The sequence below is a fragment of the bacterium genome (assembly GCA_016124905.1).
In the GTDB taxonomy this organism is placed as follows: Bacteria; Pseudomonadota; Alphaproteobacteria; order Rickettsiales; family RI-342; genus RI-342.
In genome coordinates this window covers 1-57,671 of sequence record WGMV01000003.1, presented here as the reverse complement: position 1 = coordinate 57,671, position 57,671 = coordinate 1, and the positions used below count along the sequence as shown (strand labels likewise).

Here is a 57,671-nt window from a genome sequence, read left to right as displayed (position 1 = left end):
AAAAATAGTGGCCACCTATATTCTGGCGCCCCATCACAGTATTTTCTTTATCGCGCCGGTGGAAAGCGGCAGTTTGCAGCTGCTGGTCGGCGCCGAACATGTGCAGGAAACCCCGACGAGCCATGATATTGCCGATGCCATCAGCCTGCTGAAGGAAGGGTTTACCGATAAAACCTGCCTGCATTACCACAATGATAACCTGGTGGGTGTGCGTTACGACGGGAAGCAGTTTACGTACCATTATCATCATGAAACGGCGCTGGAGAATCATGCCGCCGCAGATAAGGCCTATGCGCCTGTTCTTCCCCATGGCGTTGACGGTATCACCGCCGCTGCCTGACTTGCCACACAGGCCGGGCTTCGTTAGGTTGCCCTTGTAATTGCAGGGGGGACGTTCGTGGAACATTTGCTGGTGCTGGATATTGAAACCATACCGGATGCCGAGGCGGCAAAAGGTTTGATAGGGCTGGAGTCAGCCGATCTTTCCGAACAGCGCAGGGCGCTGGAGGATTATCACCTGAAAGCGACGGACGGAAAGAATGCTTTTTTGCGCCAGCCTTTTCACAAGGTGGTGGCCATCGGCATGGTGAAGGCGCATATCGATTACGGCAGCGATGGGGAATGCTACACGCTGGAAGAGGTGCGCTGTGGCGGGGAGGCGGATTCCAGCGAGGAGCAGCTGATCAAGGGGTTTTTCGCCTATGCCGGAAGAATGCGTCCGCGCCTGGTAACCTTTAATGGCCGCACCTTTGACATACCCGTGCTGAAATACCGCGCCATGAAATATGGCGTGCAGGCCTCGTGGCTGTATCAAAGTGGCGATAAGTGGAACAATTACCAAAGCCGCTACAGCGCCGACTGGCATTGCGACCTGCTGGAGGTGCTTTCGGATTACGGCGCTTCGGCCCGTATCCGGTTGAATGAGGTGTGTTCCATTCTGGGCCTGCCGGGAAAATTCGGTCCCGACGGCAGCGATGTGATGCCCATGTATGACCGGGGGGAGATGGAAGCCATCCGCGATTATTGCGAAACAGATGTGCTGAATACCTACCTGGTGTATTTGCGCCATGCACTGCATACGGGCCGCACCAGCGCTAAGCTGCATGATCAGGCGGTGGACCAGGTGCGGGAGTGGCTGACCAGCCAGGGCGAAACAAAAAAGGTGTACAGGGATTTTCTAACCGCTTGGCAAGAGGCGGAAGTTTGCTAATCTGGCGTTATTGTTCTGGGGGGAATAGATGGGTATTGCACGCAAGGGTTCTGTGGCGGCTGTGATGGCCGCGATTGTTATGGCACATGCCGCATGGGCGGCGGATGACGCCAAAAAGGGTTACAAGCCATTGCCGCAAACCGTCAAGGTGAATGAAGCCAAGGCCGCACTTGGCGACAAGCTGTACCATGACAAGCTGTTTTCCGTGGATAACAGTATCTCCTGCGCATCCTGTCACGCATTGGAAAAGGGCGGCGTGGACCGGTTACCGGTTTCCCCCGGGGTGAAAGGGCAGAAGGGCGGGGTGAATTCCCCCACCGTTTACAACTCCGCGCATAATTTTGTGCAGTTCTGGGATGGGCGTGCGAAAGACCTGAAGGCACAAGCCCTGGGGCCGGTTGAAAACCCCGTTGAGATGGGTGAGAAATGGCCCAATGTGGTGGAGAAGGTTAAGGCGAACAAGGATTATACGGAGCCGTTCAAGAAAATTTACGGCGGCAAGGTGACGAAGGAAAACATTGCCGATGCAATTGCGGAATTTGAAAAGACGCTGATCACGCCGGATTCCCGCTTTGACGATTATCTGCGCGGCGATGACAAGGCGCTAACGGAGCAGGAAAAGAAAGGGTTCGAGCTCTTCACTTCCGTGGGATGCACTACCTGCCATAGCGGCAATTACTTCGGGGGTGAATCCTACCAGCAGCTTAACCCGGATTATTTCAAAGCCCGCGGCGGCAGGCTGACCGATGGCGATATGGGACGCTTCAATGTGACCAAGAAGGAAGAGGACCGGCATTTCTTCAAGGTGCCGATGCTGCGCAACGTGGCCGTGACGCCGCCTTATTTTCATGACGGCAAGGCGGTGACGCTGGACGATGCCGTGCGCAAAATGGGCAAATATCAGCTGGGGATGGATTTGAAGCCGGATGAGGTGCAGGCCATCACGGCATTTTTGAAAACCCTCACGGGGAAATACAAAGCTGTGCCGCTGGACAAGATGAAATAGGCCAGAGGAGGCCGCGCCATGAGGAAGGTTTTTTGCAAGGCTGCGGTGAGTGTTCTGTTCTTCTCCTGTGTAACGGGTTCGGGAGCATGGGCTGCGGATAAGGTCTATACCTACACGCCGTTGCCGCCCCAGGTGAGGGTTAATGAGCCCAAGGCCGAGCTTGGCGGCAAGCTATACCACGACCGGGCGCTTTCCACCGATGGGAAGATATCCTGTGCATCCTGCCATGATCTGAAAAAGGGCGGCAGCGATCAGTTGCCCCTTTCGCCGGGTGTAATGGGGCAGATGAGCAAGGTGAATTCGCCCACCGTTTATAATTCCGACCGTAATTTTGTGCAGTTCTGGAACGGGCGTGCGGCGAATCTGAATGCGCAGGCGCTTTATGCACTGGTGCAGGAAATGGAGAATGACGACGTCAAGAAGCGTGGTGAGGAACCCTCAATCCATGGCGATGGCAAGATGGTTGCCAAATGGCATAATCTGGTGGAGCGGGTGAAGGCAAACAAGGATTATGTGACGGCTTTTGGGAAGCTCTATCAAGGAAAAATCAGCGAGGAGACCATTGCCGATGCGATTGCAGAATTTGAAAAGACGCTGATTACGCCGGACTCGCGTTTTGATGATTTTCTGCGGGGCGATGAACAGGCGTTAAATGAACAGGAGAAAAGAGGATTCGCGCTGTTTAAGACCAAGGGCTGCGCTAATTGCCACAGCGGCAATTACTTCGGTGGTGAGAGCTATCAAGCGTTGAATCAGGATTATTTCAAAGACAGGGGCGGGAAAGTTTCTGAGAGCGATATGGGGCGCTACAGCGCAACCAGGCTTGAGGAAGATAAATACAGGTTCAAGGTGCCGATGCTGCGCAATGTGGGGGTGACCGCACCTTATTTCCATGATGGCAAGGTGCCCACTCTGGAAGAGGCTGTGCGCAAAATGGGCAAATATCAGCTGGGCACCAATTTGAAGCCTGAAGAGGTGCAGGCTATCTCCGCCTTCCTGAAAACACTGACGGGCAAATATAAGGGCGTGCCGCTGGATAAGATGAAATGAGCTAAAGGGTGGCGATCAGCGCTTCCAGCTCGGTTTCCGCCTGTTCCAGTTCCTGCAGCAGTTGTTTGTAGCTGGCATCGAGTTTGGTGATGCCTTTGGCGTCGCTGCTGCTGGCCAGGGCGGCCATTTCATTTTCCAATTCGTATTTGCGGGTGGTAAGGTCGGCGATTTTGCTTTCCAGTTTGGCGGATTGCTGTTCGGGCGTCTCGGCGGATTCGCGGCGTGACTTCTTGCCCGCCTTGGCATCCTGGCGGGCGTCGTCGCGTTCCTTGCGGCGCTGGCGCATGACCAGGTTGCGATACGCATCCAGGTCGTCATTGTAGGATTGGCAGGTACCATCGGCCACCAGCCAGAGGCGGTCGGCCACACATTCCACCAGGTGCGGATCGTGGCTGACGAGGATGACGGCGCCTTCGTAATTGTTGAGCGCCTGCATCAAAGCTTCGCGCGCGTCGATATCGAGGTGGTTGGTCGGTTCGTCAAGCAGCATGATGTGCGGGGCGTCGTGGCTCATGAGGCAGAAAAGCAGGCGCGCCTTCTCGCCACCGGAAAGTTCGCCCACCTTGGTATCGGCCTTGTGTTTGTCGAAACCGAAATGGCCGAGCATGGCGCGGATTTTGGGTTCGGCGGTGCCTTTCAGTGCTTCGCGCATGACTTCGAACGGGGTGAGGGTGACGTCCAGTTCTTCTGTCTGGTGCTGGGCGAAATAACCCACTTTCATCTTGCCGGATTTGTGGATGTGGCCTTTTTGCTCCGCGAGCTTGCCGGAAAGGAGTTTCACCAGCGTGGATTTACCGTTGCCGTTGGCGCCGAGCAGGGCGATGCGATCGTCCATGTCGATGCGGAGGTTCAGATTTTTCAGGATGGGCTTGCCGGGTTCGTAGCCTACATCCACGCCGTCCAGCGTGATGAGGGGAGAGGCGAGTTCCTGCGGCTGCGGGAAGGCGAAAGCGGTGACGCGGTCGGCGATGACGGCATCGACGATGTCCATTTTCTCAATGGCCTTCAGGCGGCTTTGCGCCTGGCGGGCCTTGCTGGCCTTGGCGCGGAAGCGGTCGACGAATTCCATCATTTTGGCCTTCTGCGCCATCTGGCGTTCGTGCATGGCCTGCTGGTTCATCATCTTCTCGGCGCGGCGGCGTTCGAACCAGTCGTAATTGCCGGTGTAGCCGACGAGCTTTTGGCGGTCGAGATGGAGAATGATGTCGACGGTCTTGTTCAGGATCTCGCGGTCGTGGCTGATGATGAGCAGGGTTTCGCGGAATTTGCTGAGATATTGCTCCAGCCAGACGAGGGCTTCGAAATCGAGGTGGTTGGTCGGCTCATCGAGCATCAGCAGGTTGGGCTCGCAGAACAGTGCAGCGGCGAGCGCCACGCGCATGCGCCAGCCGCCGGAGAAATTCTGGATGCCGGTGTTCTGTGCCGTATCGTTGAAACCAAGGCCAGCGAGGATGGTGGCGGCACGAGAGGGGGCGTCGTAGGCGCCGATTTCTTCCAGGCGGGTGTAGATGTCGCTGATGCGCTGCATGTCCTCGCAGGTTTCCACTTCCTTCAGCAGGGCGGAGCGTTCCTTGTCGAAGGCCAGCACCACATCGATGAGTGTTGTGTCGTCTTCCGGTAGGTCCTGCCTGACCATGCCGAGGCTCGCGCCTTTAGCGAGGGAGATTTCACCGCCATCGGGCGTGAGTTCGCCGGAAATCAACTTAAAGAGGGTGGATTTGCCCGTGCCGTTAGGGCCGACCAGCCCCACCCTGTGCCCTGCGGAAAGGTTGAAGGAGGTGTTGTCGAACAAGGTGCGCCCGGCAATGCGGTAAGTGAGGTCCTGAATCGTAAGCATGCGGTGCCTATAGCCTAATGCGGGGGCATGTAAAAACAAAAAACCCCGGACATGCCGGGGTTTTGTTGGTTGCGGGGGCCGGATTTGAACCGACGACCTTCAGGTTATGAGCCTGACGAGCTACCGGGCTGCTCCACCCCGCGTCACCATTACTTACCGGGCAAAGCCCGGCAGCAGCTTTTGTTTATACCGTTTCGCTTTCGCTCCACTACGGCGGGCTGCTCCACCCCGCGTCATTGTTTTCCGGGTAAACCCGGTAGCACCATTAAACCCCGGAGGGGCTGCGTTGCGCTGGTCTGATGAATCGGGCCAGTGGGTACAGGCAAAACCGCAGAAAATCTTATTCTAGTGGGGTTTTGTGTAACCAGTTTGCAATGCTTTGGTGCAAAGTATTGGGGTGATAGAAGAAATGGCTTGCGGTTGCAAGCTAATTCTCTAACTCTTTGCGCAAAGCACAAAAGCTGGGGTTTATGACCACACGGGCAGAAGCATTCAAAGCGGCACCACACCAACGGCATATGCTGGCCGTGCTGGTGGATAACGAGTTCGGCGTGTTGGCGCGCGTGGTGGGGCTGTTCTCGGGCCGTGGCTATAACATTGAGAGCTTGACGGTGGCCGAGGTGGACCAGGAGCGCAAATTGTCGCGCATCACGATTGTGACGTCGGGGCCAGAGACGGTGATCAGCCAGATTGTGTCATTGCTGGAGCGCTTGGTGCCGGTGCACCGGGTGGAGGATTTGACGCTGGCGGGCGCGCATGTAGAGCGAGAGCTGGCGCTGATCAAGGTGGTGGCGTCCGGCCAGGCACGGGTGGAGGCGTTGCGCATCGTGGATGCGTTCAATGCGCGCGTGGTGGATGCGACGGTGGAGAGCTTCGTGTTTGAAATCACCGCGAGCGCGCCGAAGGTGAACAGTTTTGTGGACCTGATGCGGCCGCTTGGCATGGTGGAAGTGGCGCGTACGGGTGTGGTGGGCATGCAGCGCGGCGCCACCAGCCTGAAGATCGAGGATGAGGCCGCGTTGGCCGATGAGCGGAAAAAGCTTGCATCGGTAGTGGTTAATTCGTAAAACCGCGGGCACTGTTTTCATCGGGGTGTGGCGCAGTCTGGTAGCGCGCTACGTTCGGGACGTAGAGGCCGGAGGTTCGAATCCTCTCACCCCGACCATGTAAAAAGGCCGCCCAGCGCGGCCTTTTTGCTTTTGGGGGTATTTTGGTCAAGCTTCTACCCACACCTGCGGCGGTTGAATGGAAAGACGGAGCGTTGCCTTGCTCCGCCCAATATGGCGATGTGTATTATTCGGCTGAAAATGGGCTGGAAGAGGCGCGGTACGTGTTTCTGGCTCAGAATGGATTGCCTGGCCGTCTGGCCGACTGTGACAGGTTTACCCTAGCGGAAACGGGTTTTGGCACGGGGCTGAATTTTCTAGCTCTGTGGCAGATGTGGAAGGCGCTGCCGGAGCCCAGGCCCGATCTTTGCTACATCACCACCGAACTGCACCCCATGAGGCCGGAGGACATGGCCAGGGCGCATGCCGTGTGGCCTGAACTGGCCGAATTAAGCGCGGCATTGCTGAGAGCTTATCCGCATCCCTTTCCGGGTGAGCATGTGCGTTATCTCGAAGGTGGGCGGATTGAGCTTCGCCTTTTGCTGGGGGATGCGGTGGAATGCCTGGCGGCGTTTGGTGAGGCACATTGCGTGGATGCATGGTTTCTGGATGGGTTTGCACCAGCTGGAAATGAAGGCATGTGGACGCAGGCCCTGTTTGCAGAAATGGCGCGGATGAGCAAGGCCGGGGCCACGCTTGCGAGCTTTACAGCCGCGGGGCACGTGCGGCGAGGGCTGGCGGCGGCCGGGTTCTTAATGGAAAAGGCCAGAGGCTTTGGCCGCAAGCGGGACATGCTGAAAGGCGTTTATCGTATTGAAGCGGCTGCGCCCGCCATGGTGAAGGGATCCCAGCCTGCAGTGGTGATCGGCGGCGGTGTGGCAGGTGTGGGTGCGGCATGGCACCTGGCGCGGCAGGGACGTGAGGTGGTGATGCTTGAGGCGGGGGATGATCTGGCCGCCGGTGCGAGCGGCAACCCCGCAGCGGCATTCGCGCCTTATTTCACGGCGGATTGGAGTGAGCGCGGGCAGCTTTATGCGCGGGGGTTCGGCCATGCGCGGCACATCTGGCAAGGGTTGAAGGCGGAAGGTTTTCAGCTTGAGGGAGAGCTTTGCGGCGTGCTTGCGCTTGAGGTGGATAAGCCGGGTAAAGACCGCCATGCACGGTTACTGGCAAAATTATCGCTTCCGGACTCGGTTATGCGTAAGGTCAGCCGTGAGGAGGCGAGGTATCTGGCGGGGGTGGATGTGCCTGCCGGGGGCGTTTTTTATGGCGAAGGCGGCTGGATGTGCATGAAAAGCCTTTGCCGGGCGCTGCTGACGCATGCAGGAGAATCTATAGAGTTCATGCCTAACAGCCGTGTAACGCAGTTGGAGCATGACGGCATTGGCTGGCGTGTTTCCATACAAGGGCAGTGCCACGCGATGTTGACTGACCATGTGGTGCTGGCCACCGGTTTTGGCGCCAAGGCGCTTTTGCCGGATTTGCCGCTGGAAGCGGTACGAGGGCAGCTGATTTCCTTCAGGCCGGATGATCGGCTGGCCAGGTTAAAAACAGTGATCAATTGGGGTGAGTACCTTACTCCCTTACATGATGGACGGATGGTGCTGGGGTCGAGTTTTGTGAGACATGATGCTTTGTCTGATATCCGGAATGATGAAGTGGATGTGTTGCTTGGCAAATTGAAGCAAATATTTCCGGGGGTGGATGCAAAGGATGTGAAGCCTTGGGCGGCAATTCGTTGCGCCACGCCTCAGCGGATGCCGTTGATGGGGGATGTTCGCGCATTTCTGCCGCAGATGCCAGCGGGGCTTTATTTGCACCTGGCGCATGGATCGCGCGGGACATTGACAGGGTTGCTGGATGGTGGACATAAATGCAGCCACTTCGAACCGATTATTCACTGTTTTGGGTGAATGGGAAGAAGTTTTGAAGACAGTGCCGAAGCATATTTTCTTCGGGCCTTCCTGATAGGTCGTTCCTGACAGTCGAATCCTCAAGCCGGGCATAAAAATGCCCGGCTTTTGCTTTTTGGCACCTTACCCCATGCCCCCGCCCACTTTGGCGGTGCGGCTGCTTTATTTTCTTTCCATATATCAGGACACACCCATGACCGAATCCCACGATAAAAAGCGGGCGGCTCCCGCGCCGTTCTGCTTGCGCCTGTCTTTTGAGGAACGGGCGAAACTGGAACAGGAGGCTGGAAATATGTCGCTGGGAGCTTATATCCGCTCCCGGCTGTTCGACAGGCCCACGCCACGCAAACGCCGCCTGCACCGCCCAGTGGCGGATCAGACGCTATTGGCGCAACTTCTTACTGCGCTTGGCGCATCCCGCCTTGCCGCTAATCTCAACCAACTGGCAAAGGCTGCAAACAGCGGCTCCCTGCCGGTCACGCCAGATACGGAACAGCACCTGCATGACGCCTGCCGTGAGGTGCGCTCCATCCGCTCCCTGCTGATGAAGGCACTCAGTCAAGGAGGCCGCGATGATTCTTGAAGGAAACCAGCGCGGCGGCGCAAGGCAAATGGCGGCGCATCTTCTGAACGTACACGATAACGAGCATGTAGAAGTGCATGAAGTATCGGGCTTTCTCTCCGATACGGTGCGCGGGGCATTGGATGAGATTTATGCCGCCAGCCGGGGAACACGCTGCAAACAATACCTGTTCTCGGTGTCGCTCAACCCGCCCGCCCATGAATCCGCCCCGGTCGAGTATTTTGAAACAACGCTGGCAAAGATTGAGAAAACGATGGGGCTGAAAGGCCAGCCGCGGGTGGTGGTATTCCATGAGAAAGATGGCCGCCGCCATGCCCATTGCATCTGGTCGCGCATCAATGCCCGCACTATGAAGGCAGTAAACCTGCCCCACTACAAGCGCAAGCTGAACGATCTCTCGAAGCGGCTTTACCTGCAATACGGCTGGGAACTGCCGCAGGGCTTCATCGACCACAGCTTACGCGACCCGAACAATTTCACCCATGAAGAATGGCAACAATCCAAACGTACGGAGGTACATCCCGCTATGACAAAAATGACATTGAAAACCGCTTGGGAACAGGCAGACAACCGCTCGTCCTTTGAAAATGCGCTGCATGAGAGAGGCTTTCGCTTGGCGCAAGGCGACAAGCGCGGCTTCGTGGTCATGGACACTCAGGGAGAAATCTATTCCCTGAGTCGCATGCTCAAGCTGAAGACGAAAGACCTGACGCAAAAGCTGGGCGATGCGGACAACCTGCCGTCCGTCGCCGAAACCCTTATCGCGTTCAATAAGCAAACGGCGGATGCATTCCGAAACGATATTGTAGAGTTAAAGACCACGGTGAAGGAGAAATACAAAGACTATCTCCATGAAATATCCGTTATGAAATGGATGCATACGAACCAGCGCCGCGATCTGGAAGCGCAACAGAAAGAACGTAAACAGCAGGAGGATCGTAATCGGTCGGCGCGTATGCCGAGAGGCTTGAGAGGCATCTGGCTCCGTATCACCGGGAAATATGGCGAGATTCGCACAAGAAATGAACAGGAACTGCAACAGTGCCACCTCCGTGACCGTGAAGAACGGCAACGGCTCATCGAACAGCAGTTACGCATGCGCCGGGAATTGCAGGAACGGGTGATCGAATATCGCCGGGGCTATCAGGAACTGCTTCTGGATTTCCGCAAGGAAATCGGGCGCTATGAAGGCATAACCAAGGAAATCCATTCGGAGATAGAAAAACCGCAGAGAACCGGTCCGAATCCTCCGAAACGCAAGCGCTCCGGCCCCAGCTTTGAACCGGGGATGTAAGCGGTGTGCCTGTTCCCCCGATTGGGGGGAACAGGCGACTTTTTACCCGCAGCGGTAAATGAGGTTTTGGCCGCCGATGCTGGTTTCGCTGTAATCCATACTTAAATCGCGGGCGATAGCGTCATAATCCAGATAGCAGTGGATACGCTCCGGGATGTCACCAAACAGCCCTTCCTCTACGAAGTGATAGGCAAGCTCTCTAAGGCTATCCATCTCGTACAGGTCAATATCGAAGTCTTCCGGGTCTCCCGTCCGGGGATCGAAGCGGTAGCCGCATTCCCCCACGGCGATAATGACGCGGATTTTCTGGTCATCGCTCCAGTCCTCACAAACTTGCAAAAACGCATCGAAATCTCCCTGATGTACTCTCAGCGATTTGAACAGGTCGGCGTCCATATCCTCGCCGTCGATGAACTGAATCTCGAATTCCTCCACCGGTGCGCCGTAATCATTGCGGCATTGCTGGCGCTTACTCTGGTACTCTTCCACGCTCTCGAAAAAGAAACCGCTCGCCGAAATATCGTAAGGCTGGGCATATAACCGTGTCATCACTACCTCCTGAATTAAGAATGGGTTGCATGCATGCAACCCTGCCTCGTGGCGAACAGGGGGTGTGCAAACGGAAGGAAAAATCGACAAGGTTGGTGCGGGCCGGAGGGCAACGCCCGACTACACGGCCTTGTCTATTTTTCTTGAAGTGCGCCGAGGGCCCAGCCCTAAGCTTTATTTATTATTTCATTTCAATCGTTTAAAATTTTTCTATTTTATAGCATTATTCTAATAAAGAGATCAATCTGTGCGATAGGTCGCTAAAAGAGTAATATTCCTCAAGCGCAAGCTATTCACGATCACGGACACCGAACTAAGCGCCATTGCAGCACTGGCAAAAATCGGACTTAGGAGAATCCCGAAGAAGGGATACAGCACACCGGCTGCTACCGGCACACCGAGCGCATTATAGACGAAGGCAAAGAACAGGTTCTGCCGTATGTTCCGCATGGTGGCTCGGCTCAAATGCCTTGCCCGTACAATCCCCATCAAATCCCCTTGAATGAGCGTGATACCCGCGCTCTCCATTGCCACGTCTGCGCCGGTTCCCATTGCAATGCCAACATCGGCTTGTGCTAAAGCAGGAGCATCATTAATCCCATCACCGGCCATAGCCACTTTGCGGCCTTGTTCCTGCAATTTTCTTACTGCCGCATTTTTTTGATCGGGCAGCACGTCCGCTTCCACTTCCTCAATGCCTACCTTTTTGGCAACTGCCATTGCGGTTGTTTTATTATCCCCGGTCAACATCACCACGCGTAAGCCATCGGCTTTTAGCTGCTTGATGGCATCCACGGTGGTTGTTTTGATTGGGTCGGCCACAGTGATAATTCCTGCGGCCTTGCCATCGATGGCGACAAACATGGCGGTTTGCCCTTGCGCCCGGTATGCATCGGCCTGGCCTTTCACGCCCGCCGCGTCAATCCCCAGAGTTTCTAGTAAAGCGATATTCCCCAGCGCTACTTTTTTGCCGTTGATAATGCCAGTCACGCCTTTGCCAGTGATTGATTTGAATTCGCTGGCATTGGTTAGGTTTGCGCCTTTTTCAGTTGCGCCAGATACAATCGCTTCTGCTAAAGGGTGTTCGCTGCCGCGTTCGAGACTAGCAGCAAGTTCCAGCACTTCGGTTTGTTCAAAGCCCGCCGCCGCCACTACCGACATGAGTTTAGGTTTTCCCTCAGTGAGGGTGCCGGTTTTATCGACAATCAGCGTATCTATTTTCTCAAAGCCTTCCAAGCTTTCAGCATTTTTAATCAGCACACCGGCTTTTGCGCCTCTGCCGGTTCCGGCCATAATCGACATAGGCGTGGCAAGGCCCAAGGCGCATGGGCAAGCAATAATTAATACCGCAACGGCGTTAAGAATGGCATAGCCAATTCGCGGTTCCGGCCCGAATACTCCCCACACAATAGCAGCGATGATGGCCACTAAAATTACCGCTGGCACAAAATAACCTGAAACCTTATCGGCCAGCCGTTGAATCGGTGCGCGGGTACGCTGGGCTTTGCTCACCATATCGACAATTTGCGCTAGCATGGTTTCATTGCCGACGTGCTCTGCCCGCATGGTAAAGCTACCCGTGCCGTTGATGGTTGCGCCCGTCACCTTATCGCCGGGGAATTTTTCCACCGGCACAGGCTCGCCGGTAATCATGGATTGGTCAATGGCGCTTGAGCCTTCCAGCACCGCGCCATCCACCGGCACTTTTTCGCCGGGACGCACACGCAACACGTCGCCTTGCTGTATTTCCGCCAGCGAGATATCTTCTTCCCTTCCATCACGAATCACCCTCGCGGTGGCGGGCGCTAAATCAAGCAGCGCACGCATAGCACTGGATGTTTGAGCGCGGGCTTTGAGTTCTAGCACTTGTCCCAGCAGCACCAGCGCCGTAATCACTGCGGCGGGTTCAAAATAAACAGCGGGCGCTACACCTTCACTCAATAATCCTGCAAGCAGCTGTGGAGTAAGCGTGACAATAACGCTATAAATATAGGCCACGCCCACACCTAGGCCGATCAGCGTAAACATGTTAGGGCTTTTATGCTTCAGCGATTGCCAAAAGCGCTCATAGAACGGCCAACCGCACCACAGCACTACTGGTGTGGATAACGCCAGCTGGAGCCATATCGCTGTTCGGCTCATAAGGAATTCATGCAAGCTGCCACTGACGATGTGCGCTCCCATGCCTAAGAACAGTAAGGGGATGGATAACACCGCCGCAATCCAGAAGCGACGTGTCATATCTTTTAATTCCGGGTCATCGCCTTCGCTTTCAGCGATGTTTTCAGGTTCAAGCGCCATGCCGCATTTCGGGCATGTGCCGGAGCCGATTTGCCGTACTTCCGGGTGCATCGGGCAAGTGTAAATAACATCCTTGCCGATGGCGGGCTGTACTGTAGGCGCTGGCTTGTGATGACCGTGGCAGCAACTTCCATGCGCTTTAACAGGCTGGGTATATTGGTTAGGATTGGCCGTGAATTTTTCCAAGCAACCCTTGCCACAAAAGTAATAATCGTTATCGCCTAAGCGGGTATGATGATGCGCTTTTTCCGGGTCAACATTCATACCGCATACCAAGTCTTTCACGGTATAGGTAGCTGAGGCTTGGTGGTGATCGTGTTTCATGGCTTTACATTAGTTTAGCTGCGATAAAGGCGAAATAGAAGCCTACGGAGTACATGGCGAGTGAAAACAGGAAGATACCGAGGCTAAAGCGGCGCATCCGCATACAGGCTTTGGCTTTTGCTGGGTCGGCGGGGCATGGCGCATTGCGCGTGAGGTAGCGCATCGTCCCGGAAAGGGTGAGCATGATACCCGCGAAGATGAACAACCCCACCTTATGTTCCGATAGCCAGATCAGTTGCGGGAACGTGCTTACCAGTCCGATTACTGCCGCGCCCGCTCCGATAGAAACCAGCAATGCCGGTAATGCGCAGCAAAACAGCGTGCTGAATGAGCCAAAAAGAGCAATCGTTGAAACTATGCCGTGGCTTGCGCGTTTTTCAGGATGCATTATTTTTCTCGCGTAATTCCGGTGACTGTGTAACCGGCATCCGTAATCAACTTGGTTACAGTGGCGTCATCCATCGTTTGGCCTTCCTTCGTTCCGATTGTCACCAGTTTGGTTTCCAAATCCACATGCACCGATTCAACAGCGGATTCAGCCTTGAAGGTCTTTTCTATGCCGGTGGCGCAGAAAGAACATACCAAGCCGGTGACGGAAGCCTTGATGGTTTCCGCATTGGCGGCACCGGCCATGAGTGAAAAAATAACGGTGGTGAGTAAAAATTTTCGCATAATTCCTCCTTAAAATTGTAATACCCAGTTAAACATGACGTGATCGTTGCTGCTGTAACCAGCTTCCACCAGCGTTGTTTTGTAGAAGAAGCGCACCAGTGGCGTAACCACCACATTATCTTCCTTGGCCGGGTGATAATCGACCTGCACCATGAACCAAGTATTTAAGTCATCGTAGTTCGCAAGATATGGCGCAAATCCAACACGCGCCCGCTGCCATATCGATTTCTCAAAATCGCCCGCGAACATGCCGCGAATTTCGTAGGAAGTAAAAATACGGCGAGTCTCGTAATCAGCCAGAATACCCGTCCATGCGGAAAATTCATCGTCACCCTTCCAATGCGATACGCCAGCGCCGGTCATGCTGAAAATATTGGCCTGACCGTCCGGCATATTCCAACGCTTGACCAGATAATTCACCTGCGGGCCGATAGTCGTAAAATCTTTATCTCCGCTTTCTTTCTTTGCATATAGCCCCAGCGCGAGCTTGGGATCGATGGTGTAATCCATTGAAAGGGTATGGCCGGTTTCGTCATTTTCCTGCATCACCATGAAGCCATCAACATAGGAAATAGGCTTGGATTCTGCTTCCCCAGGCAGACTGAAGGATGCTATTGCCACTGCCAGAATTACCAGTGATTTTGCTTTTTTCTGGATGTGGTCAAGTATCGGACAGGCTTTCGCGCTCGTGCTGTCACCGGGGCAAGCCTTCACCAGTTGAGAAAGAACCTTTTTGATTGCCTTGAGTTCAAGGATTTTAGCTTCGGCTTCGATGATTTTGCCCTCTGTATGTTTCAATACTTCCGCGCAACTGGCCTGATCGGAGGTGCTTAAAGTGAGTAGTTGGCGAATCTCAACCAGCGTAAATCCCAACGCTTTTGCTCCGCGAATAAAACGAACAACGCTCACTGCATTTTCCTCGTATAGCCTATATCCGGCGCGTGAGCGTGAAGATGCTTTAAGCAGCTTCATCTTCTCGTAATAGCGCAGCGTATCCGCCGTAGTGCCGGTTATTTCCGCTAATTTTCCTATGGTCAATTCTTTCATAAGCAACTCACTTTTTTACATCTTACACCTTGGAGCACACTCTAAGGTCAATATCAAAAAAAGCCCCTCATATTTTGAGGGGCTAATTTCCTTAATATCCCAATAAGAATCACAACTTTTCTTCAAATTCCGGCACTGGCCTTTCCTGCGCTTTATCTTGGGTGGAGGCGAGGCCGTTGGCTTCAATATCGTTTATTAGCCATTTCATTTCATCGATTTCCTTGCGCTGGGCTTTGATAATTCCATCCGCCAGTTCACGCACCCGTAAGTCTTTGATTCCGGCTCGTTCGCTGGTCAAAATGGCAATAGAGTGATGGGGTATCATCGCCCGCATGTAGGATGTATCGTCCACGGTGGTTTGGCTCCGCACCAGAAACAATGCCGCAACGAAAATAACGGCGCTACCCGCGTAAATAGTCAGATTGCGCTTTTTATCCTTGTACATGCCCAGCATGAAACTCAGCATGACCACCGCCATCGCCGCTCCCATTAAAAACGCCATGTAAAGCCGTGTTTCACTAAAAAACACATGATCGGCCTGATAGCTATTGAGGTAGGTAAGCCCGAACATGACAAGCGTGGATGTTAAAATCATTAATAGAAAACGGATATAGGGTGACATGCTTACCTCCTTGTAAATTTATCACAGCTTATTTTGGCGAACGTCCCATAAATATAAAATACTGTTTTAAGACAACAATCACCCTCCGCCTTGCCATCGCCGGAGGGTGATTTCGCCTTAGTTCTTCTTGATCGAGTTTATAGTGTAATCATCTTTGCCTTGCGGTTTGAGAGTGAATGACACGGCATCGCCTTCCTTCACACCGGACAGATCAACATCGCTATCGGCAGTGAAGTTCATGGTCATTGTCGGCCAGCCGAGAGCCTTGATCGGGTCATGTTTCAGCTTGATGGTATGCTTGCCAGCATCCACACTCACCACTTTACCCGTTGCCGCCACATCGCCACCCGCAAATGCCTTGGAGCCAGCCGGGGTGTTTACACCGCCTGCGGTTTCACCTTTTTCAAGTTTTTGCGAGAGTTTGTGGTGATCCATTGATTTTGTTTCACCGGGTTTGGAGGCATGGCCTACAATCAGCGTGCCTTTCATGCCCAGTGCTTCATGCGGATGGCAGTGGAATTGATAGGTGCCGGGAACGGTGAAAGTATAAGAAAACTTATCACCTTTCTTTTCGTGCATGGGTGACATAATCATTTCGTCCACGCTCTTTGGCACATTGACGAACATCACTTCATGCATCTCATCCTGAGCGTTTTCAAATACCACCGTATCACCGGGTTGAATGGTAAGTTTATCCGGCGAGAAGTAAGCCTTACCTGTGTCGGCATCGGTAACTTCCCTGATCGTGACTTCTTTTGCAAATGCAGGCGTAGCTGCCAGCATCAGCGCTGTGGTAAGCAATAATTTCTTCATGGAATTCTCCTTTAGATTGGTTGATTAAAACATGAGGCGAAGGCCGATAGCGCCGACTAACTCATCCTTGTCCTCGCCATCGCTTTCAGCGATAGACGCGGTTTCACCGAACTTCCGGCCATAGTGAACGTCTATGTATGGCGCGAATTTTTTGGTGAATTCGTACCGGGTTTGGAGCCCGATTTTGCCGTCCGCTATCCCAGCGCCAATATCCTGCTCCGGCACATCCTGCGCGGAGAGGTTGACTTCGGCATAAGGCTGCAAAATGAGTTTCTGCGTAATCAGGATATCGTTTTCCTCGCGCAGCCGTCCGGTCACATCGCCGTGCTCGCTAACGAAAAGATGCGCCTCGGTTTCAAAATAATAAGGCGCAAGGCCTGTGAAACCCGCCACGAAATACCCAGTGCCGCGTGGCTCAAAATCGTAGCGAAGTCCGGCCTGTGCATCCCAGAATGTCGAGATATTGCGGCTGTACATTGCCCATAACTCGGCTTCTTCCAGCTTGCCGTCTTTGTGTTCGCCTTCAGATTTAATCCATAGCTTGTTTTCATCGGTGCCTATCCAGCCATCCAAATCCCAGCTGGAAACACTATCGCCACGACTCACGCCGGTATCCGTTTCAAGCCGGAACATGTGGAAGGTTTCGCCACCATGTTCCATCTTAAATCCCTTCGCATTCATTCCGGCCATATCTTCCGCCAATGCAGGCACTGCCAGCGTGAGCGAGAAGCATGAAGCCAAAAGGTATGTTTTAATGCGTTGCATGGTGGCCTCCGCTGGTTGCTGGTGTTGTAGTGGTTTTTGCGGGAGGCGGCACATCACCGGGGTCGAGCTTGGCGACCACCACTTTGGTCATCATGCCTGCCATCATGTGGTAAAGCAGATGGCAATGAAACGCCCATTCGCCCGCTTCATCCGCTGTTAGCAGCACAGAGTACGAGCCTCCAGGCGGCACAATGACCGTATGTTTATTTGGTAGTTTTTCGGCGGGCTGGCCGTTTTCGAGCTGTACAAACATGCCGTGCAGGTGCATGGGGTGCGCCATCATGGTTTCATTCGTGAAGGCAAGCCTTACCCTTTCGCCGTAACGCAACTTGATAGGCTCCGCTTCGCTGAACTTCTTGCCGTTGATCGTCCAGATGAAGCGCTCCATATTGCCGCCCAGCTTCACATCAATGGTGCGCTCCGGCTGGCGGGTATCCTTCTGGATTCCGGCATAGCGCAGATCGGCATAGGAAAGCGCCTTATCGCCTTCCGGCGTTCCGGCCTTCGCCCAGCCGCTAATCATGTCGGCGGGGGTCATCTCCATGTCCGGGTCATCTTTCATCATCATTTCCATGTTCATATCGCCCATCGTGAGCAAAGCGCGTGGGCGCAGCGCAGGAATCTTCCCGCGTTGTCCTTCGGATGTGGCCAGCGTGCCAATGGCAAAGCCACTACGGTCGATGGATTCAGCGGCGATGGTGTAGGGCTTGCTATCCTGCGGTGTGACAATCACATCGTAGGTTTCGGCAGGGGCGAAGCGGAATTCATCCACCGCCACCGGCTCGACATTCTGCCCGTCAGATTGCACCACACTCATTTTCAGGCCGGGAATACGCACATCGAAAAACGACATGGCCGAAGCGTTGATAAAGCGCAGACGCACGCGCTCACCGGGCTTGAATATACCTGTCCAGTTCTGCTCAGGTGATTTGCCGTTGGTCAGGAACGTATAGCCGGTCACATCCGAAAGATCGGTGCGTGCCATACGCATATCGCCCCAATCCTTCGCATCATTCCATGCCTTATCCCATCCGCGCTCGCCTACATCCTTGAAAAAATCACCGATGGTCAGGCGGGCATTGGCGTAATAATCCGACATCATTTTGAGGTTGCTCATCACCGTATCGCCATCTTCCTCAATGAAATCCGAAAGCACGATGACATAATCGCGGTCAGCCTTGATGGTTTCTTTCTTTGGCGCGGCGATGATGGAGCCATAAAGCCCGTCTTGCTCCTGCGCCATGCTGTGCGCGTGATACCAATAGGTTCCGCTTTGGCGGATATGGAAACGATAGGTGAAGGTTTCGCCGGGGCGGATGCCGGGAAAGCCATTGAAGGTCGGCACGCCATCCATCGCCGGATCGATCAGCAGCCCGTGCCAATGGATAGAGCTATCTTCCTTCATTTTATTCGTGACGTGAATCACCACATCATCGCCTTCGGTAAAACGAAGGGTGGGCGCGGGAATGCCACCGTTTACAGTGACTTTCTCCATCGTTTTTCCGGTGATATTCACGGGCAAACGCTCGATGGTTAAATTATATTGAGTGGTCTTGGCGTATGAAGGTGTGGAGATTGCCCCTACCACCAGCAGCGCCACCATCCATAGACGATGTAATCGCATAACTAATCCTTGATTTACGTTGAAATGCCACCATACGCGGAAAGCGCACGGGTAGCGTAAACAGCAAAAGGATTAGGCTTTGGGAGGGCGTTTCAAACGATTCGGCAGCGCGGAATCGACAAACTGACTGTCGAACGCAAAAACAAGACTGCTGGTGGAAACAGCGGAAATGGAGTTGCCGCCATTGCCAAGATATTTGGAAAGGCTGTGGCAGTTACCGCCGACGCACTTACACATGCCTTTATCGCAGCATTTGTCGGAGGTGCCATTGTCATTCTGCGCGTTCTTTTGGGAATCCCCTTTTGCTTCACCATGGCCGTGGCAATCATGGCCTTTAGCGGCTTTGGTTTGGGTGTTTTGAACAGCTTTGGCACCATCATGAGACATCGCATGAGACATAGACGGTGCGAAGCTCGTGGTCATCACGAGTGCCAATATCAGGACTATACCAAGGAACTTTTGCATATCAATAATCATACAATAATTCTAATATTTTGCAAGCCTTTGCATCTGATCCTTACTTACTAAGTTCGGTGCTTTGTTAGTCTAAACCTTGAATTATGAAAGATGCCCAGGATGTGGCACAGCGAGAGGGATGCAACGGGAGAGCGCAGCGTCTCCCTTGCCAAGCGTTTTGTATTACAAAACACAGCTTGCGGTACGTCTGAATAGCCTCCCCCAGCACCCAAGCAGAGTTTTTCGAACCAGCTTTCAAACGAAAGTAGTGCGTCAGGTACATTCTGGATTTGCCCTGTTTTCGCGGCCCTGTCAGCACCGGCAAACAGACCGATCAAAAGCAGGCCTTCATCGCATCCATGATCATTTTACGGCCAGCTTTCTCATTCTCTTCAACTAAATTCCTGATCCAAGGAATATAGTGCACATAGCTTACTTGGTTCGAAAGCTGGGTCATCGCGCAATCACAAGCAAGTTGCGGGTCTCGAACGCCTCTTGTAGAGGCTTGAGCCAAGCACATATGCCTTGCATCATTAATGTCGCTGTTCTTGTTCCAAAGCGTAAGGAGAACAATCCCGAAGATTGCCGAAATATAGACAACCTTCTTCTTCGACCATTTTAAGGGTAACTCATTTTTAGATTCATTAGACATAATAAACTCTCCGAGCTGGTGATCGGGGAGTTCGAAAAACCTGTCTTCTGGAAAGGTTCGCACATGCCTTTGGGCTTTCGCCTTGGACATACGCATGTGCCTCCCCGACCATAGTCGAGGAGTATGAATGACGGTCATACTTATGCCGCCAGAAGACAGAGGTTTCGACGCCCCAAAGTGGCAACGGCCACTTATATTATGAAGATAGATAACGACATTTCGAGAGTCAACGGGAACCAGACTCTTTAATGAATGAGCAAACCGCCCACAAGGAGAGAAACGACGCGTTAAGCTGGCGAGGCTTTCACTTAAAGGAGGTTTCTATGGCAAAGCGCAAACATACGGAATACAGGCCGGATTACATTCCGGCGCATGAGCGAGAGGAAACGGAGAACCGTCCTCCGCGCGGCAAGAAGGATAAGGCGGCGGAAAAGCCCATGCTGGATTCCATCCTTTCCGCCGTCCCGGACATGCCTTCTTTCATCGGCAATCTTGTTGCCTTGCCGGATCGCAAGGAAGCCTCAAGGCTGGTGAAGGAACAAGCCGGTCTGGTATTCGATACGGTGCATGGGGAAGAAATCCGCCGATTGGAGACGGAACTTGCCGATATCGAAATCCAGAACGAACAATCGCGCAAGGCGATTGACCGGCATCATCATCAACTGACCTCCACCAGCCCGACCGTCAAATCCGCCGCCTATTTCGGCGGCAATGGCGACGAAGCGGAAAAGGTCAAAATGCCGCTGCGCGACAAGCTGGTGGGGTGGCTGTGCATCCTGCTGGGCAGCATTGTCGTCGTAATGGGGGCGGGCAATATCTACTCTACCGTCATGGCGGCTGGGATTCCGGTTTTTCTCGACCATCCGGCGCTGGCGCTCATGCTGGCGGCGATGGTGCCGATTGGCAGCGTTGCGCTGAAACATTTCACGCAGTTCATTACGCATGACCGGGCCTATTATCTCTATGTCTATACCGTCTATGCCGCGACGGTGCTTTTCATGCTGGCATGGATCGTCCAGTTCGCCGCGACGTTCGGGGCCGCGTCCTCCGGGATCGACTGGAACAGTTTTACGACCGACGCGGCGGAAGATGGCGGGCATAGCGGCGCGTCCTTCGTCATCGTGCAATTGCTGGCCGATATCTTCGTCGGCACGTCCCTCTTCCTCGCCGCCGGAAACCGTTTTTCCCTATACGAAAAAACGACCCGACGCCCCAACCCGGACTACAGAGAGAACAAGAGCAGTCTCAAGGAATTGCGGGAAGATCATGCGCCGATGGCCGATAAGGTCACGCAATTGAAGGGGCGTTTAGAGCCGCTTCGCGCCGCCCGGCAAGTCTACGTCAACAATCAACTGGTCGCCTACCTCAAACGCGCCGCCCGTTTCGACGACGCGGCGTAGGTCTTCACAATTTTTCAAAGGAGTATGATTATGAAACCCTATCTTCACAAAGCTCTTGCTGTTCTAGCTACCGCAACGCTGCTTGTCTGCTGCGGGAATCCCGCTTTCGCTCAAGGTTTGATCATCGGCATTGCGCCCTCGGCTGTGCAGGGCAAGGAAGCCTTGCAGTATCTCACGCGCCGGATTCAGCCGGGAGAAGAAGCCTTGCTGTTCGATGCATGGAACCTGCGGGCACTCGGCACTTTCGCGGTGCCGAATAATGCCTCCTATCGCAGCGAGAAAGCGAAGCTCAACGTCAACCGCGCACTGGTCGGCAAGTTGCTGTCACTGGACGGAACGGGATCGGGCGCGGTGCGGCTACCGCAGTTTCTGGATTTTCTCGGTCGCAACCATGCGCCGCTGGCCGATACCGATATCGTGATTCTCGGCTCGCCGCTCTATCTCGATCCGGCGCAGCCGGAGCAAAGTATGAACGGCGGCAAGGTGCCGAATGACGGGTATTTCAACGCCGCGCCGGATGTGACGCCGTTCAGCCTGCGAGGTAAGGGAAACCTGCTGGCCGGGGCGCGGGTCTATCTTGGCTTCGCCGGGCATGAGCCGGTGCCGGGCAGCAAGCATGCCTACTGGGTGAAACGGTTCTGGACGTTGTTCGTCGAAGGCCACGGCGCGGTGCTGTCCGGTTTTACTGGCGACCGGGAAACGTTGTGGAAACGCGTATCCGATCATGCGGGCAAACTGCCGCATGATTTTATCCGGGAAGACACGGATAAAATGGAAATGATGCATATCCGCATTCCCGTCCCCGGAGACGTGTCGATCTTCGAGCGGGAACTTTCCGCCAATCCGGTCACGCCGGAGCGTTTGCATCACGCGCAGAATGTCGAAATCGGCATAAGCTGGGATTGCCCGTTCTGCGACCTCGACCTGCATGCCCGCCCCGGCGAGAAAGCGGACGTGCTGAATTACCAGCATACGCAAAGCGCCGAAGGGGTTTACCGCAAGGATTTTCTGAACAGCCCCCGTGCCAGCGGCGGGTTTGAAACCGTCGCTTTTAACGTGCCGGTGGATTTGCACAAAACCCTGCTGGCGGTCAACTGGTATGGCGGCGCATCCGGGGCGGGCGTCAAAGGCGAAATCCGCATTGCTCTGGACGGGGAAACCTTCGCCCTGCCTTTCGCCTTTACGCCCGGTCGGGGTAATGGCGGCACAGGATTTAATGAGACGATGGGCCAAGCAAAACCCGCCAATGGCAACTGGCTCGTTCTCGACCCGCTGCATATCGTTGGGGCCGGACAATAAGCCGCATACATAAGAAAACCCGAATCTTTCAAACCCGCCCATGTTCCGGGCGGGTTTTTCTTATCCTGAAACCTCCACAACCAACAGGAGGTCTTCATGTCATCACGTCACGGCGCAACGCTATCGTTGCCGCAACTGTGCTTTCTGGCCGCGCTGTCCGGATGGGCCGCTTCTTTCTTCGAAGACGGCCTTTATCTTGTCTGCAAGGGCTTCGCGCTCTTCTGCGTCTTTTGTCTCCTCATGCGCCTGCCGGATGTCGCCCGCATTCTGCTCGCCCGTTTTCTTGCGCTGCGCCCCGGCACCGGCAAAGGCTCGGCCCGCTGGGCGGCGGAAGCGGATCACCGGCGCTACAGACAGTACGATACGAACGGGCTGTTCCTCGGCGCATCGGCAAGTTCCGGTAAGCCGCTTTTCTTCAAGGGTGAAACGCATGGTCTGACGCTTTCGCCCGCCGGGGGCGGCAAGACGGTCAATTTCGTTATTCCCGCCCTGCTGCATGCCGGCGATACGTCGATCATCACGACCGATCTCAAAGGCACACTGGCCTGCATCACCAAAAACACTCGTGAAAAGCGCTACGGGCAAAGGGTGCTCTGCCTCAATCCGGGGCGGGCTTACGAAGACCGGCTTGGCCCGCCGGTGCGTTACAATCCGCTGCAAATCCTGATCGACGACTGGCAGGAGGGACGCCATGCCGACCTGATCGCCGATACGCAGGCCATCGCGCTGCAACTCCATGCCGAACCGCCGCAATCGGGCGAAAACACGTTTTTCCGCAACGGCTCGCGCAAGCTGATCGTGGTGGTGACAATTTATACCGTCACGCATGAAAAGAATCCGACGCTCAGCCGCGTGCTGCATTATCTGCGCGACCAGTCATCTCTGAAAGAGGCGCTGTATGTCGCCGCCGCATCCCCCATCCTGAACGGCGATTTCGCGGATATGGCGCATGACCTGCTGCCCAAGATGGAAGCGGAAAACACCAATCAATGGGAATCCTTCCGCGAGGGCGCGATACAGGCGCTCGACGTGTTCGCCTCCAGCGGCTGGCTGGCGGAAAGCACCAGCGCCTGCGATTTCCGCTTATCCGATCTGAAGCGGGAAAAAGCGACCGTCTACCTGATCGCCGATCCCGCCCGCATGAAAGTCTATGCGCCGTGGCTCGGCCTGATCGGCTGGTGCGCCCTGACTGAACTCACCCGCTGCCGCAATAACCGGGAAGTGCTGTTCCTGCTCGACGAAGCGGCGAATTTCCGCATCGAGGGGCTGTCGAACGCACTAACCACGCTGCGCGAATATGGCTGCCGCGTCTGGTTCGTGCTTCAGGAACTGGAAGAATATGCCAAGCTGTATGGGCGCGAAAGTCTGGAAACCTTGCTCAGCCAATGCGAATGCAAGCAGATATTCGGCATTCGCTCGCTCAAGACCGCCGAACTCGTCTCAAAAATGCTCGGCAACTCCACGGTCAAATCCGACAGTTTCGCGCTGGGCAAGGCATTCACCGATCCGGCCATGCGGAGCGTCGGCGAGGCGGCGCGTCCGCTACTGACGCCGGATGAAGCCCTGCGCTTCGGCGACAGTATCGTCCTTATCAAAGACCAGCCGCCCATTCATGCCCTCAAGGTCGGCTACCATGAAATCGACCCGTTCCAGCAATGGGCGGATACCAACCCGATGTTCGGCAAGCCGTTTACCGGAAAAATCCGCATCCGGCTGCGCTATCCCAAGCGCCCCTAATCATTCGTAACAAGGAGTAAGATTATGTTTCATTCCCCCCGCATCGCCTCTTACCGGAGCACCTCACGCCGCCGCCGCTTTCCGTGGCTGCGCTGGCTCGCCCTTTTCTTCGTATTTCTTCTCGTCAAGCTGGCGTTGCTGCTTGCGCCCTTTGCCTTCGCATGGAGCTATGTCCAGGTCAACGGCATGCCGTATCTGCGCTACGATTATACCTATACGCAAAATTATGACGGAACGCGTACCTACAGCCGCTGCACCTACCTGAACGGGCAAAGCGTTAGAGTTACCCATGGGCCGGACTGTCCGTTGATCGCCTTCATGAAGTAATGGCGTCTCCGTATGCGGCGATAATCTCGTCGATCATGACTTGCAGGCGGTCGCGGCAACGCATGAGTTGCGACATTTCCGTGACCGCCGCAACTCTTTCATATTCTCCTTCCTTCGGCTTGACGCATTGGAGAAACGCATCGAGCAGCACTTCGGCGCACATATCGCGCGGGATGTTCATTTCGTCCATATAGCCGATCCATGACCGCATAACGGCACGCGCCATGATCGCTTTCGGGTTTTCGGTAAGGAAACGGAACGAGACGTTCTGGTTGGCGGCCCGCCCACTTGCAGGGATGTCATCTGTCATCTTCAAAGCATAACAGACCCTGTTATCGCCGCGCAATTTTGCGACGCACGTCCACCGGCATAAGGAAGAATTCCTATGATACTCAAAGACGCATTCCAAAAATCCAATCCTGAAATCTGGAAAGAGTTTCAAGGCGACGTGCAAAAGATTGAGGAAGCGCGGCGCATTCAAGACCGCGCCTTTAACCTCAAACACGATTGCGCCGATCACGCCCTGAAATACCGCAATCACTGGATCGCGCAGGAGACGAACCGCATCTGGCTTGAAACCTACGGCAAGCAAAAGCCGGAGTTCAAGCCCGGCTGGGCGAATGGCATGATCAGCCTGACGCAGGAAGCACAGCGCCGCGTCGATCAACGACTGATGCAGCGCCTCGCACGCGTTGAGCGGGCGGAAGGAAACATGCTGCAAAAGCTGGCGCAGACGGAAAAGCTGACGTTCAGCACATTGGAAAAAGATGTGCTGAACGTCGTCGCCCGCACACGTCAGATACGCATAAAGGCGGCGGTGCACTTCAAGGCGCATCGTGCCGAATGGCTCCGGCAAGCCGAACGCGCCGGATACGAAAAGCCCGAAGCCGTTGTCGGCAAGCGCTATGTGGAGCGCCTGAAATATATCGACCGCGCTCAGGAAAACCTGATCCGTGAAGCGTTTCAGAAACATGGGCAGGATATTCCCTTGTCCCGGTCAAACACACCGAGGCAGGAACTTGACATGAAATGACAAATGAGTAAAAAAAGCGCCGGAACGTTTCGGTTCCGGCGCTATGGAATTACCCAATAAACTTGGCTTTTTCTATCTCTTCCGGATAGCGCTTCATAAGCATCAAGCAAAGCGCAACCAGTTCGTCCTTGGCCGGATGGGTGCAAACCTCATGGCGTAAGAAACTGCGGATGTATCGCTCATCCTTCCAGACCTCATCGACATGCGGATGTCCGAAATCCCGTCCATCGGCATAACGGAACCGGATACCTCGGCTTTCGGCATGCATCATCAAATGCTGCATGACCGTAGGCCAATCGCGCTCGCTCAATGTCTGGCGGGCAATATGCGCTAGCCTTTGCAATTTTCTCCATTCTCTTTGCGATTCTCCTTTTTTATAAGTTGGTACAATGACAGTATTTTCCTCTATCATGTGACTGACTCCACATTATGTGGAGATCGGGCGCCGTCACTCTCACGGGTTGAAACAAATCAACGCTGATTAGGAGAGTTTGACAGCTTCGAGGAAAAATACTTGGGGACGCAAGGGGACGACGTGGCAAAAGCAAAGAAAGCGACGAGCAATTCTAAATGTGACTACACGGTATTTGATAAGGAATCCGTGCGCTATATAATGATGCTTTACAAAGCCCGTACAGATAAAGGGGCATTAGCAATAATAGGTGATATTGAAGATTTACTACCTTCGGAATCTTACCCAAGAAGACACAGCTATGATGGTAGAAAAACAGAGAAAATTATATTGAAATACGACATGCTAAGGGATTTCTTAGGCATCAAGCAAATAACACCAAACAACACCGATTTTTATTTCATTTTAATTGAATTTATTAAAAAACAAACTGTGTTGGAAGGATACAGTAAACTTCTATCTTTCCCTCAAACACATGTTATGTACGGGGATGTTTTTGGCAAATTATGCTTTGACCGAAAAATTCCAGCATTTCTTGGTAAAACGGCCACATTAACTGCGGGTGGACTTGGCGCTCGTTCTTTGGGAATCAGAATTTTTCCTTCTCACGATATAGTTTGCATGTTTTTTAGGGAGATACCAGGAACATCATACTATAGGCTACGGGTTGTTGCTTTTGAGCCATCGTATCTCACCTCTGATCTACAAATTGCTTCTAATTTCTATAGTGAGGAATATTTAAAGATTCATATCAAGTTTGCGGAACGGCTTTCCAATACCTGTAAAAGTTTTCTAAATCATCTTTATTTTTGGGATTACACGGGCATGATGGTTCCACTTTTAAAACAAACGTGGGACTATGATGGTATTTTGATTAGCGACACTGGCAGATCGTGCGCATTTGTCATGGAAAATACTTATCATAACACTTCTCAGAAAAGCTTTTGGGCACCAACTTTGTCTTTTATACGAAAACAGGGTGATGAGTGGCCTGGTTATAAAAGGTTTTGCGCCCTACCAGTTATAGATTCAGCAATCATGGATTGGAACGCTATAGATCTACATAAAAAAATTAACATTCCTCAATTTGTACAAATTTCAGTTATTGCCTTACCACTAGGTAATGAAACCATTGAATTGACAGAACTTTCTGACTTTTTTGACAGTATGTTACCTTCTATGGCATCATCATCATGAATAAAAGAAACAAACATATCCCCCTTATTGGTGATGGCTTGAAAAAATATGAATATGATATTTTAGCTTACACTCAGACTAATGATTATGAAGGAGTTAAAGCTGCTTTAAACGATGATCCTAGAAGTATTAGGCAGATAGATGACGATGGAATGGATGCTCTTCATTGGGCAATTTGCAATAACAATACTGCTATTGCTGAATTATTGTTACGTTTCAAAAGCACATTAAGAGCTGTACCTGAAAAGCCCACAAGCAGTTTATTGGATAGAATACGAAATGCAGACGATAAAGAATTTGATGGTATTTATAAAATAGATTTTTCCCGCAGAGATGCTTTTGGCCGTGAATATGGGCAACTAGCGCTCACAAAGGGAAACCCTCATATGATAAAGCTTATTGCTAAATATCAATTCCCCGAAGCATTCGACCAAGATAGCGACTGGAATAAGGATGATCTTCCAACTAATGGAATTCCACCAAAGCCGCCAAGAAAGTTTGAGCCGTAATTACTCAGTTATTTGTAATTAAATTACAAACACTCCAGTCCCCTTTTGTCTTTTATTTTATTCTTTGCCCTCAGCGCTCCAAAAACATGGAATATATTCCTATCTTATGATAGCTTATCAGCCGCATCACTCGTATTGCGCCTGAAATTAGCCGCACTGACTGAGCCTGTGCGAGTGTTCTTGCCTGCCGCCCATCTTGGATGCCCGGCATTGCTATAATCATTTCACCATCGACAACTGAATAGAACCATCAAATGGGATGAAGCTACAAGCTCTCCCGTAAGGAGAACCTTTATGCCCTTAGACAAGGAAAAGTATCGCCCCGCTCTTAAATCCCTTGGCCTCCCACGTGAGAAAGAAGATTCCATATTGGAATGTATCTTCAATATCATGGCAGAATTCGTGTCCGCCGCCTTCGGCAGGCATCCCGTTCAGCATGCCATGAAAGAGCGGGATAGGGCTGGCAAACTTGGCCGGGAATCGCGGCCCATGTTACCATCGCCTGATATAGCAATCGCAAAAGATTTCGGTGCCGCTTGCGAAGTAGCAGGATATAAGAAAGGAAAAATCTCATGAGCCAAAAGGCTGTCATTTATTGCCGCGTCTCTTCCAAAAAGCAAGTGATAGAAGGCCATGGTCTTGATTCTCAGGATTTTCGCTGCCGTGAGTATGCAAAAAGCAAAGGATATGAAGTAGCTGCCATTTTTACCGATGACGTAACCGGCGAAGGCGATTTCATGAAGCGTCCGGGCATGGTCAAGCTGCTGCGCTTTCTGGATGATAACATGCCGGAAAAATATGTCGTTATTTTTGATGATCTTAAGCGGTATGCGCGCGATACGATTTTCCATCTATCGCTACGCAACGCGATGAAGCTCCGCAATGCCACGCGCGAGTGCCTCAACTTCAACTTCGAGGACACGCCGGAAGGCGAGTTCGTTGAGACCGTATTCGCGGCACAGTCGCAACTGGAGCGCCAGCAAAATAGCCGTCAAGTCAGTCAGAAGATGAAGGCACGGATGCAGAAAGGCTATTACTGCTTCAATCCGCCGCCGGGATATCGTTACCGCAAGCACGCAAATCACGGAAAGATTTTGACACGCGAGGAGCCTTGCGCTTCCGTGATCGTGGAAGCATTGGAAGGCTTTGCGTGCGGTCGATTTGAAACGCAAAGCGAGATCAAGCGGTTTCTGGAATCGTCGCCTCACTATCCGAAAGACAAGAACGGGCAGGTTCATTATACCCGTATACGTACTCTTCTCGGCAACAAACTGCTTGCCGGATACATCGACATGCCGGAATGGGGTATTCGGCATCTGAAAGGTCAACATGAGCCGTTAATCAGCTATGAGACTTACCAGAAAGTTCAGCAACGATTGAACGGTCAAGCCAAGGCTCCGGCCCGTCCCGATATTCGGCAGGACTTCCCGCTAAGAGGGTTTCTTCTCTGCGGCCATTGCGGCAAGCCATTTAGCTCTTGCTGGTCAACGGGCCGAAACGGGAAGTATCCTTATTACCTCTGCCATAGCCGCGAATGCACCATGTACGGCAAGTCCGTGCGTAAAGAGAAGGTAGAGGAAGAATTCGAGGCGTTGCTGGCCGATTTGAAACCCTCGCCCCCGCTCTTCTTTGTCGCATCGCAAATGTTCACCGATTTATGGAATGAGCAACGTGAAGCCTTGAAGCTGGATGGTGATACGATCCGTAAGGAAATTTTGATGATCGAGCGCAAGACGGAGCAATTCTTTAACCGTATCGTCGAAACAGATAGCCCGATCCTCATTACCTCATATGAAAACCAGATTCGCAAACTGGAAGAAGAGAAGATCAGGCTGAACGAAAATATCGCCTTGTGCGGTCGCCCGCTGCAATCGTTCGACGAAACATTTAGAACCGCTTTCACATTCCTGTCAGACCCGCAGAAACTCTGGCATTCCGACCAACTGGAACACCAAAGAGCGGTACTGAAACTCGCCTTTGATGACCGGTTATCTTATTGCCGAAATGAAGGCTTTAGAACCGCCGCAATCGCGCTTCCATTCTCGCTTTTAGCGCAGTTTAACGTCAATAAGTCGGGAATGGTGGGCGATAATGGACTCGAACCATCGACCTCTACGGTGTGAACGTAGCGCTCTAACCAACTGAGCTAATCGCCCGCGAACAGGAGGATGGCCTTCTAACGCAAAGGCCATCCCGCCTCAAGTAAAAACGGTTAATTGATGCCCAGGGCTTCGGCTACCAGGCCTTGTTGTTCCTGGTTGTGCAGCTTGAGATAGCCACAGGCAGGGCTGGCGGCTGCAGGGCGTCCCACATAAAGCAGGCGATCCTGCTTGGATTTGGCCTGTTCCAGCACTTCCTCAATGAATGGGCTGACGAAGGTCCAGGCGCCCATGTTGCGGGGTTCTTCCTGACACCAGACGAGTTCAGCATCCTTATAGGGCTTCAGGGCTTCGGCCAGTTTGCGGGCCGGGAAGGGATAGTATTGCTCCAGACGCAGAATAGCGACGTCGTCGATCTTCTTTTCGCGGCGTGCTTCGAGCAGATCATAATAGACCTTGCCGCTGGTGAGGACGACGCGACGGATTTTGCTTTTCAGCTTGTCCACTTCACCTAGGACTGGCTGGAAGGTTGTGCCCTTGGCAAAATCCTTCAGGCTGGACACGCAAAGGCGGTGACGCAGCAGGGATTTGGGGGACATCATGATCAGCGGTTTGCGGAAGTTGCGCAGCAGCTGACGACGCAGGATGTGGAAATAGTTGGCGGGTGAGGTGCAGTTGGCCACCTGCATGTTGTCCTGCGCGCAAAGCTGCAGGAAGCGCTCCAGACGGGCGGAGCTGTGCTCGGGGCCCTGGCCTTCGTAACCATGCGGCAGCAGCATCACCAGGCCGCTCATGCGCAGCCATTTCATCTCGGCCGACGAAATGAACTGGTCGATGATCACCTGCGCGCCGTTGACGAAATCGCCGAACTGGGCTTCCCAGAGCGTAAGCGTGTTGGGCGATGCCTGACTATAGCCGTATTCGTAACCGAGCACGGCGAATTCAGACAGGTTTGAGTTGTAAATGGTCAGGCTGGCCTGCTTGTCGCCCAGGTTGTTGAGCGGCACGTATTTGCGCTCGTCCGTCTGGTCGGTCAGCACGGCATGGCGGTGCGAGAAGGTGCCACGCTCGACGTCCTGACCGGTCATGCGCACAGGATAGCCTTGCTTCAGCAGCGTGCCGAAGGCAAGGGCCTCGCCGGTGGCCCAGTCGATGTCCTCGCCTTTTTCGATCATTTCCTTTTTGGAGTCGAGCTGGCGGAGGATTTTGGGGTTGATGTCGTAGCCTTCCGGGTGTTTGGAAATGGCGAGGCCGACTTCCTTCAGCAGTTTGGGGTCGGCGCCGGTATCGACATCCGGATGTTCGCCCTCAGGGCGGGCGAAGCCCGACCACTGGCCTTGAAGCCAGTCCGCCGCGTTAGGGCGGAAGGTGCGCGCATCTTCAAATTCCTTGTCGAAGCGCTCGCGGTATTGTTCGAATATTTTGTCCACATCGCTCTGGGAGACGGTGCCTTCGGAAATCAGGCGCTGGCCATAGAGCGTGGCGGGCAGGGTGTGACGACGGATTTCCTTGTACATGCGCGGCTGCGTGAACATTGGCTCGTCGGATTCGTTATGGCCGTATTTGCGGTAGCAGATAATGTCCACAATCACATCGGCGCGGAACTCGATCAGGTATTCGGTTGCCAGGCGGCAGGCATAGACCACGGCTTCGGGGTCATCGCCATTGATGTGGAAAATCGGCGCGCCGACCATTTTGGCCACATCGGTGGAATAGGGGGATGAACGGCCGGATTTCGGGTTGGTGGTAAAGCCGATCTGGTTGTTGACGATCACATGCAGCGTGCCGCCGGTTTTGTAGGCGTCCAGCTGGCTGAGGGAGAGAACCTCCGCCACAAGGCCCTGGCCCGCGAAGGCGGCATCGCCATGCATGAGGATGCCCATGCAGCGGGTGCGCTCGGTATCGCCTTTCAAGTCTTGCTTGGCGCGCACGCGGCCCAGCACAACCGGGTCTACCGCTTCCAGGTGGGAAGGGTTGGCGGCCAGCGTCATGTGCACCTTCTTGCTGCCGAAGTCACGGTCGGTCGAGGTGCCGAGGTGGTATTTCACATCGCCGCTGCTGGCAACGCCTTCCGGGTAATCCAGGTTGCCATGGAAAAGTGAGAAGAGCTCCAGGAAGGGTTTTTTCATCACGCTGGTGAGCACGTTCATGCGGCCGCGGTGCGGCATGCCGATGTTGATGTCTTCAATGCCGAGGGATGCGGCCGTGCGAATGGCCATTTCCACCCCCGGCACCATGGGGTCGCCCCCTTGAACGGAGAAGCGCTTCATGCTCGGAAACTTGAGCTGGAGGAAGTTCTCGAAGGATTCGACCTCGATCAGTTCTTTCAGCGTTGCTTTTTTTTCTTCGTTCGTCAGGCGGGGGGTGCCGACGCCGTCTTCAAAACGGCTCTGGATCCATGCTTTTTGCTCAGGGCTTTGGATATGCATGAATTCCAGGCCGATGGTGCTGCAATAGGTGCGGTTGAGGATGTCCATGATCTCGCGCAGGGTGGCTTTCTGACGGCCCAGCACGCCATGGATGTAGATTTCCTTGTCCCAGTCGTCGTCGCTGAAGCCGTAGGTGGCGGGATCGAGCTCCGGATGAGGTTTGCGTTCTTCCAGGTTCAGGGGATCCAAGTTGGCATGGAAGTGGCCGCGCACACGGTAGGCGCGGATGAGCATGAGCGCGCGGACGGATTCGAAGGAAACCTGTTTCAGCAGTTCCTCGGTTGCCGCCGGGCCTTTTTTGTTGGTGTTGGCGGCTTTGGCTTCCTCGGGGTCTTTCGCGCCGATGACCTGGGTATGATGGTCGGCCCAGCTGCCTTTGGTCAGGTTGGCCTGCGCGGTGCGGGCATCGTCATGCAGCTCGCGGAACATGTCGCGCCAGCTTGGGTCAACGGCATTCGGGTTTTCCAGATATTTGGCGTAGAGCTCTTCCACGAACACCGCATTGCCGCCGAAAAGGGCGGAAAATGCTTCGAATTCCTCCACGCTGATGGGGCGGCGGGTAGCGGCTTGATTGGCGCTGGTCATGGATGAAATCCCGTATGATCGGTTAAACGCTTGGTTATAACGCCGTAATTATTGAATTTGCCTTAAGTACGCAAGTTTAATGCGGCTTTTGGGGGCGGCTGTAATGAAGATTGAGCTGATCCAGCGCGGCGGCCAGCAGAACTTTAGCAGAACGACGCGGAAGGTTTAAGCTCTTTTCCACCTGTTCCAGGCCTTCGTCAAAGCAGCAGATGCGCCATGCGATGTCGCGCAGGGATGGTGCCAGGCTGTTCCAGGCACGGTTAAACGACATGCGTGATTGTACCTGCCGTGTTGTCATATCCATCGATATGGCCGACTTACCCGTTCGCTCTTTCCAGCTGGCCGTTGCCACCCGGCCGACAGACCCTATTGAGAAATCGCGGGCGAAGCGGCTTCCCGCTTTGTGCTCAGCAGAGGTGAGCATGTTTTTTAGCAGAAGCAGGTCCAGCATGGAGCCATTTTGACGGCGAAGCCTGGGCGAGCCTTCTGCCGGGGTTTCCATGCAATAGACACCTTTGTTCAGGGTTTCCTGGGTGGGGGTTTCGATGTGGCGCATATTTCCAATCCCTTGAATATGAGCACGAAATTTACAGCGGCTTCCGAAAGGAGAGAAGGGGGGTTTGGGGGAGAATTGGAACACTCAGATTAGAATCAATCTAATATTATGTAATATATGGATTTTTTACTGATATTTATGTTTCAATGATAAATCAAACTCTCTATGCTGACCGCACAAAAAATAGTGCTACAAGTAAATGGAGGTTGTTATGCGTGCTAAACTGGCTGTGCCATCGGGTAGAACGGCGGATTACGAAGCCTGGTGGGATGATTATAAAAATTATATTTATGCCAAGGATCTGGAAGGGTGGAAAAGGCTCTGGCACCCTCAGTCCACGGTAAAGACCGGCTATGTCATGCCGGGTGTGCCGCAGGTGATCAGCGGTACTGAACATATCCGGCAATATATGGACCAGCTGATCAGAAATGTGGACCGTACGGAATATTTCGACGATCAGTGGCACCAGACGGTGACGCCGAATGTCGGGTTTGTCGAGCATGGTGTTTCGGTCATCAAGGATGGGCACGAAATCTATCGCAATCATGTCATCAAGCGCATGACATTCAAAGACGGGCTGCTGTTTGAGATGGTCGCTTATTACGATACGCTGGCGCATATGGACTATATGCGGCGCATCGGCGCAACAACCTTCAAATTCGGCTGATCAGACCTTTTGACGCTGCCGCAAGGCGGCGCCCAGCGTGCCTTCGTCCAGATAGTCCAGCTCGCCACCAAGCGGAATGCCCTGCGCAAGCTGAGTGATGGTGACATTGCATTCCGCCAGACGGTCCATCAGGTAATGGGCGGTGGTCTGGCCTTCCACGGTTGCGTTGGTGGCGAGGATGATCTCGCGCACCTGTTCGCTTGCGGCGCGTTGGATGAGGGGGGCGATGCGGAGATCGTCCGGTTTGCGGCCATCCATGACGGAGAGTGTTCCGCCCAGCACATGGTACTGGCCTTTAAAGAGGTGGCCGCGTTCCATGGCCCAAAGGTCGGCTACATCTTCCACCACGCAGATGACGCCGCTGTCGCGTTTGGCATCGGTACAAATGCGGCAGGGGGATGATTCGTCCCAGTTGCCGCATTGCGGGCATTCCTTCACACGCTCAGCGGTTTCCAGCAATTGCATGGCGAGTGGGCGCATCAGGCTTTCACGCTTGCCAAGCAGCTGAAGCGCCATACGCCGCGCGGAGCGGCCGCCCACACCGGGCAGCCTGCTTAGCAGTTTGACAAGTGCGTCGATGCTATCCTGCGCCACGGGCTAGATGGGCAGTTTGAAGCCTGCGGGCAGCACGCCGCCGGTGACGGATTGCATCTGATCGGCAAAGGTTTTTTCAGACTGGCTTTTGGCATCATTGAATGCCGCGATGATCAGGTCTTCCAGCACTTCTTTCTCTTCTGCTTTCAGCAGGGAAGGATCAATGGAAACCTTTTTCATGTCGCTTTTGCCGCTGATGGTAATCTGCACCAGGCCGCCACCTGCCTTGCCGATAAATTCAGCCGCGGAAAGTTTGGTCTGCACATCCTCGATACGACGCTGCATTTCCTGCGCCTGTTTAAGGAAACCCTGCATGTTTTTCATCATAAGTGATCCATCCATGAAATGATGGTTAACCCTTAATACCAGGGGTAAGGGAATGCAAGCATGCTAAAAATGGTGGTGGTGGCCGTGCATGTGATGATGGCGCATAGCCGCGTTCATTTCCTCCTGCGCCTGAAGGGCGAAGAAGTCCTTTATGGCCGTGTGGGTGCCCGCAAAGATTTCCGGAAGGCTGCGCTGTTGCTCGGTGTTGGATTGAGCGGCCAGTCCTGCATCCGCGGGAGTAAGGGCCTGCTGGCCTGCGGAAGCAATATGGCGTGATTGGACAAGAACGTCGTATTTCGCATCCTGATGGATGCCATAGGCCTGCAGGCCGTTGATGGCCCCGACACCCAGGCCAGCTGTTACGAACACAGGCACCAGCGGCAAGGTGGCGCCAAAGGTTGGAATCGCGGCAAAGGCGCTTAATACCGAAAGCATGATGCCGCCTGCGGGGAAAAGGATGGCGCGGTTGAGTGCTCCCCTGCCGCCACGTTCGATAAATTCGACGTTTTGAGCATTGGTACTGTCATGCTGATGAATGTTCATCAGTAATCCAAGCGCATAGTTTGCAGTGCGCTCGTCTATTTCGCCACTGGCGGCCATGTATTTACTGATGTCGGCAGAAAGCGCGCCATAGAGATTGCCTATGGAAAATACATGACGACCGACCTGGTTGTTCAATGCATTCAGAGGGCTGTTAGCCATGAGGCTGAGGTGCGATTTCTCCGCAGCATTCTGCACGGCCTGGAGTTTTTCTTTTGGCGATATCTTGTCCTGATGGAAATGCCCGATGACATTGCCAATCCATTCAGTGCGCTCACTGTAGCGGGTATGGTCAGGTTGCATAAGGATCAATCAAACCAGTGGGTGATGCCCCAGAGGAAAAGGCCTGCGGCGACGACGGCGCCCACGCCGAGCACGACCATGCTGGCTGGGGAGCCTGCGAATTCATCGTACCAGCCTTCGCCGTCATCCGCGTTGGGATCGCTTGCCGGAACGGGCGCAGGGGCGGGGGCGGGTTGGGGCGCAGCGGCGTATTGCTGTTGCGGGGGCTGCTGATAATAACCCTGCGGCGGGGGAGGAGCATATACCTGCTGGGTATATTGCTGTTGCTCGTAGGTTTGCACCGGGACCTGCTCGGTTGTGGTGGTTGTGGTGCGGTATTGCTCCACGTAGCGCTGCTGACCGGGGGCGAGTTGCTGGCTGCCATTATTGGAAGAAGAGGCGATGGCGGCGCCTGCGGCGGCACCACCGGCGGCCGGTGCGGCGCTGTTCATGCGCTCCGCCTCGGCATTGTCCGCTTTGGCGGATTTTTTCTCCTTAGCGGCGGCCGGGGCCGTGGTCGTCTTGAGCGGCTTTACCTGACGCTTTGTTTTAGAGGATGTTTTGGTGGTGGTTTTGGATTTGGAGGATGAAGAGGATTCGGCCGTTACATGCTCGGTGTAGCGTTCCTCTGTTTGTTGCTTCACCACATAACGGGGCTGCTGGGATGGTGGGTAGGGCGGATTGGCCTGAGGGCCCGCGGCCGGGGCGAGCTCGTTCATCTGGGCGGCTTCGTTGGACGGGTATCCCGTGCGAGTGACGGTGGTTGAAGTCACGTATTGCTGCTGCGGCTGGCCATTCACTGCCTGCTGCGGCTGGGTATAGCGGGGATTGCCGATTGGGCGATATTGCGAATAGGGCTGACCCGGCACCGGCCTGGGTTGGTTAAATTGCGCCGGCGCTGGCTGATTGCCCTGGGGTGCATAGGGCTGCGCATCTGGCCGGGGCTGGGCGTAAGGCTGGGGTGCATAGGCCGGTTGCGCCTGCTGAGGCGGCGGGTTCATTTGCGGGTTGCCCTGCGGTGCGTAAGGCTGGGGTGCGGGTTGCGGCTGCGCATAGGGCTGCGGCGCATACCCGGCGGGAGCGGAAGGCTGCGGCTGGGCATAAGGCTGGGGCGCATAGGCCGGTTGCGCCTGCTGAGGCGGCTGGTTCAGTTGTGGGTTGCCCTGCGGCGCGTAGGGCTGGGATGCGGGTTGCGGCTGTGCATAGGGCGGGGGCGCATACCCCTGCGGCTGCTGGTATGCCTGTGGTGGATAGGGCTGCTGTACCGGGTAATATTGCTGTGGCGCCGGTTGCGGGCTGCCGCCAACGGTCGGTTCATACGCATGGGCCGTGCTGGCGGAAAGAAAGCTGCCAGCGACGCACAGGGACAGGAGTTTTTGCCAGAATCTCATTGCATACCTCGTTCAGGTTGCGGAAACGTAACTAAAAATTGTGGCATCTTCGTGACAATCAGCAGTTTGGCAGCAGTTTGGCAGCAGTTTGGCAGCGGTTTGGCTGAATGTTAAGAGAGTCGTTGTTTCTGGCTTCCTTTGTTGGCGCGGTATTCCCGGGCCTTGCCGGGGATGGTCGTCTGATGGGAGCGGGCCACGGCCATGGCGTCCGGCGGCACATCCTCCACCACCGTGGAGCCTGCGCCGACGATGGCGGCATCGCCTACCTGAATGGGGGCCACCAGGGCGGAATTGGAGCCGATGAAAACATGGTCGCCGATTTTGGTCGGGTATTTGGCGAAACCGTCGTAATTGCAGGTGATGGTTCCCGCGCCGATATTGACGGAGCGGCCGAGCTCGGCATCGCCAATGTAGCTGAGGTGATTAACCTTGCTGCCCGTGCCGATGTGGCTGTTTTTCACTTCCACGAAATTGCCGACATGTACGCCTTTTTCCAGCACGGTGCCGGGGCGCAGGCGCGCATAGGGGCCCACAACGGCATTCTCGCCGATATGGCAGGATTCGAAATGGGAGAAGCTTTTCAGCTCAGCGCCTTTTTCCACTTTTACGCCCTGCAGGAACACCACATTGGGGTGGATCACCACTTCGGGCGAAAGTTCGGTATCGCGGCTGAGGAACACGGTTTCCGGCGCGACCATGGTGACGCCTTCCGTCATCCATTTGGTGCGTAACTGCTGCTGAAACAGCTGTTCCGCCTGGGCAAGTTCGCCCTGAGAATTAACGCCCATTACCTCGGCATAAGGGGCATGCAGCACACCGCAGGTGAGGCCTTCCTTGCGGGCGATGGTAACCAGGTCGGTCAGGTAATATTCGCCGGAGGCGTTTTTGTTGCCGACCATGGCCAGCAGATCCCACAGGCAATCGCTGCGGACGGCCATGAGGCCGGAATTGCAGATGGTGATGGCGTTCTGCTCGGGCGTGGCGTCCTTCTGCTCGACAATGGCCTGAACCTCGTCGCCTTTTTTGTTCAGAATCAGGCGGCCATAGCCTTTGGGGGAGGGGGGCTCGGTACCGATGATGGCAAGCGCGTGCTCATCCAGCTGTTTGAGCAGCTCTGCCACGCGGGCGGGCGGTACCAGCGGCGTATCACCATACATCACCATAACGTGACCGGTGAAGCCCTCCAGGCATTCCTTCGCGGCAAGCACGGCATCGGCCGTACCGCGCTGCGACTGCTGGATGGCTACATGGGCGCGGGGCGCCTTGTTGAACACCTCTTCCTGCACGGCGGGCATGTCCGGCGCGGTGACGACGACCAGCTTCTCGGTTCCCAGCATGTCGGCGGTGTGAAGCACATGGCCGAGCATGGTTTCTCCGGCTACGCGGTGAAGCACCTTGGGAAGGCCGGAGCGCATGCGCGTGCCTTTGCCGGCGGCGAGGATGATGATGGCAAGGGATTCGTCGATCATGCCTCGGCTCCCTGACGCAGGATCTCACGTTTGCCCGTGTGGTTGGGTGCGCTGATGATGCCGTCCTCTTCCATTTTCTCGATCAGGCTGGCGGCGCGGTTGTAGCCGATTTTCAGGCGGCGCTGCACATAGCTGGTGGAGGGTTTCTTGTCGCGCACGACGACTTCCACGGCGCGACGGTAGAGGTCGTTCTCATCGCCGGAGTCGCCTTCCGCGTCGCCCATGTCGCCGCCTTCGGAGCCGTCGTCAAATTCGGTGACGTCGGCGACATATTCCGGCTCGCCCTGGCGTTTGAGGTGCTCCACAATGGCTTCCACTTCCTTGTCGGCGACGAAGGCGCCGTGCACGCGGTTGATGCGGCTGCCGCCGGACATGTAGAGCATGTCGCCCATGCCGAGGAGCTGCTCGGCGCCCTGCTCACCCAGGATGGTGCGGCTGTCGATTTTTGATGTTACCTGGAAGCTGATGCGGGTCGGGAAGTTGGCTTTGATGACACCGGTGATGACATCCACCGAGGGGCGCTGCGTGGCCATGATGATATGAATACCCGCGGCGCGCGCCATCTGTGCGAGGCGCTGGATGGAGGATTCGATGTCCTTGCCCGCCACGAGCATAAGATCCGCCATTTCGTCGACGATGACGACGATGTAGGGGAGGGGGTTCATGTCCAGCGGCACCTCTTCCATGATGGGCTGGCCGGTATTGGGGTCGAACCCGGTCTGCACGCGGCGGGTGAGAATCTGCCCATTGGCGGCGGCTTCGCGGATTTTCTGGTTGTAACCTGCAACGTTGCGGACGCTGAGGTTGGACATGAGGCGGTAACGCTGTTCCATTTCACGCACGGTCCATTTGAGCGCGACCACGGCCTTGCCGGGTTCCGTCACCACGGGGGCCAGCAGGTGGGGTATGCCCTCGTAGATGGAGAGCTCGAGCATTTTGGGATCGATCATGATGAAGCGGCATTGCGCGGGCGTAAGGCGGTAGAGCAGCGACAGGATCATGGTGTTGATGGCCACCGACTTACCGGAGCCGGTGGTGCCGGCTACCAGAAGGTGCGGCATCTTGGCGAGGTCGGTTACGACCGTTTCTCCGGCGATATCCTTGCCGAGGGCGAGCGGCAGGGAGTGCTGATTGTTCTGGTATTCAGGGGATTCAATGAGTTCGCGCAAGTAGACGGTTTCGCGCTTGGTGTTGGGTAGTTCGATGCCCATGGCGTTCATGCCCGGGATAACGGAGATGCGCGCGGAGACGGCGGACATGGAGCGGGAGATATCGTCCGACAGGCCGATGACGCGAGAGGATTTCGTACCCGGTGCGGGCTCGAGTTCATAGAGGGTCACCACCGGGCCGGGGCGCACGTTTTGAATGGTGCCATGCACGCCGAAATCCTCCAGCACGGATTCGAGCAGGCGGGCGTTCTGGCTGAGAGCCTGATGATTGACGGCCTGTTTGCCCTGTTTGGGTGCAGGGGTGAGCATTTCCATGCCGGGCAGCATGAAGCGGCCTTCGGCGCCGCCTGCGAGGGGCAGCGTTTTTTGCCTGGTGCGGCCATTGGGGGCGGCTTCCACATGGGCGGTGTGACGTGTGGAGGGCGCGCTGTCCTCCTCGTCTTCATCCTCATCTTGCAAAACGGGCATTTTCACGGCGCGGGGGCCACGGGAAGGGCGTGTTTTGGGCCTGGCAACGGCCTGACGGTTGAAACCCTGCCAGCGCCAGGTGAACAATTCCGAGAAGCGATCAAACACGTGGCCCAGGCTGCGCTCCAGCGCCCACAGGCCTGCGCTTGCACTGAATATGGCGGCACGCGCACCCATGCTGCCGACCAATGAGAATTGAATGGCCGCCGCCAGTAGAAAACCGGCCGTCCCGACGATGAAGCTGACCAGGCCAAGCAGCCAGGGGCCCATCCATGGCTCCAGCCTTGTTTCCATGAAAAAGCCAATATAGCCACCCATGCCGGTGGAAACGGGCCAGCGCATTGGCGCTGGAAGAAGCGAGCTTGCCGCCGCCAGCGCGGGCATGGCGATGCAGAGACCCGCCAGCCTCAGCCAGCCATGCCCCGCCGGGTTATCGCGCAGGCGCTTCCAACCCAGACGTGCCAGCACGATGGCGGGCACAACGGAGGCAAGCCCCATGAGCTGCAGCATCAGGTCCGACATATAGGCGCCGGTGGTGCCCAGCCAGTTGGCGATCTCGCCGTCGCCGCCGCGGCTCAGGCTGAAGGAGGGGTCCGCCGGGTTGAAGCTGGCCAGGGACAGGGCTATCGCCAATGCAAGTAGAAGCATCAATCCACCGGAAATGCGGGTGCGCAGCATTGGGCAAAAAATCCTTAACACGGGGGCGAAAAACGTTAATGGATAACCTAACGGGTTTTTTTACGATTTCAATCCCTGCATCTGGCGGAAGGCGAGATTGACCTGTATGGAGGGGTGGTAACCACGTTATGGAGCATGGCATGGATATCGTCACCCTTTTGCAAGCCGTGTTGCTGGGGGTGGTGGAGGGATTGACGGAGTTTTTGCCCGTTTCCTCCACCGGGCATTTGATTTTGCTGGAAGAAATAATGTCCTTTAAGGGGCCTCCCGGCAAGGTATTTGAAGTATTCATACAGCTGGGCGCTATTTCAGCGATTTTGTGGCTTTACCGGGAGCGGTTTTACAGCGTGCTGCTGGGATTGCCGAAGCGAGACCCGGTGGCCTGGCGTTTTGCTCTGAATCTTCTGGTGGCGCTGGTTCCTGCGCTGGTGCTGGGTGGGTTGTTTCACGATTATATCAAAGACGTGCTCTTTTGCTCCTCGGTAGTGATTGCCAGCATGATTGTGGGCGGGGTGGCTATTCTGCTGGTGGAAAAATACGCGCATTTATCTCCATGGGTGAACAGCGTGGATGCTGTGGATAAAAAAATGGCCTTCAAGATAGGCCTGTGTCAGTGTCTGGCGATGATCCCTGGCGTATCACGCTCGGGGGCGACGATCATCGGCGCCATGCTGCTTGGGGTGGAGCGAAAAGCGGCGGCTGAATTTTCCTTTTTTCTGGCTGTGCCGACCATGCTGGCGGCCAGCAGTGTCGATCTCTACAAAAGCGCTCATTTGCTGCACGCCCAGGATGGGCTTGTGCTGGCTATCGGGTTTGTTTCCGCCTTCATCGCCGCGGTGATTGTGGTGCGTAAAATGATTGCCTTTGTCACGCGCAATGGCTTTGCGCCTTTTGGCTGGTATCGCATCGTATTCGGCATTCTGATGCTGATGGTGCTGTATTTATTTTAAGGTTAGCCGACCGGTTTTTTAGCATGCTTAAACGGCGGAAGCCCGTAGAGCTTATTGTGCTGACCCAGCATAGGAGGAGCGACTGGATCGGTAACGGGCGTATCAGAAAATCGGATTGGGTTACGCGGCAGTTTAATTTCCATACCCAGAGGGTGCATGATGGGATGAAAGAGATTATGCGCCATGCTTTGCGGGTGTTCGATCGCCTGGCGGATATCCAGAATCGGCGCGGCGGGAATGCCGCATTTGCTGCACGCATTCAGCCAATGAGTTGAGGGACGGGCCAAAAAGCGCTGCTGAAGAAGTCCTTCCAGAAGATTGCGATGCTGAACGCGATCGGGATTGCTGATGAAGCGGGGGTCTTCCGCCATGTCCGGCATTTCCATGATGCCGCAGAGATCCTGATATTGCTCATCCGTGCCGACGGCGATGATGATGGGCGTATCCGCCGTATCGAAACATTGGTATGGCACGATGGATGGGTGACGATTGCCGATGCGGCCCGGTGATTTGCCGGAAAGCAGCGTGGTCATCAACTGATTGGCCAGCATGGTGATCTGTACATCGAACAGGCAGAGGTCAAGCCATTGGCCTTTGCCATGCTGCGGATGGCCAGGCGTATCGCGCGCCAGAAGCGCGGCCAGGATGGCCTGGGTGGCGGCCATGCCGGTAAACAGATCGGCCACGGGAATGCCCACACGCATGGGCTGGCCGCCTTCGCCGTCAGGCACGCCGGTGATGCTCATGAGGCCGGATGCCGCCTGGATCATGTAATCGTAACCTGGTTGTTTCGAAAGCGGTCCCGTCTGCCCGAAGCCGGTGATGGAGCAATAAACCAGTTTCGGATTGGCGCGTTTGAGCTCCTCATAGCCGAGGCCGTAACGCGCCAGCGTGCCAGGCAGGAAGTTTTCCACCAGCACGTCGGCTTTGGTTGCGAGATCCTTCAGGAAGGCCTGTCCCTCGGGTGTGGCAAAATCCACCGCGATGCCGTGCTTGCTGCGGTTGGTTGCCAGATAATAGGCTGATTCGTTGCTGTTGCCGCCTGTATCATCGGGCAGATAGGGCGGGCCCCACTGGCGGGTTACGTCATTGCGGGAGGGGTGCTCCACCTTGATGACGGTTGCGCCGAAATCCGCCAGAGTTTGTGTGCACCATGGGCCGGCCAGCACGCGGCTCATGTCCAACACGGTGACGTGCTGCAATGGCCCGCCCGCTTTGCCGTTTTTCTTCATAGCGTCCATTCCGGGTATTGCGGTTTAATGTCCGGATGGGCGGTGCCAACGGCCTCCATCAGGTGGGTAAATCCATGCTCGCGCAGTTTTCGTTCCAAACCCTTTACGATATCAGCTATTACTTTGGGTCCCTGGTAAATGAACGCTGTATATAATTGCAATAGAACCGCGCCCGCGCGGATTTTTTCCCATGCGTCATCGGCGCTGGAAATGCCGCCGACACCCACCAGCGGCATTTTACCTTCGGTGAACCGGTAAAGATGATGTAGCGCCTGGGTGGCCAGCGGCATCAGCGGTTTGCCGCTCAGGCCGCCATTGACTTCCCTGTAACGTTCCGGCACGTCGGAGCGTGAGACCGTGGTGTTGCTGACGATCAAGCCATCCAGCTGGTGCCAGAGGGCAAGCTCGGCAATGGTGGCGAGGGAGTCCTCATTTTCATCCGGCGAAATTTTTAGCAGCAGCGGTTTGCGGCGGCGCGTGCGCTCTAAGCTAGCCTTTTCGCGCATGAGGATGCTGAGAAGCTCGTCGAGTTTCTCCCGGTTTTGCAGGTCGCGCAGGCCTTCGGTGTTGGGGGAGGAAATATTGACCGTGATGTAATCCGCCTGATCGTGAAAGCGCTGGAGCAACGCTACGTAATCGCCTTCAGCATGGATGGTGGTTTTGTTCTTGCCGATATTGATGCCGACAATGGAGCCGCCTGGAAGCTCACCCCTTTGGATGATGGACTGGAGGCGTTCGTAGGCTTTCCCGGCGCCTTCACTGTTGAAGCCGAAGCGGTTGATGACGGCTTCCTGCTCAACCAGGCGGAAAATGCGCGGTTTGGGGTTGCCCGGCTGGGGTTGGGGCGTGATGGTGCCCATTTCCGTAAAGGCAAAGCCGAGCTCATGCAGAGGGCCGGGAACTTCCAGATGCTTGTCGAAACCCGCGGCCAGCCCCAAGGGGTGAGGGAACGGCATATTCCATAGCCGTATCTCGAGGGATTTGGCTGGCAAGAATTTTGCCGCGGGAACCCAGCCCTTATTGAGCGCCCAAATGGTTATTTTATGGGCGGTTTCGGGGTCGATCCAAAAAAGAAGCGGGCGTATGCGCTGGTAAAAATCTGCCATGCGGGCAATTTACAGCCCATTTATGGGGGCTGCAAGCACTGCAGGATAATAAACCGGACAATATAACTATATCTTGTGTTAAAGAAGGGTTTATTTTAATGTAAAACCTATATTTAGCTGCAAAGGTGGGGTAGCAGCAGTTGAAAGATATGGCAGGTAACCGGCGAACCCGTGGGGTTAAGCAGCCGAACCGCCCATTTGTGGTGCGGTGCGGTTATGCTTTGCTGTGTTCGGTTTCCCTTTTGTGGCTGCTGCCCGCCGCCGATTTGTTCGCCGCCGATACAAGTGCTGTATCAGCTGATTCCCAGCCGATTCCCGATAAAGACCTGTTCGAGCCGATCGACCCCGTAAAGCTGGATGATAAAAACGAGGTGGTCTCGCCTATGCTGGGCGGCAAGGAGCAGCCGCTAAAGGCCGATAGCGCCAGCATACCGGGATTCAAGCCGCCACCCGCCAGCGGCAAGGAAAAAGCCGCTGCTGAAACCGGTAAGGCCCAAGCTGCAAACAAGGCCAAGAATGCGGCTGCCCCTGCCATGCCGGTTGAGTTACAGCCCATACCGGCAGACATCAAAGAGGCAGAAGCACCCGCTGCCGCAAAAGATCTGGCGAAGCCTCCATCCTCGCTGAACCTTACTCCGCCGACATTGCCCCCCACGCAATTGCCGCCACCCCCCGCCGTGGCCGAAGCCCCTGCTGTCAAGCCAGCGGAGAAAAAGGTGGATCCTGCAGCGGCAAAGGCTCCGGTTGCGCCTGTGGCGTTGCCCCCCATCCCGGCGACGGCCGCGAAAGCCGCTATACCAACCGCACCCGTGCTTCCGCCGGTTGCATCCGAGGCGGCTGTTCCGGTGAAGCCCATGGCTGCGCCTCCGCCTGCCAAGGCGCCCGCCGTGGCGCCACCGGCTGCGGTGGAGGCCGCCATAGCCGCTCCCCCTGCTGCCAAGGTGGAAAAAATCCCCGTGGAGCCTGCGCCCGCCAAGGTTGCCGTGCCTGCGCCTGCTCCGGCTGTGCCACCCGTGGCGGCTGCGGCAGCCCCCGCCACTCCCACCGCAGCGCCCCCCGTGTTGCCGCCACCGGTGTTGCCCAAAGTTTCAGACAAGACGGCTGGGGATGTGCCGCTACTTCCGCCCGTTACCATTACGATGCCGCAAGCGCCTGAAGTCACAACGCGCGTAAAGGAAACAGCATCAGGCGGGCCTGTGGAGCTTCCCGCGGAAATAAAAAAGGCGGCCATGGAAACAAGCCCGGTTGGGGGAGATGTTTCGGGCACGGTATCGGAGCCTAAACCCGTGCGCATGGTGAAAATTCCGTTGCCGACCGCAAAACCCGAGGCTCCCGAGCCGCCGGTGGTTGCCAGTTTGGCTTCCCGGCCAAACCATGCGTCCTGGTACAGTTCCAGAGAGCCTATGCCGTTGATGCCCTCTTCGCGCATTCCATCCAACGTGGACGAAGTGGTGCGCCGCCTGCCGTCCGGGCTCAGCAGCCGCAGCATGCCGGAGCGGCCGGAGCCGCCGGTAACTATCGAACGCGTGACGGATGAAAGCGATTTTCCCGAGGAGGGGTATGCTGACGATAAGCCGGTCGGCGCTTCCGCGCGCCGCGGGCAACGCAAATCCACCGTCGAGGAGGAGCTGAACCAGGCGTATGAGGCGCTGATGATGGGGCAGACGGAAAGCGCTGTATCCATGTATCGGCAGGTGCTGATGGAAGATCCGCGCAACAAGCTTGGCATGTTCGGGCTGGCAACGTCGCTTCACCGCAACGGGCAATATGCTCAGGCACAACGCGCCTATGCCGAGCTACTGTCCTATTATCCGAACTATACCGACGGCTTGAACAATTTCTTCGCCTTAATGAGCGATATTGCGCCGGGCGACGCCATCCGCCAGCTGGATGAACTGGCGCGGCGTAACCCGGATTTCAGCCCAATCCCCGCGCAGATGGGTATGGTTTACATGAAGAACGGCGAGTATGAGAATGCCGCCAGCTCACTGGCGCGGGCTGTGACGCTTTCGCCCGAGAATGTTACGTACCGTTATAATCTGGCCATTGCACTGGATAAGATGGGGCAGAATACCGAGGCCGTGCGGCTTTATCAGCAGGTGCTGGAGGCGATGCAGAATCAAAAAGACTCCAGCATTCAGCTGGATGCTAAAAATATACAAGAAAGATTAATCTTTTTGCGGTCTAAAGGTACCTGAGTCAGTCGCTGTCACGGCTGACCGATGGAGCCTGACATGGAAATTCTTGAGCTACTGACATTCGCCAAGCAGAACTCGGCCTCGGACTTGCACCTGTCCACCGGTAATCCGCCCGTGCTGCGTATCCATGGCGACATGATGCCGCTCAACACACCGCCGCTGAACGCGGAACAGGTGAAGCACCTCCTTTACAGCCTGATGACCGAGCAGCAACGCTCAGTTTACGAGCGTGAGCTTGAATTGGATTTTGCCGTATCCTTTGGGGCGGATATGCGGTTTCGTATCAACGCATTCAATACCATCAACGGGCCGGCGGCTTCTTTCCGCGATATTCCAACCCAAATCAAAACTATTGATGAGCTGAAGGCGCCGCAGATTCTGAAATCACTCTCCACCCTCAAAAAAGGGCTGGTACTGGTGACGGGGCCGACGGGTAGCGGCAAATCCACCACCATGGCGGCCATGGTGGATTACATGAACACCACGCATAGCCACCATATCATCACGATTGAAGACCCGGTGGAATTTGTCCATCAATCCAAGCGTTCGCTCATCAACCAGCGGCAGGTGGGCGAGAATACCAAATCCTTCACCATTGCCTTGAAAAGCGCCCTCCGCGAAGACCCTGACATCATTCTGGTGGGGGAGATGCGCGACCTCGAGACGATACGTCTTGCACTTTCCGCTGCTGAAACGGGACACCTTGTGTTGGGCACGCTGCATACCAACAGCGCGCCGAAAACCATCGACCGTATCATCGACGTGTTTCCCGCTAACGAAAAAGAGATGATCCGCGCGATGCTTTCCAGCTCGATTGAAGGCATCATTACACAGAACCTGCTGAAAAAAGCGGATGGCAAGGGGCGTATCGCCGTGCATGAAATCATGCTCGGAACACCGGCGGTGCGTAACCTGATCCGCGAGGGGAAAATCCCGCAGCTGGTCTCGCTCATCCAGACCGGTACCAAGCACGGCATGCAGCTGATGAAGGATGTAGTGGCCGAGCAACTGAAGGAAGGCGTGATCACGGAGGAGGTGGCGCGTGTATATCTCTATGGCGCCGGTGATGAAGAAAATGCCAATGGCGGGCAGCAACGCCACGCCGGTGGCGCGCAGCAGGGGCATAGATAATGCAGCCGAATGAAGGCAAGGAACTGATCACCAAACTGCTGGACACCATGGTGAGCCAGAATGGGGCCGACCTGTACCTGACGGTCGGTGTTCCGCCATGCATGCGCACGGGTGACCGGATTGTGCCGATTGTGCAGCAGCAGGCGCTGACACCGCTGCAGGTCAACAGCATGGCGCGTTATCTGGTGCCGGATGAATTGTGGGCGCTATTCGAGCGCGATCTGGAATTCAATTATGCATTTCCTTGGAACGGACAGGCTCGTTTTCGTCTTAACCTGTTTCGTCAGCAACAGCAGAACGGCATGGTCATCCGCCATATCAAAACCATCATTCCCACCCTGGCGGATTTGAACCTGCCAGCAATTTACGGGCAGTTTGCCATGCGGCGCGCGGGGCTGGTGCTGGTGGTCGGTAAGGCGGGGGTCGGCAAATCCTCCTCGCTGGCAGCGATGATTGACCACCGCAACCGCAATGGCCACGGGCATATTATTACGGTGGAAGACCCGCTCGAATTCGTACATACGCCGAACCGCTGCCTGTTTACACAACGCGACGTGGGTATTGATACGCGTAGTTTCGCCGGTGCGCTCAAGAATGCATTACGCCAGCGGCCCGATGTGATCATGGTTGGGGAAATCCGAGATATTGAAACCATGGAGCTTGCCATCGCCGCGGCCGAGAGCGGGCATCTCTGCCTTGCCACCCTTCACGCCGACAGCGCCAACCACACCATAGAGCGCGTGCTGGACATGTATGACGCGCATGATCAGCATCGCGTGCTGAAGAGCCTTGCGCATAATCTTTCGGGCATTCTGGCCCAGCGGCTTGTGGACACGCTCCAGGGCGGCAAAATCATGGTGCCGGAAATCCTTATCAATGAAGGCGGCATCACCCAGCTCATCATGGAAAACAAGGTGGGCGAGATCAAGGAAATCATGGGTAAATCACGCGGGCAGGGCATGTGCACCTTTGACCAGTCCCTGCTGGATCAGGTAGTGGCAGGGCGCATCCATGAAGACACGGCACTGCAGGAGGCCGACAGCCGTACTGACCTTCAGCTCAAGCTGCGTCAGTGGTACGCGGAGCATAAGCAGAGTGGCGACGCCGGCGGCGCAGGCTATATTAACAACCAGTTCTGATAGCGGCGATTGCCGCAGCGCGCATCTGTGCTATGACGGGGCATGGCGCTGAAACCATCTTCACCATTGAGGGAATTGCCACAGTCAGGATGGCTGTTGCTGGCGGTGTTTGCCGTTACGTCTATTCGCATTCTTTATCTGGCGTTTTATCCTTACCCGCTTTTTGCCGATGAGGCGCAATACTGGTTCTGGTCGTTAACGCCGGACTGGGGGTATTATTCCAAACCACCCATGGTGGGCTGGATGATTGCGGCAACCACGCGGTTGCTGGGCAATGACGGGGTTCTTGCCGTAAAGCTGGCATCCCCGTTGGCTTATGCTGTTACCAGCGTGGTGATATACCGTTTGGCGATACGGTTTGAATGGCCGGAAAAAACGGCCTTCTGGTGCGCGCTTTTGTTTCTCACCATGCCGGGGGTGACCCTTTCCTCGGGGCTGATTTCGACCGATCCGTTTTTGTTGATGTTCTGGGCGCTGTTCATGCTGTGCTTCTGGGAGGCGCGCCTCAGCAACCAGTGGCGCTGGTGGCTTGCAACCGGACTGGTGGGCGGGCTTGGGCTGCTGAGCAAGTATAACATGGCATTTGCCGCGTTCGGGGTGGGGTTATGGGCATTGATGTATCAGCGCCACCTGTTTGCCAACCCACGATTATATGTGGGGGCGGCGCTGGCGGGCCTTGTTTTTATGCCTAACATCCTCTGGAATCTTCAGCACGGCATGGTAAGCCTGAAACATACGGAGGATATTACCCAGCTGACGGAGGATAACAGCCGTTTTCATCTGTCTAATCTTGGGGAGTTTATTGGAGCTCAGATTGGACTGCTTGGGCCCGTGTTGTTTCTCGGTTTTATCGGCTTTATTGCAGCCGTTCGCCATTACAAGGCAGATACAACGGTTCGTTTCCTGCTATGGCTGCTAGCGCCTTCCATGCTTGCCATTCTGGTGTTGAGCTTTATCACGCGCGCGCATGGCAACTGGGCGGCGCCTTCGTTGATTCCGGCCGCCATGCTGGCCGCGTTGTGGATGGGCGGACGACCATTGCTTCTAAAGACGGCGCTTGCGCTGCATCTGATGTTGATCCCTGTTTTTTATGGCTATGAGCCATTATTAAATCTGGCCGGGGTCCGCGTGACCAAACGTATTGACCCATTTTACCGCCTGCGCGGGTGGGATGAAGCGGGCAGGCAGACGCGGATGTTTCTGGAGGCAAACCCCGATGCAACGCTGTTGGCTGACCGGCGCAAGATCAGCGCCTTGATGAGCTATTATGCCGGCGCGCATGGCAGGGATGTGGTGGAGTGGCAGCAGCAGCCAACCCAGGTGCAGGATCATTTTCAGCTGATGCGAGGGGTGTTTCAACAGCCTCAGCAACAGCCCTATGTGCTTGTTACGCCCGATAAACCCACACCGGCTCTCTTGGATTTTGAGAATGTAGAGCCCCTTGGGGAAATAAATGTGCCCATTCACGGAAAGCCAGCCATTCTCCTGCATGTATGGCGAGTTGAAGGATTTAGACGATAACCTTTGGTTCTGTTTTCCTTGCTTATAATAATTCAAGAGTTGCGAATTGCAATCTGTCATGGTAACAGCAACCCTAGGTAGGGTTGTTAAAAACCATCATTGATACAGCCAGTATAAGGGGAATGGCTATGGTTCTGTCCACAGCTGCCGCAGGGCAAAAAGTGAAGGGTGGGCGACGGATTTATGGTGCTCGGAAAAAAGCCGCGTCCTGCTTCATTGATCATTATCGTCATCGCCAGGCATTGCAGCATCTGGCGGATTCACCAAGCTTATCAGACAAGGCGCAGCAACGCCTGCTGGCAATGCTTGAGCGATGCGAACAGCGCATTGCCATGGCGCCGGTGCTTGATGATGAATCGCTTCTGGTGGCGTTGAAATACCTGCTTGAACTGGTACAGGAAGAGGTGATCGACAATCAGCCAACCGTTGGAGAAATGCAGCGCATTACAATCCTGAACAACAGTATCGGCTATGTGGGGTTACGAATGATGCGAAGTGTACCGGTGCGTAAAATGCGCGATTCGATCAAGCTTGATACGCATGTTTTGGCCAAGCGCGCGCAAGTGGATATGGAATTGCACCGAAGGTAGAGAGAGCATCTCCCGCAGCCACCTGGATGGTGGCAGAAACCGTGTGAATGACGCACCAATGACTAGTGCGTCGTCAACTCAACATCTAGTGTTTCGTCAGCCGGGGCGGTGTTGACCAGCTGCAACAGCTCGCGCAGCTCTTTTACGGTTGCGGTGTCGGGATTTTTACAAAGCTTGAACAAACGCTTCGGAAAACGGCCGAACTCAACCCCATCTGATACGAAAATATACTCCTCGTCATGCATCTGCACGGCGGTTTCTCCCTCCTGGAACGCATTTTTTTGTGGCGACCACAGGGTCTATTTTTGACACGGTAAGCGCGTGTAACCAAGGTAAAAATTTACAACATTTTCAAATTTTTTGGTTGCAAGCCAAGTATGTAAGTTTCGACAAACTCTTATGCTGTTCACCCACAGAATATGCGTTACCGGGCAGGGGTAAAACATCTATATCTTGTGTATGTTATAGCCTTCGCGCGTGTCTTCGAGGCTGTAGCCAAGGGCGGTGATGTCCGCGCGCAATTTATCGGCGGCTGCAAAGTCTTTCGATCGCTTGGCGGCCAGTCGTTTTTCCGCCATTTCGATGATTTCCGCAGGGATGGCATTGGTGCCGAACCATGTATCCGCTGATTCGTTCAACAGGCCCAGCCATTGCAGCGTGCCCAGCAGCGCAAGGGCTTTTTCCGGGTTGGATGGCGTGTTTGCATCCAGGCTGTTCAGTTCTTTGGTCATGGCACTGATGGCGGCCAATGTTTCCGGCAGGTTCATGTCGTTGTTCATGGCCTGCATGATGGTTTCCGGCAGGGGCTGGCTGCCGATGGTCAGTGATGCGTAACGGGCCAGGATGCGGTACCAGCCATCCAGCATGGCCTTGGCATCGGCGATGGATTTCTCATTCCAGTCGAGCGGCTTGCGGTAATGCGTGCCAAGGAACACCAGGCGAATGACCTCGCCCTTGATGCCCTGGTCAAGCAATTGGCGGACCGTGGTGAAGTTGCCAAGGGATTTGGACATTTTCTCGCCCGCCACGGTCACAAAGCCGTTATGCACCCAGGTGGTGGCGAAATGGGAACCCGGATAGGCGCAGGTGCTCTGGGCGATCTCATTTTCATGGTGGGGGAACTTGAGGTCCGCTCCGCCGCCATGCAGATCGAAATTCTCACCCAGCAGAGTATGGCTCATGGCTGAGCATTCGATGTGCCAGCCGGGGCGGCCCTTGCCCCAGGGGCTGTCGAAGATGGAGGAGGGGTCATCGGTCTGGGCGGCGGGCTTCCAGAGCACGAAATCACCCGGGTGCCGTTTGTAGGATTCCACCGCCACACGGGCGCCGGCTACCAGTTCATCCAGTTTGCGGCCGGAAAGCTCGCCATAATGATCGCATTTTTCCACGGCGAACAGGACGTGGCCCGTGTCGGGGCCTTCGGTAACGGCATAGGCGGCGCCCTGATCGATGAGCTTCTGGATCATGTCCTGCATCTGGGGGATATATTGCGTGGCGCGGGGTTCGTGCGTTGGCGGGAGGGCGCCGATGGCCTCCATATCGGCATGGAACCAGCCGGTGACGCGTGTGGTCAGCGCTTGAATGGTTTCGCCATTCTGGGTGGCGGCGGCGTTGATTTTGTCATCCACGTCGGTGATGTTGCGAACGTAGGTGACATGGTTATCGCCATATATCTGACGAAGCAGGCGGAAAAGCACATCATAAACCACCACCGCCCGTGCGTTGCCGATATGCGCCCGGTCATAAACCGTCGGGCCGCAGGCATAGAGGCGCACCTGTTTGGGGTCGATCGGCGCAAAAGCCTCGTTTTTTCGTGTCAGGCTATTATAAAGGTGCAGCGTCATGTGCATTATCTCGTCAGGGGGCTTTCTGCGTGAGTCTTAACCGTGCTTCCCATTCCGCACAAGCGGTTGCAACCAACCCGGAAGGGCCATTGCTTGCCCCGGGGGATAAAATCACCCTGATTGCCCCCTCTTATCCCGTTACGCCGGGGCAGGTGAACAAGGCTGTGGAGCTGGTGAAGGGGCTGGGGTTTGTGCCTTTTGTTCCGGATGATCTGCTTGGCGATGACCTGCTGTGCGCCAATAGCGATGCCAAAAGGCTGGAGTATGTGAAAGCGGCTTTTGCCGACAGGCAAAGCAAAGCCCTGTGGGCCTTGCGCGGCGGCTATGGCGCAACGCGGCTGATGCCGGAATTGCTGGCCATGCCGAAGCCAGAGCATTTCCAGTGGCTAGCCGGGTTTTCAGACATCACGGCGCTGCACATGCTGGTGAATCAGCGCTGGGGTTGGCCGAGCGTTCATATGCCGGTGATGGCACAGTGGGCCGATGACCGGCTGGATGAGGAAACCGTGGCGGGTATAGGGAGGCTTTGGCGCATAGGCGGCTATGCATCTCCCATGCCCGTGGCGGTGAATGCGGCTGCCCGCCATGTTGCCAAGGTAGAGCAGGGGGCACGCATCATCGGGGGGAATCTCTGCCTGGTGCTGGCCTCATTGGGTACGGCCTGGCAGGTGGATGCCGCAGATAGCTGGCTACTGCTGGAGGAGGTGGATGAGCGGGGTTACCGGATTGACCGCATGCTCACCCAGCTTTCGCAGGCGGGGGTGTTTGCCAAGGCAAAGGGTGTGCTGCTGGGGGATATGAATGGCGGCGACGAGCCTGACGGGGGCAATAAAATTGAGGCCGTGCTGCAGCGTTTCGCCTTAGATGCGGCGTTTCCGGTGTTCCGTTTAAATGGGGTGGGGCATCGCCGTACCAACCTGCCCATTATACTGGGGTTGCCCTCGGCCTGAATAATTGTTCCGATTGCGGATTAGCATTTGGCTAATCAATGCCTGCTAATGTTGGCGGTGGGCTATGTGGATAAATAATGCTGCGTTGCGGCATATGTCACAAAATATTCATGTAGAATCGTTACAAATTATGCGTACAGGCATGATGGATAGGCTGAATGGACGGTACGCAGGCACCGATGACCCAAGCTGAAGCACCCGTGAGCGGGGCGCCAGATGATGCCGCAGCTAAAAATTTCCCCGTTCTGCAGGATATCCAGTTTTTCGGCAGGCCGCAGCGCGGACGCAAAGAGGGCATCGGCCTGAACCGCGTTTCGCTTGTGCTGGGAGAGCCGGGGACCGTTACGCCGGACCATATTGCCTGCATCAAGGACGCACTGATGAAAAAAGGCGTGGATGCCTCTGCCATCCATGTTCGCCTTGCGCCCAAGGCACCCAGCGAGGCGGAGCTCATTGCCTATAAGGCGAAAAAAGCGGGCCCTTATGACTCCTCTACCCAGACGGAAATGCGGGTGGTGGTGGATGTGGGGCCGTTGAACCGCAAAGAACAGCATTCGACGGAATGGCTGGATTATTTCAATGATTGCGGCATTGCGGACGATGCCATCACCACGCAGGCCCGCAATCAGCTAGCCGAACAGACCATGCCGCTTATGGCGCGCATCCGCCGGGACGGGCCGGTAAAGGCGATCAAGCATGAATATGCCGTAAGCCCCATCAAGCTCATCGGCCGAATGTATTTCATCGGCGATACGCTCAGCTTCCTGGTAGGATTGATGAATTCCATCGGGACGATCAAGTCGCGCGGGTATGGCGACCTTGCTTTTGGCGTGGCGTGCAGCGCGACCGGTATCGTCATGTCCGGCTGGGGTGATCGTCCAGATCCCAACAGCCCGTCTCAGGCGCTGATGGATAAGATGGATCATGCGCTGGCGGGCAAGCCGTCCGGTTATCCTGCCGCCGCCAAGCCGCAACTGCCGAAGGTGAGCCTTTCGGAACAGGCGGATACCTATCTTGCAGAACATGCTGCCGCCATTGGCAAGGTCGGGCTTATAGTGGCGTCCGGCGGGCTTTTCATGGCGGGTGTTCAGCAGAAAAACCCCATTAAAATGGTGCAGTCCTTCTTTGCCAGTGTCGGGTTTCCAATTTCTCTGATGATGCCGAAAGAGGGAATCCGCCTGGAAGATACACGCGCCAGCAATGTCATCAAACAAAACCCGCTGGCGCAAAAGACGTTCCATTTTCTTCAGGAGCGCCCTAATTCGCTGATCGCTTTGGCGGTGATCCATAACGCACTTGGCTTCGGCACGGCCGCACGGGACATTGTACGGAGCGAACCGGCCAAGGAAGCGCTGCGTCAGCAGTTCAGCGACGAGGCGTTTCAGCCAAACAAGATCGGCAAAGACGGCCAGCCGATGAAATGGTGGGATTTGCCACGCAAGGAGCTGATCGCTCATGCCAAGGCGCTGGGTAATGAGGAGTTCATTGAAGGCATTGCCAACTACCAGATGTATAACCGTTTGCGGTTGTCGGCCGTCCCTTATGCCCTGATGGTGGGGACCTATTTCGTCACGAACGCGCTGTTCGGTCTTACGGTGGAGCCCAAGCGGCGCGTGCATCCCGATGAGCTTTTCTCGCTGGCGGCGGAACGCTGGCTGCGCACGGCCGATACATCCCTTGCGCCGCAAGCGCTGGCGGAAAGCAGCATGTCTGCGCTTGCTTCCATGGTGCAGTGGCTGGCGCAGCAGCCCGCGGTACGGTTTGCCCAGCAGACAGGGAAATTGCCCATGGAGCCGGGAGAAAGCCTGGAGCACGTGCTGGCGCGCGGTATTATAGGCAAGGCAGGCCAGATGGCGCCGCTGACCGGCCAGGATGGGGCATACCGTTTGCTGGCGGGCATTGCCGAGCCGGTGCTTGCTGCCGGTGAAAGTCGCCAGGCTGAAGGGGGCTCGCCCAGCTATTTTATGGCGCAGCCAAGCCCGGACAACATGCTGAGTGAGGCGAGCGTGCCTTTGGCGGCTATTCAACAAGATAATGCCCTGCTTGACGCCACAAAGACTGTTTTTAATGATAAAAGCAGCGTGCGCCAGCAAGCGGACACCGCGTTTCGTGAACTGGCGACCGCGCCCGACGCCGGAGCCCATCTGCGTCACTAAGCGCATCTGTTGCATAAATGCATCATTTTTTTGGCAACCGTCATGGCTTGTGTGGGTGGTTTTCTTGCGGCTTTTACTTCGATGCGCCGCATATAAAACTAGAAGACCTAGTAAATCATAGCGATTTAAGCCCGGGTAAGAATTATTCTAAGATAAATGGTTGTTTTTTAAACAAGTCGTATAAAAGAATGCCCTTTACTTGTTGATAAAAATTGCTATGCCCAACCTTGCTATAAAAGGAGGGCTTGATGCTTGAGCATCGCGACGTGCGTTTTGTGAAACATGGAATTTTCAGCCTTTTGGCCGCAACGGCTCTGGCAGGTGTTTCTATGCCGGTACATGCCCAGGTGCCTCCTACGGCGGATCCGGGCCGACAAGAACGCGAACTGCGCACGCGCATCACGCCGGAAACCAAGCCGGTCACGATTGAGCGCAAGGATGAGAAGCAAGGGCTCGATATCAAAGAAGGCGGCGCGAAATTCACGCTGCAATCTGTTCAGCTTGAAGGGGTGACGGTATTCGACCAGGCAAAGGTTCAGGAATCCTACGCCCGTTACATCGGCACGGAAGTAACGCTGGCCGATCTGCAGCGCATCGCCGATGCAGTGACCGCATTTTACCGCAACGAAGGTTATATTCTGTCTCAGGCAATAGTGCCGCCCCAGCGCGTTAAAGGCGGTGTGGCCCGTATTCAGGTAATCGAGGGCGGTGTCAGCAATATTCGTCTGGAAGGCGGTTCCGCCGATCAGCGCGGGCTGGTGCAATCCTACCTGAACCAGATTCCGCTGCGTGCGCCGGTCAAGGCGTCCGAGCTGGAGCGTTATCTGCTTCTGGCGGAGGATCTTCCCGGCATGTCCGCCCGCGCGGTGATTCAGCCGTCGGCTTCTGAAAAGGGCATGGCCGATGTGGTGGTGGTGCTTGAGGAAAAGAAAATTGACGGTTCGCTTGGGATTGATAACCGCGGCAGCCGTTATCTGGGGCCGTACTTGGTGAATGCCACGGCCGGTTTCAATAATATTTTCGGTCTGAACGAGCGCACGCAGGTGCGCGGCGTTATGTCTGCCGAGGGCGACGAGCTGGCCTATGGCGAGATTGTTCATGATGAATATGTGGGATCGGAAGGGACGCGCATCCGTCTGCAGGCCTCCACGACCGATACTAACCCGGGCTCCAAGCTTGAATCGCTGGATATCGCGGGTAACAGCTTCTCCTATGCGGCCTATGTCACGCAACCGCTGCTGCGCAGCCGTCAGAGCAACCTGTTTGCCACCGGCGGGTTTGAGTACCGTAATTCCCGCCTGTCCAACAGCAGCAGCCTCAGCTATGTCGATAAGCTGCGCGTTGCCAGTGCTTCGCTCGCCTATGACATGGCGGACAAATATTTTGGCGTGAACCGCTTTGAACTTGGTATCTATCAAGGTTTGGATGTGTTGAATGCCGGTGAAACACCGGCTGGTATCACAACATCTCGCGTGAATGGCGATGAAAAATTCACCAAGGCCACGTTTGATGCAACCCGCGTTCAGCCGATCAGCGGCCCTTGGACGGCTGAAGTGGCCTTCAGCGGTCAGCTTTCCGCCGATCCGCTTCTGGCTTCGGAAGAATTTGGCATTGGCGGCCCGTCCTTCGGTCGTGGTTATGACCCGTCTGAAATTACCGGTGACAGCGGTGCTGCCGGCCGTCTGGAACTACAATATAATGATACGCTCAGCTGGGTGGTGGTTCAGGATTACCAGGTTTACGGCTTCTATGATGTCGGCAAGGTCTGGAACCGGGATGTTCAAACCGGTAGCGGTGAAGAAAAAACGGCAACCCTGGCCTCGACCGGCCTTGGGGTGCGTTTCAATGGCCCGTATGATCTT

The 57,671-nt window shown here is 55.3% G+C and carries 52 protein-coding genes and 3 tRNA genes (1 of these 55 running past the window's edge); 27 read left to right on the top strand and 28 right to left on the bottom strand.

Annotated features, from left to right (window positions below; genetic code table 11):
- The 4 genes in view from GC177_00975 to GC177_00960 are tightly spaced (at most 57 nt apart) and all read left to right on the top strand, a layout consistent with a single transcriptional unit that may run on beyond the window.
- Positions 1–340, top strand: the 3' portion of a protein-coding gene (locus tag GC177_00975) for a hypothetical protein (GenBank protein MBI1274528.1). Its footprint begins 176 nt before the window's first position; the window shows 340 of its 516 coding nt (coding positions 177–516); its start codon lies beyond the left edge, outside the window; the stop codon is at positions 338–340.
- A 57-nt stretch (positions 341–397) separates the two neighbouring features.
- Positions 398–1,210: a 3'-5' exonuclease gene (locus GC177_00970; protein ID MBI1274527.1), complete on the top strand. Its 813-nt coding sequence runs from the start codon at positions 398–400 to the stop codon at positions 1,208–1,210.
- A 28-nt stretch (positions 1,211–1,238) separates the two neighbouring features.
- Complete coding sequence (locus GC177_00965; protein ID MBI1274526.1) at positions 1,239–2,216, top strand: c-type cytochrome; 978 nt, start codon at positions 1,239–1,241, stop codon at positions 2,214–2,216.
- Between the two features lie 18 nt (positions 2,217–2,234).
- A complete protein-coding gene (locus GC177_00960) occupies positions 2,235–3,266 on the top strand; it encodes a c-type cytochrome (protein MBI1274525.1) in 1,032 nt (343 codons plus the stop codon).
- A gap of 1 nt (position 3,267) precedes the next feature.
- Here the strand turns inward: GC177_00960 and GC177_00955 are convergent, their stop codons facing one another.
- Both GC177_00955 and GC177_00950 read right to left on the bottom strand, forming a co-directional pair.
- Positions 3,268–5,103, bottom strand: a complete 1,836-nt coding sequence (locus tag GC177_00955) for an ATP-binding cassette domain-containing protein (protein ID MBI1274524.1) — start codon at positions 5,101–5,103, stop codon at positions 3,268–3,270.
- Between the two features lie 66 nt (positions 5,104–5,169).
- Positions 5,170–5,246 (bottom strand) — tRNA-Met (locus GC177_00950).
- A 327-nt stretch (positions 5,247–5,573) separates the two neighbouring features.
- On the opposite strand from GC177_00950, the gene ilvN reads away from it, so the two are divergent.
- The 5 genes from ilvN (at position 5,574) to GC177_00925 (ending at position 9,999) form a co-directional block, all read left to right on the top strand.
- Positions 5,574–6,170, top strand: coding sequence for an acetolactate synthase small subunit (gene ilvN, locus GC177_00945; protein ID MBI1274523.1), 597 nt, complete (start codon positions 5,574–5,576; stop codon positions 6,168–6,170).
- A 21-nt stretch (positions 6,171–6,191) separates the two neighbouring features.
- Positions 6,192–6,268: transfer RNA gene (locus tag GC177_00940), tRNA-Pro, on the top strand.
- Positions 6,269–6,313: 45 nt separating this feature from the next.
- Positions 6,314–8,122, top strand: coding sequence for an FAD-dependent 5-carboxymethylaminomethyl-2-thiouridine(34) oxidoreductase MnmC (gene mnmC, locus GC177_00935; GenBank protein MBI1274522.1), 1,809 nt, complete (start codon positions 6,314–6,316; stop codon positions 8,120–8,122).
- A 193-nt stretch (positions 8,123–8,315) separates the two neighbouring features.
- The gene (locus tag GC177_00930; GenBank protein MBI1274521.1) at positions 8,316–8,705 is read left to right on the top strand and encodes a hypothetical protein; all 390 of its coding nucleotides are present in this window, start codon (positions 8,316–8,318) and stop codon (positions 8,703–8,705) included.
- Between the two features lie 28 nt (positions 8,706–8,733).
- On the top strand, positions 8,734–9,999 hold the full coding sequence (locus GC177_00925) for a relaxase (GenBank protein ID MBI1274520.1): 1,266 nt from the start codon (positions 8,734–8,736) through the stop codon (positions 9,997–9,999).
- 42 nt (positions 10,000–10,041) lie between these two features.
- Here the strand turns inward: GC177_00925 and GC177_00920 are convergent, their stop codons facing one another.
- The 11 genes from GC177_00920 to GC177_00870 all read right to left on the bottom strand — a co-directional run bounded on the left by GC177_00920 (position 10,042) and on the right by GC177_00870 (position 19,920).
- Positions 10,042–10,548, bottom strand: a complete 507-nt coding sequence (locus GC177_00920) for an antirestriction protein ArdA (protein MBI1274519.1) — start codon at positions 10,546–10,548, stop codon at positions 10,042–10,044.
- Positions 10,549–10,788: 240 nt separating this feature from the next.
- Positions 10,789–13,173 carry a heavy metal translocating P-type ATPase gene (locus GC177_00915; protein ID MBI1274518.1) on the bottom strand — a complete coding sequence of 795 codons (2,385 nt, stop codon included), beginning with the start codon at positions 13,171–13,173 and terminating at the stop codon, positions 10,789–10,791.
- A 4-nt stretch (positions 13,174–13,177) separates the two neighbouring features.
- Positions 13,178–13,561: a hypothetical protein gene (locus GC177_00910; protein MBI1274517.1), complete on the bottom strand. Its 384-nt coding sequence runs from the start codon at positions 13,559–13,561 to the stop codon at positions 13,178–13,180.
- Positions 13,561–13,845: a heavy-metal-associated domain-containing protein gene (locus tag GC177_00905; protein ID MBI1274516.1), complete on the bottom strand. Its 285-nt coding sequence runs from the start codon at positions 13,843–13,845 to the stop codon at positions 13,561–13,563. The genes GC177_00910 and GC177_00905 overlap by 1 nt, the downstream gene beginning before the upstream one ends.
- A gap of 9 nt (positions 13,846–13,854) precedes the next feature.
- Positions 13,855–14,892, bottom strand: a complete 1,038-nt coding sequence (locus GC177_00900) for a MerR family transcriptional regulator (protein ID MBI1274515.1) — start codon at positions 14,890–14,892, stop codon at positions 13,855–13,857.
- A gap of 109 nt (positions 14,893–15,001) precedes the next feature.
- Positions 15,002–15,514 carry a DUF305 domain-containing protein gene (locus GC177_00895; protein MBI1274514.1) on the bottom strand — a complete coding sequence of 171 codons (513 nt, stop codon included), beginning with the start codon at positions 15,512–15,514 and terminating at the stop codon, positions 15,002–15,004.
- A 117-nt stretch (positions 15,515–15,631) separates the two neighbouring features.
- Complete coding sequence (locus GC177_00890; GenBank protein ID MBI1274513.1) at positions 15,632–16,327, bottom strand: hypothetical protein; 696 nt, start codon at positions 16,325–16,327, stop codon at positions 15,632–15,634.
- Between the two features lie 24 nt (positions 16,328–16,351).
- Positions 16,352–17,092, bottom strand: a complete 741-nt coding sequence (locus tag GC177_00885; GenBank protein MBI1274512.1) for a copper resistance protein B — start codon at positions 17,090–17,092, stop codon at positions 16,352–16,354.
- A complete protein-coding gene (locus GC177_00880) occupies positions 17,079–18,695 on the bottom strand; it encodes a copper resistance system multicopper oxidase (protein MBI1274511.1) in 1,617 nt (538 codons plus the stop codon). Before GC177_00880 ends, GC177_00885 begins: the two co-directional genes overlap by 14 nt.
- A 93-nt stretch (positions 18,696–18,788) precedes the next feature.
- Positions 18,789–19,193 carry a hypothetical protein gene (locus GC177_00875; GenBank protein ID MBI1274510.1) on the bottom strand — a complete coding sequence of 135 codons (405 nt, stop codon included), beginning with the start codon at positions 19,191–19,193 and terminating at the stop codon, positions 18,789–18,791.
- 313 nt (positions 19,194–19,506) lie between these two features.
- Positions 19,507–19,920: a hypothetical protein gene (locus tag GC177_00870; GenBank protein MBI1274509.1), complete on the bottom strand. Its 414-nt coding sequence runs from the start codon at positions 19,918–19,920 to the stop codon at positions 19,507–19,509.
- A gap of 227 nt (positions 19,921–20,147) precedes the next feature.
- Here GC177_00870 and GC177_00865 point away from each other — a divergent pair, with 227 nt between their 5' ends.
- The 4 genes from GC177_00865 to GC177_00850 all read left to right on the top strand — a co-directional run bounded on the left by GC177_00865 (position 20,148) and on the right by GC177_00850 (position 24,587).
- Positions 20,148–21,224 carry a hypothetical protein gene (locus GC177_00865; GenBank protein MBI1274508.1) on the top strand — a complete coding sequence of 359 codons (1,077 nt, stop codon included), beginning with the start codon at positions 20,148–20,150 and terminating at the stop codon, positions 21,222–21,224.
- Positions 21,225–21,254: 30 nt separating this feature from the next.
- Positions 21,255–22,523 (top strand): hypothetical protein, encoded by a 1,269-nt coding sequence (locus tag GC177_00860; protein MBI1274507.1) that lies wholly within the window; start codon positions 21,255–21,257, stop codon positions 22,521–22,523.
- A gap of 96 nt (positions 22,524–22,619) precedes the next feature.
- On the top strand, positions 22,620–24,260 hold the full coding sequence (locus tag GC177_00855) for a TraM recognition domain-containing protein (protein ID MBI1274506.1): 1,641 nt from the start codon (positions 22,620–22,622) through the stop codon (positions 24,258–24,260).
- 24 nt (positions 24,261–24,284) lie between these two features.
- Entirely contained in the window at positions 24,285–24,587 is a 303-nt protein-coding gene (locus GC177_00850) for a hypothetical protein (GenBank protein MBI1274505.1), read from the top strand.
- Here GC177_00850 and GC177_00845 read toward each other — a convergent pair.
- Positions 24,577–24,897, bottom strand: a complete 321-nt coding sequence (locus GC177_00845; protein ID MBI1274504.1) for a hypothetical protein — start codon at positions 24,895–24,897, stop codon at positions 24,577–24,579. The genes GC177_00850 and GC177_00845 overlap by 11 nt on opposite strands.
- A 75-nt stretch (positions 24,898–24,972) precedes the next feature.
- On the opposite strand from GC177_00845, the gene GC177_00840 reads away from it, so the two are divergent.
- Positions 24,973–25,620, top strand: coding sequence for a hypothetical protein (locus tag GC177_00840; GenBank protein ID MBI1274503.1), 648 nt, complete (start codon positions 24,973–24,975; stop codon positions 25,618–25,620).
- A gap of 49 nt (positions 25,621–25,669) precedes the next feature.
- Here the strand turns inward: GC177_00840 and GC177_00835 are convergent, their stop codons facing one another.
- Positions 25,670–26,032, bottom strand: a complete 363-nt coding sequence (locus GC177_00835; protein MBI1274502.1) for a hypothetical protein — start codon at positions 26,030–26,032, stop codon at positions 25,670–25,672.
- Positions 26,033–26,155: 123 nt separating this feature from the next.
- On the opposite strand from GC177_00835, the gene GC177_00830 reads away from it, so the two are divergent.
- The 3 genes from GC177_00830 (at position 26,156) to GC177_00820 (ending at position 29,861) form a co-directional block, all read left to right on the top strand.
- Positions 26,156–27,229, top strand: coding sequence for a hypothetical protein (locus GC177_00830; protein ID MBI1274501.1), 1,074 nt, complete (start codon positions 26,156–26,158; stop codon positions 27,227–27,229).
- Positions 27,226–27,738: a hypothetical protein gene (locus tag GC177_00825; protein ID MBI1274500.1), complete on the top strand. Its 513-nt coding sequence runs from the start codon at positions 27,226–27,228 to the stop codon at positions 27,736–27,738. Before GC177_00830 ends, GC177_00825 begins: the two co-directional genes overlap by 4 nt.
- A gap of 572 nt (positions 27,739–28,310) precedes the next feature.
- Positions 28,311–29,861 carry a recombinase gene (locus GC177_00820; GenBank protein ID MBI1274499.1) on the top strand — a complete coding sequence of 517 codons (1,551 nt, stop codon included), beginning with the start codon at positions 28,311–28,313 and terminating at the stop codon, positions 29,859–29,861.
- Here the strand turns inward: GC177_00820 and GC177_00815 are convergent.
- The 3 genes from GC177_00815 to GC177_00805 all read right to left on the bottom strand — a co-directional run bounded on the left by GC177_00815 (position 29,818) and on the right by GC177_00805 (position 33,407).
- Positions 29,818–29,894, bottom strand: a tRNA-Val gene (locus GC177_00815). The two genes, GC177_00820 and GC177_00815, sit on opposite strands and share 44 nt — an antisense overlap.
- A gap of 56 nt (positions 29,895–29,950) precedes the next feature.
- A complete protein-coding gene (locus GC177_00810; GenBank protein MBI1274498.1) occupies positions 29,951–32,851 on the bottom strand; it encodes a 2-oxoglutarate dehydrogenase E1 component in 2,901 nt (966 codons plus the stop codon).
- 76 nt (positions 32,852–32,927) lie between these two features.
- Positions 32,928–33,407 carry a hypothetical protein gene (locus tag GC177_00805; protein MBI1274497.1) on the bottom strand — a complete coding sequence of 160 codons (480 nt, stop codon included), beginning with the start codon at positions 33,405–33,407 and terminating at the stop codon, positions 32,928–32,930.
- Between the two features lie 211 nt (positions 33,408–33,618).
- Here GC177_00805 and GC177_00800 point away from each other — a divergent pair, with 211 nt between their 5' ends.
- Positions 33,619–34,074 carry a hypothetical protein gene (locus tag GC177_00800; GenBank protein ID MBI1274496.1) on the top strand — a complete coding sequence of 152 codons (456 nt, stop codon included), beginning with the start codon at positions 33,619–33,621 and terminating at the stop codon, positions 34,072–34,074.
- On the opposite strand, the gene recR is transcribed toward GC177_00800, so the two are convergent.
- The 6 genes from recR to GC177_00770 all read right to left on the bottom strand — a co-directional run bounded on the left by recR (position 34,075) and on the right by GC177_00770 (position 40,992).
- The gene (gene recR, locus GC177_00795) at positions 34,075–34,668 is read right to left on the bottom strand and encodes a recombination protein RecR (protein ID MBI1274495.1); all 594 of its coding nucleotides are present in this window, start codon (positions 34,666–34,668) and stop codon (positions 34,075–34,077) included. It lies immediately after the preceding gene.
- Positions 34,669–34,671: 3 nt separating this feature from the next.
- The gene (locus GC177_00790) at positions 34,672–34,992 is read right to left on the bottom strand and encodes a YbaB/EbfC family nucleoid-associated protein (protein ID MBI1274494.1); all 321 of its coding nucleotides are present in this window, start codon (positions 34,990–34,992) and stop codon (positions 34,672–34,674) included.
- 66 nt (positions 34,993–35,058) lie between these two features.
- On the bottom strand, positions 35,059–35,838 hold the full coding sequence (locus GC177_00785; GenBank protein MBI1274493.1) for a hypothetical protein: 780 nt from the start codon (positions 35,836–35,838) through the stop codon (positions 35,059–35,061).
- A gap of 5 nt (positions 35,839–35,843) precedes the next feature.
- A complete protein-coding gene (locus GC177_00780) occupies positions 35,844–37,208 on the bottom strand; it encodes a hypothetical protein (GenBank protein MBI1274492.1) in 1,365 nt (454 codons plus the stop codon).
- Positions 37,209–37,318: 110 nt separating this feature from the next.
- A complete protein-coding gene (gene glmU / locus GC177_00775; GenBank protein MBI1274491.1) occupies positions 37,319–38,677 on the bottom strand; it encodes a bifunctional UDP-N-acetylglucosamine diphosphorylase/glucosamine-1-phosphate N-acetyltransferase GlmU in 1,359 nt (452 codons plus the stop codon).
- Entirely contained in the window at positions 38,674–40,992 is a 2,319-nt protein-coding gene (locus tag GC177_00770; GenBank protein ID MBI1274490.1) for a cell division protein FtsK, read from the bottom strand. The genes glmU and GC177_00770 overlap by 4 nt, the downstream gene beginning before the upstream one ends.
- A 140-nt stretch (positions 40,993–41,132) precedes the next feature.
- Here GC177_00770 and GC177_00765 point away from each other — a divergent pair, with 140 nt between their 5' ends.
- A complete protein-coding gene (locus tag GC177_00765) occupies positions 41,133–41,942 on the top strand; it encodes an undecaprenyl-diphosphate phosphatase (GenBank protein MBI1274489.1) in 810 nt (269 codons plus the stop codon).
- A 2-nt stretch (positions 41,943–41,944) separates the two neighbouring features.
- On the opposite strand, the gene GC177_00760 is transcribed toward GC177_00765, so the two are convergent.
- Positions 41,945–43,183: a CoA transferase gene (locus GC177_00760; protein ID MBI1274488.1), complete on the bottom strand. Its 1,239-nt coding sequence runs from the start codon at positions 43,181–43,183 to the stop codon at positions 41,945–41,947.
- Positions 43,171–44,280: a quinone-dependent dihydroorotate dehydrogenase gene (locus tag GC177_00755; GenBank protein MBI1274487.1), complete on the bottom strand. Its 1,110-nt coding sequence runs from the start codon at positions 44,278–44,280 to the stop codon at positions 43,171–43,173. The genes GC177_00760 and GC177_00755 overlap by 13 nt, the downstream gene beginning before the upstream one ends.
- Before the next feature lie 149 nt (positions 44,281–44,429).
- Between GC177_00755 and GC177_00750 the strand changes: the two genes are divergently transcribed.
- The 5 genes from GC177_00750 (at position 44,430) to GC177_00730 (ending at position 50,859) form a co-directional block, all read left to right on the top strand.
- Positions 44,430–46,478 (top strand): tetratricopeptide repeat protein, encoded by a 2,049-nt coding sequence (locus GC177_00750; GenBank protein ID MBI1274486.1) that lies wholly within the window; start codon positions 44,430–44,432, stop codon positions 46,476–46,478.
- A 36-nt stretch (positions 46,479–46,514) separates the two neighbouring features.
- Positions 46,515–47,609 (top strand): PilT/PilU family type 4a pilus ATPase, encoded by a 1,095-nt coding sequence (locus GC177_00745; GenBank protein MBI1274485.1) that lies wholly within the window; start codon positions 46,515–46,517, stop codon positions 47,607–47,609.
- Complete coding sequence (locus GC177_00740; protein MBI1274484.1) at positions 47,609–48,748, top strand: PilT/PilU family type 4a pilus ATPase; 1,140 nt, start codon at positions 47,609–47,611, stop codon at positions 48,746–48,748. The genes GC177_00745 and GC177_00740 overlap by 1 nt, the downstream gene beginning before the upstream one ends.
- A 42-nt stretch (positions 48,749–48,790) precedes the next feature.
- On the top strand, positions 48,791–50,269 hold the full coding sequence (locus GC177_00735; protein MBI1274483.1) for a phospholipid carrier-dependent glycosyltransferase: 1,479 nt from the start codon (positions 48,791–48,793) through the stop codon (positions 50,267–50,269).
- Positions 50,270–50,397: 128 nt separating this feature from the next.
- Positions 50,398–50,859: a hypothetical protein gene (locus GC177_00730; GenBank protein ID MBI1274482.1), complete on the top strand. Its 462-nt coding sequence runs from the start codon at positions 50,398–50,400 to the stop codon at positions 50,857–50,859.
- 62 nt (positions 50,860–50,921) lie between these two features.
- Here the strand turns inward: GC177_00730 and GC177_00725 are convergent, their stop codons facing one another.
- Positions 50,922–51,110, bottom strand: coding sequence for a hypothetical protein (locus tag GC177_00725; protein MBI1274481.1), 189 nt, complete (start codon positions 51,108–51,110; stop codon positions 50,922–50,924).
- A 195-nt stretch (positions 51,111–51,305) separates the two neighbouring features.
- Positions 51,306–52,703: a cysteine--tRNA ligase gene (locus tag GC177_00720; protein MBI1274480.1), complete on the bottom strand. Its 1,398-nt coding sequence runs from the start codon at positions 52,701–52,703 to the stop codon at positions 51,306–51,308.
- Here GC177_00720 and GC177_00715 point away from each other — a divergent pair.
- The 3 genes from GC177_00715 to GC177_00705 form a co-directional block, all read left to right on the top strand.
- The gene (locus tag GC177_00715) at positions 52,673–53,653 is read left to right on the top strand and encodes an LD-carboxypeptidase (protein MBI1274479.1); all 981 of its coding nucleotides are present in this window, start codon (positions 52,673–52,675) and stop codon (positions 53,651–53,653) included. The genes GC177_00720 and GC177_00715 overlap by 31 nt on opposite strands.
- A 179-nt stretch (positions 53,654–53,832) precedes the next feature.
- Positions 53,833–55,809, top strand: coding sequence for a hypothetical protein (locus tag GC177_00710; GenBank protein ID MBI1274478.1), 1,977 nt, complete (start codon positions 53,833–53,835; stop codon positions 55,807–55,809).
- 248 nt (positions 55,810–56,057) lie between these two features.
- Positions 56,058–57,671, top strand: a 1,614-nt coding sequence (locus GC177_00705) for a BamA/TamA family outer membrane protein (protein MBI1274477.1), incomplete at its 3' end; no start/stop codon positions are given.

Coding starts and splice junctions, on each gene's coding strand:
- GC177_00965 (MBI1274526.1), top strand. CDS start 1,239: ATGGGTATTGCACGCAAGGGTTCTGTGGCGGCTGTGATGGCCGCGATT.
- GC177_00960 (MBI1274525.1), top strand. CDS start 2,235: ATGAGGAAGGTTTTTTGCAAGGCTGCGGTGAGTGTTCTGTTCTTCTCC.
- GC177_00955 (MBI1274524.1), bottom strand. CDS start 5,103: ATGCTTACGATTCAGGACCTCACTTACCGCATTGCCGGGCGCACCTTG.
- ilvN (MBI1274523.1), top strand. CDS start 5,574: ATGACCACACGGGCAGAAGCATTCAAAGCGGCACCACACCAACGGCAT.
- GC177_00930 (MBI1274521.1), top strand. CDS start 8,316: ATGACCGAATCCCACGATAAAAAGCGGGCGGCTCCCGCGCCGTTCTGC.
- GC177_00925 (MBI1274520.1), top strand. CDS start 8,734: ATGGCGGCGCATCTTCTGAACGTACACGATAACGAGCATGTAGAAGTG.
- GC177_00920 (MBI1274519.1), bottom strand. CDS start 10,548: ATGACACGGTTATATGCCCAGCCTTACGATATTTCGGCGAGCGGTTTC.
- GC177_00915 (MBI1274518.1), bottom strand. CDS start 13,173: ATGAAACACGATCACCACCAAGCCTCAGCTACCTATACCGTGAAAGAC.
- GC177_00910 (MBI1274517.1), bottom strand. CDS start 13,561: ATGCATCCTGAAAAACGCGCAAGCCACGGCATAGTTTCAACGATTGCT.
- GC177_00905 (MBI1274516.1), bottom strand. CDS start 13,845: ATGCGAAAATTTTTACTCACCACCGTTATTTTTTCACTCATGGCCGGT.
- GC177_00900 (MBI1274515.1), bottom strand. CDS start 14,892: ATGAAAGAATTGACCATAGGAAAATTAGCGGAAATAACCGGCACTACG.
- GC177_00895 (MBI1274514.1), bottom strand. CDS start 15,514: ATGTCACCCTATATCCGTTTTCTATTAATGATTTTAACATCCACGCTT.
- GC177_00890 (MBI1274513.1), bottom strand. CDS start 16,327: ATGAAGAAATTATTGCTTACCACAGCGCTGATGCTGGCAGCTACGCCT.
- GC177_00885 (MBI1274512.1), bottom strand. CDS start 17,092: ATGCAACGCATTAAAACATACCTTTTGGCTTCATGCTTCTCGCTCACG.
- GC177_00880 (MBI1274511.1), bottom strand. CDS start 18,695: ATGGTGGCGCTGCTGGTGGTAGGGGCAATCTCCACACCTTCATACGCC.
- GC177_00875 (MBI1274510.1), bottom strand. CDS start 19,193: ATGATTATTGATATGCAAAAGTTCCTTGGTATAGTCCTGATATTGGCA.
- GC177_00870 (MBI1274509.1), bottom strand. CDS start 19,920: ATGCGTATGTCCAAGGCGAAAGCCCAAAGGCATGTGCGAACCTTTCCA.
- GC177_00865 (MBI1274508.1), top strand. CDS start 20,148: ATGGCAAAGCGCAAACATACGGAATACAGGCCGGATTACATTCCGGCG.
- GC177_00860 (MBI1274507.1), top strand. CDS start 21,255: ATGAAACCCTATCTTCACAAAGCTCTTGCTGTTCTAGCTACCGCAACG.
- GC177_00855 (MBI1274506.1), top strand. CDS start 22,620: ATGTCATCACGTCACGGCGCAACGCTATCGTTGCCGCAACTGTGCTTT.
- GC177_00850 (MBI1274505.1), top strand. CDS start 24,285: ATGTTTCATTCCCCCCGCATCGCCTCTTACCGGAGCACCTCACGCCGC.
- GC177_00845 (MBI1274504.1), bottom strand. CDS start 24,897: ATGACAGATGACATCCCTGCAAGTGGGCGGGCCGCCAACCAGAACGTC.
- GC177_00840 (MBI1274503.1), top strand. CDS start 24,973: ATGATACTCAAAGACGCATTCCAAAAATCCAATCCTGAAATCTGGAAA.
- GC177_00835 (MBI1274502.1), bottom strand. CDS start 26,032: ATGATAGAGGAAAATACTGTCATTGTACCAACTTATAAAAAAGGAGAA.
- GC177_00825 (MBI1274500.1), top strand. CDS start 27,226: ATGAATAAAAGAAACAAACATATCCCCCTTATTGGTGATGGCTTGAAA.
- GC177_00820 (MBI1274499.1), top strand. CDS start 28,311: ATGAGCCAAAAGGCTGTCATTTATTGCCGCGTCTCTTCCAAAAAGCAA.
- GC177_00810 (MBI1274498.1), bottom strand. CDS start 32,851: ATGACCAGCGCCAATCAAGCCGCTACCCGCCGCCCCATCAGCGTGGAG.
- GC177_00805 (MBI1274497.1), bottom strand. CDS start 33,407: ATGCGCCACATCGAAACCCCCACCCAGGAAACCCTGAACAAAGGTGTC.
- GC177_00800 (MBI1274496.1), top strand. CDS start 33,619: ATGCGTGCTAAACTGGCTGTGCCATCGGGTAGAACGGCGGATTACGAA.
- GC177_00790 (MBI1274494.1), bottom strand. CDS start 34,992: ATGAAAAACATGCAGGGTTTCCTTAAACAGGCGCAGGAAATGCAGCGT.
- GC177_00785 (MBI1274493.1), bottom strand. CDS start 35,838: ATGCAACCTGACCATACCCGCTACAGTGAGCGCACTGAATGGATTGGC.
- GC177_00780 (MBI1274492.1), bottom strand. CDS start 37,208: ATGAGATTCTGGCAAAAACTCCTGTCCCTGTGCGTCGCTGGCAGCTTT.
- glmU (MBI1274491.1), bottom strand. CDS start 38,677: ATGATCGACGAATCCCTTGCCATCATCATCCTCGCCGCCGGCAAAGGC.
- GC177_00770 (MBI1274490.1), bottom strand. CDS start 40,992: ATGCTGCGCACCCGCATTTCCGGTGGATTGATGCTTCTACTTGCATTG.
- GC177_00765 (MBI1274489.1), top strand. CDS start 41,133: ATGGATATCGTCACCCTTTTGCAAGCCGTGTTGCTGGGGGTGGTGGAG.
- GC177_00760 (MBI1274488.1), bottom strand. CDS start 43,183: ATGGACGCTATGAAGAAAAACGGCAAAGCGGGCGGGCCATTGCAGCAC.
- GC177_00755 (MBI1274487.1), bottom strand. CDS start 44,280: ATGGCAGATTTTTACCAGCGCATACGCCCGCTTCTTTTTTGGATCGAC.
- GC177_00750 (MBI1274486.1), top strand. CDS start 44,430: ATGGCAGGTAACCGGCGAACCCGTGGGGTTAAGCAGCCGAACCGCCCA.
- GC177_00745 (MBI1274485.1), top strand. CDS start 46,515: ATGGAAATTCTTGAGCTACTGACATTCGCCAAGCAGAACTCGGCCTCG.
- GC177_00740 (MBI1274484.1), top strand. CDS start 47,609: ATGCAGCCGAATGAAGGCAAGGAACTGATCACCAAACTGCTGGACACC.
- GC177_00735 (MBI1274483.1), top strand. CDS start 48,791: ATGGCGCTGAAACCATCTTCACCATTGAGGGAATTGCCACAGTCAGGA.
- GC177_00730 (MBI1274482.1), top strand. CDS start 50,398: ATGGTTCTGTCCACAGCTGCCGCAGGGCAAAAAGTGAAGGGTGGGCGA.
- GC177_00720 (MBI1274480.1), bottom strand. CDS start 52,703: ATGACGCTGCACCTTTATAATAGCCTGACACGAAAAAACGAGGCTTTT.
- GC177_00710 (MBI1274478.1), top strand. CDS start 53,833: ATGACCCAAGCTGAAGCACCCGTGAGCGGGGCGCCAGATGATGCCGCA.